We start from the raw sequence: 56597 nt of genomic DNA on the forward strand, positions 1-56597 counted from the left end.
GCATGCCGTCAGCCATGGCGAGCCGCGCAGCTTGTCGAAATGCCATGTCCGATGAATCCACGGAGTGATACGATCCATCCTTCAGCGTCACCGAGATGTCGACCACGGGAAAGCCGAGCGGCCCGCGTTGCATGAAATCCTTCACACCGATTTCGACAGACGGAATGAACTGCTTGGGAACAGCGCCTCCGGTGATCTTTTCGTTGAACGAAAATCCGGTGCCACGCGGTTGTGGACTAATTTCAATCACGACATCACCGAACTGTCCGTGTCCGCCAGATTGCTTTTTGTGTCTTCCCCTGATCTCCGTGGGTTTACGCACCGTTTCCTTGTAAGCAATCTGGCGTTTGATGCGGTCGACGGCCACGGAGAATTTGCGCTCAAGGCGTTCGAGCGCGACCCTCAAGTGCATTTCTCCCTGACCTAACAGAACGATCTGATTTGTATCCCGCGAGTGCTCGACCTGCAGGGAAGGATCTTCCTCCATCAGCTTGCCGAGTGCGGTGGTCAATTTGACCTCATCCTTGCGATCTTTGAGACCCAGCCCCGTGCCATAGACAGGTTGGGGTGGTTCGGGAGCTTCGATCTGGACGACCGGCGTCTTGCTGGTTGTTACCGTTTCTCCCGTCGCCAATCCGTCGACTCGTCCCAGCCCGACAGTATCGCCAGCTGCTGCTGCGTCGCACTTCGTAGTGTCTTCACCCATTAATCTGAACAGGCCGGATATGCGCTCTTCCTGACCTTGCGCCCCTCGTAACACGGCGCCGTCAGTCAAGCTCCCGGTCAGCACCCGAGCAACCGACATCTTGCCACCGTGCGGGGAATGAACCGTCTTGAATATAAAGGCTGCAGAGTCGGTGTCGGCAACGCCAAGCCGTTGGGCGGTCTTCGCTACAGCAGGCACCTCATGGCGGAGAGCTTTGAGCAACCTGTTGATGCCATTGCCGTGCTCGGCACTTCCCAACAACACAGGACAGATAACGCCCTTCCGCAAATCTTCGGAAAGGTCATCAAAAACCCTGTCACGCGAAGGCTCCACATCCGAGAGAAGTTGCTCCAAGAGTTCGTCGTCGTAATCGGCGAGCTGCTCGAGCATCTGGTAGCGTGCTTCGGACTCGCGGTCCTTCAGTCCGGTCGGAAGTTCGATAATCTCAGACGTATCTTGTTCGCGATAAACATACGCACGTTCGGATGCGAGATCGACGAACCCCGTGGCTACGCCATTTTCCCAGATCGGGATCTGACGCAGCACAAGCGGCTTCACGCTTGCAGGTTGCAACATTGGGATGATGTCGCGAACCGGAGTCATGAAGCTGTCGATCTTGTTCAAAAACAGGAAATGGGGAATTCCCCGATCATCCAGTTGCTTGAGGATAAGTTGTAGGGCCGGCAGTCGCTTAGTATCCGGCTCGCACACGACGATCGCGGCATCGCAGATCGTCAGAGCCAATGAAGACTCGTGTTGGAATTCAATTGAGCCGGGGCAATCTATAAACGTGAACTGATCATCAAGGTATGTCGTGTCTGCAATGTTGGCTGACACACTCATGCCGTGCGCCCGTGCCTCCGGGCTAGCGTCACCGATGCTGTTGGGATCTGAAGTTTTGCGTTGACGCGGCACAGCGCCTGTGCGGGCTAAAATTGCTTCTAGCAATGTCGTCTTACCGCAGAGATAAGGTCCGACAATCGCAACACAGCGCGTGCCGTTACCTCGTCTGCCGCCCGTTTCAGAGCCGTTGGATTGGTCCATGTGCTCCTCCCGATCTGGTTGTTGTCCCCTAATCTGAGGACGTGCCCAGGCATGCGAGTGCGCTGCCGCACCCCGCGCCTGGAAGGAGCGCGGCCACGAGCATGTTCGCGCCGTCTCCGCAACGACGCAAGCATCAGTTGTCAGCAATGTACTCGCAGGGAGCAGCTAAGCTGCTGTTTTTCACGTATTATTTATATTTTTCAACCGCATAGACTCATAGCTTAAGGCAGACCATTAGCTCTCTGCCGGCGGCGACTATTGTATTGCAGTGCAAATTACTTTTCTCGCTGCGCCGCAACACTAAAAATAAACCAAAAAGATCTTGACCCTGAGCACCTATGCACATGATATTTTCAACATTGGTTGGTAGGAATCGGTAGACCCGCCGCAACGAACGAAGCGGGTCGCGCGTTGGGTGAGGCAGAACACGGCGAGGAGAGATCGATGGGAATAAAATCCCTTATGTCCGCCGCGCACGCCGCCGGTTTTGCCATGGCGTCGTCCGAGGACCTCCTAAAGTCCAGTTCTAAATCTCTTAGCGAGATCGGGCGGGACGACGAGCCACAACGCCCTGTTTATACTTATGTCCCGGTTTTGGAACGGGAAGTGGCTGCTCTTCCAGCGCCGCGTCCGCGTGCAATTTACCCGATACCCGCTGGACGCGCACTCGTACCGGTTGCTCCGAAAGCAACCGACACGTATGAGCGTTGGCGCCATTATTGGCTCGGCTGGCTCAGTGGTCGTGCCGTAGCCTGAAGCGCGTTACGTCTTCATCGAGATCTGTCGCGAGCCAATCGAATACCTCTCGGTAATTTTCCATAATCCAGAAATGCCCTGCCCCGACGATTTCGGTGAGCTTTGCGTTGGGTATTGCCGACGCTAGGCGGCGGGCGGGACCTAGAGGAATATTGTGGTCTTCAAGACCGAGCCACAAATGTGTTTCGGCCGTCACCCTGGATAAGTCGACATTCCAATTTCGGCCAAACAACATCATATCGATGACAGGCCCTTCAACGCTGCGAAGGAGGCCCGCGCGCATAATTTCGGCGAGGGCTTTCTTATTCTCGCGTTCGCGAAGGATCTGTCTGTCAGCGTAACCTGCTCTTGCAGCCACCGTAGTAATGGCCAAGTCTTGGCTGGCGGACAGGAGCATGCGAAACGTCGCGAACGTAAGCCGCATTCCGCCGGGCATTCTAGGCCACGCAGTAAAAGCGAACCTGTGAAATGGCCCAATGGGCCCATGGAACGGCCGCGGCAGGATTGGTCCGACCGGGCCGATCAGAGCGAGTTTGTCAACGCGCGCACCCAACGCGGCAGCAACCGTAGCTGCGAACGGTCCACCTCCCGAAATGCCGACGATTGAGAAACGCGCGAGACCCAAGCGGTTTGTGACCTCGCAGATGTCATTGGCGAACTCTGCGAGGGAAGGCTGTAGGAGAGGTTTGGCGGTGAGCCCGTACCCCCAACGATCGGGACAGTAGAGCTTTAGACCTAGCTCGTTGGCCGCTTTACTCGCGAGACGGAATTTCAACCGCGACCCGGGCGTGCCGTGCAGGGCAAGCACGGGCTGCCCGTTTGACGCGCCGTACCAACGCAGGCCGAATTGCCTTCCGTCGGAAAGAGGGATTGAAAAGTCCGTATCCTCTTTGACCATGCCCGGATCCATTTGACGCGGACCTTAATATTTGTTGGTGCCTTGGGATTGTCTGATTGACCGTTTAGCCACCGAAATGCAGGTTTAATCGGGTTTTTCGGCCCGCTGGTCCGACGGGGAGTTCCTTATGCTGCGTTTGTCCGTTGCCGTGTTCGCGATCACCGTTGGTGTAGGCGTCGCTGCGGCTCAAAACCACGATATCATCAAGGCACGCCAATCGGCGTTCAAGGCCATGTCCGACGCTGCAAAGCCGACGATCGCGATGATGAAGGGGGAGCGACCCTACGAACAAGCGGCCATCGACAAAGCGCTGGCGACGATGGCTGAAAAAGCAGCCGTTCTCCGCAATATGTTTCCTGAGGACTCCAAGACGGGCGAAAAAACAGAAGCTCTACCGGTTATTTGGGAGAACAAGGAAGACTTCGTCGGTCGCTTTGGCAAGCTGGCCGAGACCGCAAAGGCGGGGCAAGCCAGCATAACCGACGAATTTGTTTTCATGGACGAGTGGCCAAAGGTTATGGGCAATTGCAGCGGTTGCCATAAAAAATACCGCAAGGATGACTGAGACGGTCGTCGCACTATCGGTCACAACACTTCTTTAGGGTGTGCCCGATAGGTCGATACGATCCGGCGCTCGCGGCGGAAAAAATTTGGCGAATGCATAGTTCATCGTAGCAGGGAAGCAATCACCGTGACCCAATCTCAAGGCGTTGCCATTATTAGCGACGATACAGTCCTTAAGGGCCGGATCGCGCACTGCAAGCTGCTTGAAGTTCATGGCTATGTTGAAGGCGAAGTCGCCGCCGAGCGCCTGATCATACATCCTGGCGGTCGAGTTTTCGGAACGATCAGGGTCGATAACGCAGAAATCAACGGTACGCTTCAGGGAAACGTCGCGGTCAAACATCTAATCGGGATCGGGGCTACTGGCTCCGTGAACGGGCAAGTGCAGTACGGCCGCATTTCACTGGCGTCGGGTGCGGAACTCTCAGCTGATCTTCGCAACGTGCCGCCGGAAATTTCCGGCGATCTTGACCTCGTCGTGCGGCGCGGTCGCACCGTGAGGATCACGACCATGGATCTGACTGCGGTCGATCCGGACGACAGTGCGCACAACCTCAGCTTTTTGGTTTCAAATCCGATCAACGGCTTCGTCGCGTTGAACCATGGCCAACGCGTTCCCGTGGAGACATTCACGCAAGCAGATCTCGAGAACGGCCATGTGATGTTCGCGCACGATGGCAACGCCGCGGAAACCGCGAGTTTTGATGTCATCGTTTCGGATAGCGCGGGCGCAACGTCAGGTGCAGCCAAGACGGTAACAGTCGCCGTCATCGCCGCCTGATAATGTTCTCATATCAGGCGTTCTTTTAAAAATGCCGGAGCCCCGACGTGGTGCTCCGGCATTTCTTTTATTCTTACTTCAGGTTCGCGCAGAAGCGTTGAATCCGTTCGCAAGCATCCTGCAGCGCCTCAGTCGACGTGGCGTAAGAGATGCGGAAAGCAGGAGATCCCTCAAACGCCGCACCATGGACGCAGGCGACACCCTCGGCTTCCAACAGAGACGTCACGAAGTCCTCGTCGGTCTCGATCTTCTTGCCGTTGGATGTCGTCTTGCCGATGAGGCCGGCGCAGGACGGATAAACGTAGAATGCCCCCTCCGGCTTGAAGCACGAAATACCGGTTGCCTGATTGAGCATCGATACGACGAGGTCCCGGCGCTCAACAAAGATCTTGTTGTTCTCTGCGATGAAGTCCTGGGGCCCGTTCAACGCTTCGACACCGGCCCATTGCGTGATGGAGCATGGGTTCGACGTCGACTGCGATTGAAGTTTGCGCATGGCGTTGATCAGCGGCTCAGGGCCACCGGCATAGCCCAAACGCCAGCCCGTCATAGCGTAAGCTTTCGAGAGGCCGTTCATCGTCAATGTCCGGTCAAAAAGCCCCGGCTCCACCTCAGCCGGCGTCGCGAACACATTACCGTCATAGATCAAGTGCTCGTACATATCGTCCGTAAGCACCCAAACATGGTCATGCCGCATCAGAACATCGGTGAGCTTCTTGATGTCTGCTGCAGAATACGCCGCGCCAGTCGGATTGGAAGGCGAGTTGAACAAGAACCACTTGGTCTTGGGTGTGATCGCGGCCTCAAGAACCTCTGGCTGCAGCCGGAAACCATGCTCCATCTTGGTTGGTACGAAGACAGGCTTGCCGCCCGCGAGCATGACGATATCCGCGTAAGACACCCAGCATGGCGCTGGAATCACAACTTCGTCACCCGGATTCAACGTCGCTAGAAGGGCGTTATAGAGAACCTGCTTACCGCCCGTCCCCACTGAGATCTGGCTCGGCTTGTAGTCGAGTTTGTTGTCGCGCTTAAATTTCGCGATGATGGCCTGCTTGAGTTCGGGAATGCCATCGACGTCAGTATATTTTGTTTTACCTTCAGCGAGCGCTTTGACAGCGGCTTGCTTGATATTTTCAGGTGTATCGAAGTCCGGTTCGCCTGCCGAAAGCGAGATGATATCCCGTCCCTCGGCCTTGAGCTGACGCGCCTTTGTTGCGACGGCGATCGTGGCGGAGGGCTGGATGCGGTTGAGGCTATCGGCAATGAAGCCCATCAGACTAAGCCTTTCTTTCAAATGTAGGCGTGATTAACTGGCCGGCAGCGGGGATCATCCGCACGCTGCCGCCGAACAGCTGCTCTATGTAGGGCGCTTTCTGGCGGCGCGCAGGCTAATGTCGGTTTGCTTATGGGGCAAGCAAACATCTTGCCCTTCCCATTGGTCTTTTGGACTATTCGCGCGGCTCTTCGCCTCCAACCCCCATCTGATGCGCAGCGACAACATCAGCGAAGAGTCCGTTACTCCTCCACCGCTGTATATGGCTCGGCCACAATCTTGGCTCAGCCTCCGCTCAAATTGCGTTCTCATAACGCTGAACTCGGCTATGCTCGTGCGCAGTGATAGGAGGCGCTTCTGAAGAAATTTGCGGGAATTCCGAAGCACTTTGCCCGGATTGGGGCGGATATTGCCGTCGGTCTCGGGTTGTTTTGCCTTATCGTCAGTCTTGTGGGGGCCGAACCGGGCCCCGCCGTTCCACAATTCAGCGATCTCATCGCAATTAGTGCCAATGCCTCGGAAATCGGGAAGGTTCCCGATCAGGCGCAAGCGGCGGCCAAAGCTGCGGAAGTGGTTAAGGTGGCCTTACCGGTCACGCAGTCAAAGGCTTCCAGCCTGCTTCTGTTTGTCGACCAGCGCACCGCTATGTGGATGCTCGCGGCCATATTTTCCGGCATCTTTGCGTTTAATCTGACGTTTCTGCGATACCTCAGGCGTCAGCACGCACCGGTTCGGATACATCGCCGTCGGCTCAGATAACAGCTTAGCGAATGGCCGGGGCCTTAGACTCCGGCCAAGTTGCCCCTATATTTAGGGCTCAGTGAGCAATAGAAGCAGGAGTAGACGCACATGCGAGATGCGAATGCGCGCTTTACAAGCAGGCCCGTGGCCATTGGCTTGGGGGCGTTTTCGGCTCTACTTGCCACTGGCCTCCTATTTTTCTCGACCAGTGAGACGATGCTGAAAGCGCAGTTCGTAACCGCTTTTGATTCTTATTCAGCACCGACCCCGACCGGAACCTCCAAAACCGGTGGGCCTTCCCTGGCTTCGCTGCCGTTCGCGGCTGGCGAAGATTTCTGGCTTGGCAGTTCGTCTCCTGGCGCAGGTCTTAGCGACCACGTACGCCCGGCTTCCTGGTCCGGGTCCGTTGCGGTCGGGGACGAAATCTCACTCTCCGGCAACAGTGGCCGTCGTGTTTTCGAGATTGTCGCCATCACGGAACTGCCTGTAGAGGGCCTGACGCGTGTCCTCCACGGCGGTTCCAACGATCGAATGATTTTGGTCACTGCTCGTGAAAAAGGCAGCAGCAAAGGTCAGATCATTCGGTTTGTGATTGATCGCGACGATGCCAACGTGTTTGGGGACAAGCTCGCTTCGCCGCATTCCCTTTAAACACTCTGCCTCCTGACAGATCCTGCTTCGCAGACCTCTCCTTGTAGCGTTGCGGGATTGCCATAGCGCTCTCTCTAAGGCTATGGCGAGGTATGCTCGCGCGATGGACGGCGGTGGTCTGCCCGTGCCAATCTCCAGCCGCGCAAATATTTCCATCCAGGCTGGAGTTGTTCATGCGGCTCAATCCCCCAACCGTCGTCATCTTTTTGATTTCGTTCATCCTGGCCGTGCTGGCCCTGATAACGAAGATGGGGTTTGTCGCGGTTCCCCGATACCTACCTCATCAGGAGTACTGGCTGGCGATGACGGCGTATCTCGTGCTGATGGTAGGCAACCTTGTTCGCGGCCTCTAAACGAGGTGCGTCTCAGGTTCTCAAGCCTTCATGTGAAAGATCAAACTTTGTAGCGAAGGCCCGCTTAAGGGCCGCCGCATTGTGATGCCAATTCGACTGTTGGGTCCCTCACCAAGCAATCTGCTTCTTGTCGCGGAAGAACCCACCTGTTGGTCCGCTGTCGTCCAGCGTTGCAAGCCAGACTGCCGTCTCTGCGCCCTCTTCAGGTGATCTCGTCGCTTCTGGGCCGCCCATATCGGTCTTCACCCATCCGGGGCACATCGCATTGACCTTTATGTCGCCATGGCCAAGATCGCTTGCCAATGTCCGGGTCAGCGTGTTCAGGGCGGCCTTCGACATACGGTAAGCAGGATAGCCGCCGCCCATTTCGGAGAGTTGACCAAGCCCTGAGGAAAGGTTGACGATCCGCCCGTACCCAATCTCCTTCATCGTCGGCAGAACTGCCTGGATCATCAGCAACGGTCCAAAGATGTTGGTGGTGAAGGTCTGCTGCACGATCGAGAGCGGAACATTCTCGACAGTGGGAGCCCCTGAACTCGGTCCATCTATCAAGATACCAGCGTTGTTCACCAGAATATCGATCCGGCCAAACAGATCCTTGGCATTCGCCACACCCGTAACGATGCTCTGAGGGTCGTCAACATCGAGTTGAACGACTGCCGGCTCCAGGCCTTCACTCGCGAGCTGCTCAGCGGCCCGCTTGCCCTTGTCGAGTTCACGCGAAGCAATGATCGGCATCACGCCCAATCGTCCCAACTGACGGACGATCTCAAGGCCGATGCCCCGGTTTGCCCCGGTGACAAGCGCGACGCGCGTTTCTGCCATTTCAGGCCTCCTAGCTCGCCTAAAAATTCTTTCAACACGAAGACCTTAGACGGACGGTCCCCTTGCAGGAAGTGTAGGTCGCGAATTTTTTGCACGGGCTTAACAGGTTGCATCTGCTTTTGGCATTATCGCTTGCTCGAACGGGGAGCGTGGCAACTCACTGTCATCTAGGCCCTTTGCTCGCGACACCGGACGCGCCATATTGCGGGCATGTCGCCAACTTCCAAGAATCCCTCATCGGTCAAACCGAAGAAGCCGCGTGCCGCACGTAGCAAATCCGGAAAACCGACACCTCCGCCTTCCGAGACAGCCGCGCGCACGCCTGGGCTCGGCGAAGCTCCGCAGGCTCCATTTGATAGCGGTGTGCTCCCGGCCTTGAGGGCTCAGGCGCTGCAGCCCACGAGCGGAACAGGCAGTTTAACGGCTTATCTAGACGCCTTGCTTGCCAAGCCGCATGAGCGCTCAGCAAGTGCACGGGAACTGCTGAAGCAGCAACCGATGATGGCCGCGCATCCGATCGTCGCAGGATCCGAAATCGACTTCGTGCCGCATCGTCCGCCGCGGCCGGAGAAAAGCGAAGGCGGCATCCGTTTTGAGATCGTCTCGGAATACGAACCGAAAGGCGATCAGCCACAGGCGATCACAGATTTGGTGGCCGGGATAGATGCCCACGAGCGCGACCAGGTTCTGCTGGGCGTTACCGGCTCGGGCAAGACGTTCACGATGGCTCAGGTCATCGCGCGAACGCAACGGCCCGCTTTAATCCTGGCGCCGAACAAAACTCTCGCGGCGCAGCTCTATGGCGAGTTCAAATCGTTCTTCCCAGACAATGCCGTCGAGTACTTCGTCTCGTACTATGACTACTATCAGCCGGAGGCCTACGTCCCCCGCACCGACACGTATATCGAGAAGGAAAGCTCGATCAACGAACAGATCGACCGGATGCGGCACGCCGCAACGCGTGCGCTGCTCGAACGCGATGACGTTATCATCGTTGCATCGGTGTCTTGCATTTACGGTATCGGTTCGGTCGAGACGTATACGGCGATGACCTTTGCCATAAAGGTCGGGGAACAGCTCTCTCGAGATCAGTTGCTCGCAGATTTGGTCGCCTTGCACTACAAGCGCAATGACACTGCCTTTCAGCGCGGCACGTTCCGCGTACGCGGCGACACCATCGAACTCTTTCCGGCTCACTTGGAGGATCGCGCCTGGCGCATCTCTATGTTCGGCGACGAGATTGAGTCTATTACCGAGTTTGATCCTCTTACTGGGACCAAATCCGACGACCTTGAACTCGTGAAGGTCTACGCGAATTCACACTACGTGACTCCCCGCCCGACTCTCCAGCAGGCGATCAAAGCCATTAAGTCCGAATTGAAAGGACGGCTCGACGAGTTGCATGCCGCCGGCAAATATCTCGAAGCCCAGCGCATCGAACAGCGTACGCTGTTCGATATGGAGATGATGGAGGCGACGGGTTCCTGCGCCGGCATTGAGAACTATTCCCGCTATCTGACGGGCCGCCGCCCTGGCGATCCACCACCGACGCTGTTCGAATACCTTCCGGACAATGCCCTTGTCTTCGTTGACGAAAGCCACGTAACGATCCCGCAGATCGGCGGCATGTTCCGCGGCGACTTCCGACGTAAAGCAACGCTGGCCGAGTACGGTTTCCGCTTGCCGTCTTGTATGGATAACCGCCCTCTCCGTTTCGAGGAATGGAATGCCATGCGTCCGCAGACCGTGTCGGTTTCGGCAACTCCCGGCGGTTGGGAATTGGAACAGTCTGGCGGCGTATTTGCGGAACAGGTTATCCGGCCGACAGGGCTGATCGACCCGCCCATCGATGTGCGGCCCGCGAAGTCACAGGTGGACGATCTTCTCGATGAAGTGCGCCAGATTTCCCAGAAAGGCTACCGTGCGTTGGTCACGACGCTGACAAAGCGCATGGCCGAGGACCTCACCGAATACATGCACGAAGCGGGAGTCCGCGTGCGCTACATGCACTCGGACATCGACACTTTGGAGCGGATCGAGATTATTCGCGATTTGCGTCTTGGTGCATTTGACGTGCTGATCGGCATCAACCTGCTGCGCGAGGGCCTCGACATCCCCGAATGCGCGCTCGTTGCTATTCTCGATGCTGACAAGGAAGGTTTCCTACGCTCAGAAACTTCACTCATTCAGACAATCGGCCGTGCGGCGCGTAATGTCGACGGACGCGTGATCCTCTATGCCGATCATGTGACGGGCTCGATGGACCGGGCGATCGCAGAGACGAATCGGCGCCGGGAAAAACAGCTCGCCTACAACGCTGAGCATGGCATCACACCGCAAAGCGTCAGAAAGAACATCGCGGACGTTCTGGCCTCAGTGTACGAACAGGATCACGTCACAGTTGATACCGGGCTGGCCGATGCACCGGTCGCCCACGGACACAATCTTGCGCGCGTTATCGAGGACATGGAAGCGCGTATGCGTACGGCAGCTGCAGATCTGGAATTCGAGGAAGCCGCGCGACTACGTGATGAGATTAAGCGGTTGCGCGATACCGAACTTGCTATTGCCGACGACCCGCTGGCGCGGCAAGCCCAGGTGGAGGACCGGGCCGGACGCTATGAGGGCGACCGCAAATATGGTGCAAAAGCCAATCTTCCTGCCACCGAAAAAAGCCGCATCCGCAAACCCTCCCTTGACGACATGGGTCCGGGTACGGACATGCCCGTACCACGCCGCGATGCCAAAGTTGATCCACGGACAAAAGCTGGTGCGTTCGGAGAGCGCATTTCGGGGGCGCACAAGCCGACTCTCGACGAGATGGGCCCTCACGCCATGCTCTCCGTGCCAACCGGAAAAACGAAACCCGTGAAGCCTGTGAAGACGACGGAATTTGATGATCCGTCTGAAAAGAAACAACGGCGCGGCCGACCGAGGAAGACCGGGCGGCCTGGCGCGTAACGCTTCAGCTGCCTCTCTGTAAACCACACTTTGGAACTTCGCGTGCGGCGGCGCGGTTGGAGATTTAAATTAATTGAATTCAATTTGCGTCCGTGACGGCGGTCGCACATTTCGTACAGTTATTGATTATCCTTGGATCCGCCGGAAGCTGACCTCGCACATTTGTCGTTCAGTCCGAGGGCTCATTCATGCCCGTCGTTGCGTTTCTGATTGTGTTTGCGCTCACATTTTGCGCGGCATTACTCGGCCTGTTTTTGGCGACTGTTCTGCCCAAACATCACATGACTGAAGAGTCTCAGCGGGCCATTCATTCGTTTCTTGAATTGAACGGTCTGCTCGCAGCGGTCGTGCTCGGATTTCTCGTATTCTCGGCAAAAACCTCGTTCGATACGAAGGACACGGAATGGCGACATGCTTCGGCGGAGGTCATTCTCCTCGATCGATTGATGTCTCATTATGGCCCCGAAACCCGTGATTTGCGCGCCCTGTTGCGGAAGGCCGTTGCAAGCAAACTCGCCCAGTTCGAAAAAAGCCGGAAACCCACTGAATTGGTGGTAGGGATCGACCAGGTTCAATTGCAACTCAGCAGCCTTGTGCCGACCACGGATGCACAATCCTGGCTCAAAAGCAGAGCGCTCGACGTAACAAATGAGATCGCGCAGACACGCTGGTTTCTACTCGACGACGTCGACAGCACCATGCCAATCCCCTTCTTGGCGCTTCTCATCTTGTGGCTCGCCATAATATTTTTCGGCAATGCTCTCTTCGCCCCGCGGAATACCACCGTGCTTTCCATCATCGCGCTGTGCGCTGTTGTGTTAGCCGGCTCCGTGTTCCTGATTATGGAAATGGACGAATCTCAGGGCGGCTTGATTTCGATTTCAAGTGCGCCATTGCACGAAGCGCTCACCGAACTGACCCCGGGACAGGCCCACTAAAATCAAACGCTAAAAGTCAACACGAGGGCAGATCTTTCCGTTGTCGTTAGAATCTTGCCTTAGCATAAGTTTTGCGCCGCGCGCCTGCACACAACTCCCAGGGGTTGCACGAGTTCTATCTTTGCTAGCTATAAGGGCGTTAGGCACAATCGAATAGAGCTGAGGTAAGAATCCAATTTGGTGAGATCTTTCAGATCGATAGCCTCAGCTCGCACTCTCCGTAAAATCAGTGTGACCCGCAGGACCTCGTCAATTGGCTCAGAAACCTTATTATTCCGCGCCGAAACCGGGAGCGGAGATCAGAATGAAACTTTCGACGTCTGGACTGATTGGCGGCGTCTTGATGTCGGCGTCAATCGCATTGCTCGGCTTCGCGCAGCAGGCTACGGCTAATCCATTGAACGGATATGTCGGCACTTGGAGCGGCTCGGGTTCGGTCAAACTCGATAGCGGCAAAAGCGAGCGGATCGATTGCCGCGCGTATTACACCTCGCGTCAGGAGGGAACAGACCTCAACGTGGCCATCCGGTGCGCCAATCCTTCGAACAAGATCGAAATGCGTGCCGGCTTGACCTATTCCGGCGGCGCCGTTTCCGGGACCTGGGAAGAGCGGACGTTCAATGCGACTGGCGCTGTGACTGGAACAGCAAACCCTGCATCAATCAAGTTATCAATCAACGGCGCCATTACGGGATCCATGTCGGTCTCCCTCAGCAACAACCAGCAAAACGTCTCGATCTCGACTGCTGGATCCGGCTCGGGGCTTAGCGCCGTCAAGATCAACTTGAAGCGTCAAGGCGGTTAATCCGCCGTAGAACGCCGCTGTGATTGGCAATATCGGTGCCACAGGGCCACATGAACTCTGCCGTCGGGCAGAAGGTCCCCTGGAACCCCTCCCTGTCCGGAATCCGTTATGTTATTTTCATTCTTCGTTGCCATGTTTGGCATGCGGCGTGTTGTGCCCGCGACCCTAGACCCTGGAGAGCTTCCGATGTCATTTGGAAACCGCTTCGCCCTGATGTGCGCGGGCCTATTAGTAAGTGTCGTGTCAGCCCTGCCACAGAGCGCAGAAGCCGGCCGGATCGGGCGCCTTCCCGAGGACCTCAGCAAAGGCTACGTCGTGGCCGAAAGCAACTTCGGCAACGGCACCGTCTCAGGCCCCGTGCGCCTCACGCGGCTCGGCCCGCAAGTGCGGCTCCCCGGAGGCACCTGGGAATACTGCCGCCGCAGTTGCTCCGAGACGCTCCGCGTCGAGACTGTCGACTTCTGGGAAGGCCGAGCCAACGGCGAGCAGGGGCTGTCGCAGGAGTGCGGTTTGCTTTGCCTCCAGTTTAGAGGTCGTTACTGAGCCGTAGGGCACCGGATCTGTGATCCGGTGCTATGCACGCCTTGCACAGGGCCCCGCCACTCCCGGGGCCTATAGTGCTCCCGTTCAGGTCAGGAACGGATTCGCGTTGCGTTCGAGGCCGATTGTACTGCCCGGACCATGACCGCAAATGAACGCGAAGTTGTCTCCGAGCGGCAGCAGCTTCGTTTTAATCGCTGAAATCAGCGCATCGTGGTCGCCATAGGGAAAATCCGTTCGGCCAATTGATCCCCTGAACAGGACATCGCCAAATAGCCCGAACTTATGGGGCTGGTTGATAAACACGACAGAACCTGGCGAATGTCCGGGGCAGTGCATGATATCGAAGTTATGCCCTGCTACGGTGACCTGGTCCCCTTCCGACAGCCATCGATCAGGTGTGACATTACGGGCCGAAAAGCCGTACTCGCGTCCCTGCGATTCCAGCCCCTGAAGCAGGAAGTCATCGGCCCGGTGGGGACCTTCGATCTTCACACCCAGCTTTTCGCGAAGCTCGTCTGCGCCGCCAGCATGGTCAATATGACCGTGGGTCAGCAAAATTTTTTCTGGCTTCATGCCCACTTCTGCGATCGCGTCTTCAATACGGTCGATGTCGCCACCAGGGTCCACGACGGCGCCGACACCGGTTGCCTCATCCCAAATCAGCGAGCAATTCTGCTGAAATGGCGTGACCTGCAGAATTGCGGCTTTAAGCGATGGCTTCGTATCTGTCATCTTGGCTGGGCCTTTCGGGCTGAGTTTCGGCGCGCCCTTCCTAAAGCATTTTGCCGATAAGAACAAAAAAACGGGGCCTTTCGGACCCCGTTTTGAGTAGTCTCAGGTGCTGCGATCAGCGCGATCAGGCTGCGGCATGTTCGTCGTCAGGATCTCTCAGCACGTAACCACGTCCCCAGACGGTTTCGATGTAGTGCTGACCGCCGGTTGCCGTCTGCAGTTTCTTGCGCAGTTTGCAAATGAAGACGTCAATGATCTTCAGTTCGGGCTCGTCCATGCCACCATAAAGGTGGTTGAGGAACATTTCCTTGGTCAGCGTGGTCCCCTTGCGCAAGGAGAGCAGCTCCAGCATCTGATATTCTTTGCCCGTCAAATGCACGCGTTGGCTGTTCACCTCTACAGTCTTCGTGTCGAGGTTAACCTTGAGGCTTCCCGTCTCGATAACGGACTGCGCATGACCCTTCGACCGCCGGACGATGGCGTGGATACGCGCCACGAGCTCATCTTTATGGAAGGGCTTCGTCATGTAGTCGTCAGCGCCAAAGCCGAGGCCCCGAACCTTGTCTTCGATGCCGGCCAGGCCGGACAAGATCAGGATCGGCGTCGAAACCTTGCTTACACGCAGAGCTTTCAAGACTTCGTAACCCGACATGTCTGGAAGATTGATGTCGAGAAGGATGATGTCGTAGTCGTACAACTTGCCGAGGTCTGCTCCCTCCTCGCCAAGATCCGTCGTATAGACGTTGAAACCTTCAGACTGCAGCATCAGCTGAATGCTTTGCGCAGTCGCACTGTCGTCTTCGATCAGAAGCACCCGCATTTTATTTCCTCTCTTCTCCGGCCGCCGCCAGCGCCGCAGTTCAATTAATGCAGAGCACGCAAACTTCGATCTCTAGCTAAATCCTCTTTAGGACGTTAAGCATTAGAAGTTTAACAATTCCTAATTTTGTCTTGAGGCTGCCCGTCGAACTCTCGACAATTTGCTCACAAGACATCAACGAATCTCCAAAACACCTGTGACCTTGCCTTCTTCGCGCAATACTCCAGCGCCCGCTGAATCACCGCTCCGCAGACACGAAGTGAAGACCACCGGTTTCTTGCAGGTACACAGGGAACTCTAATTCGGGCTGGCAGGTCGGGCGGATACACTCCGCCTATGGACGGCTCAAATCCAAGCTTCACACCATTCGGCGCAATGCCGGACCTTTCGATTCGGCCGCTGACTACCCCACAACGCGCACTATCAACAGTTAGCATTATTCGCGACCGGCCCCTAGACCGCAGATTCATATTTCTGAGTCTCGGGACGTTCCCAGTTAATTAGATCCGTCAAGCGTTGTTTTAGCGCAACGTTAAATAGCATGTGCTACACATCATATTGTACGCTAGCGCGCCGATCTCATATTGACGTTTTCCCGCTATAGTAGCAGGTTAACAGATTGTGTGGAGACTTCAGTCGAGCTTTATCTCGACTGGCATGTTTTTTGATTGTCGAAGCTGGCGAATGGTCGAAAGAGTTAGGGGTATCGAACCATGAAGTCACGTGATGCTGCGCTTCGCCTGAAGCGTTTTGAGGCTGATGAAAAGGCCCGTAAGGTTGTCGATCTTCAGCATATGATTGCAGAATTTGAGCGCATGGCGGGCGATCTCGACCGCCAGATCCGCGCCGAAGAAGAACGTACCGGTGTCAAGGACACGGCACATTATGCCTACTCCACGTTTGCGAAGTCGGCTTCTCTTCGTCGTGACAACTTAAATTCATCGGCTAACGAGTTGCGCATCAAGCTTGAATCAGCTCAGCGCGAGCGCGACGAAGCCATGGAACAACTCACGCGCGTTTCATCTGGCGAGAGCCAGGTTGGCCTGCGTGAGCCACAGCGTCCCGAACGCCATTCAGGAATGGCGGCACGCTGATCCCAATCAGCGCGCCTTTCCTACATTTAACATAGTTATGCAGTCAAACGCGTGGGTGCCGGGCCACTTGGCCTTGCGCCCCACGTTTTTTTTATGACATTGAAACAACGTTCTCTCCGGCGGGAGACAGCTCTTAGCTCCTCGTTTTTTAAACGGTCAGGTAACGATCGGCATGACGGGATCTACCCGAGGTTTGTTCGCATGCATAAGCCTTTGCGTTGCGCTCACCGGCTGCGCCGGAAACGGGCCGGTTGACACGTCGGTGTTAACGTCTGGGACCACGGGCGCACTTTCAGCCATTCCCAATGCAGCGAGTGCCCTTGCCAAAGGGATGAAGCAACCAACCGGTTCGCCGACCGAGATTTACACACGCATTGCCCGTGGTGTCCTAACCTGCTGGCTCGGCGGCTACGGCCCGTTACGTACTCAGTACCTGTTCCAAGCCGAGGCACGGCCGGAACACCAGGGCGGGGGAAGTAAGATTTTGATTCACGAGCGCATCAAAGATGCTCCCAATCAGCCCGGGCGGGTTGCCTTTGAGATCCAGATTGAGCCAATCGGTGAGACAGCGACAGTATCCGCCAACAATAAGCAGCTACCAGCAAGTATTGGCGACAACCTCAGTCAGGATGTTTACCGATGGGCCGCTGATGAAGAGGGATGCGTCGAAGGCGGGGTGAAGGCGGGGTGGGGCGCAACAGCTGCAGCCGGGCAGGACAAAGCACCCAAGTCGAAAAATAAACGCAAATAGAGCAGCCCGCCTCAATCGCAGCCAAGAGCGGAGCGCCCTGGGGACGCACCGCTCTGGGGGCTAGGGGAGGGGGGATTACTAGCCCGGGGGATCAGTCGCGGTAGTCTTGCACGCGGGTGGCGCGCAGACCCGGCAAGCCATGCCGGTCAATCGAGCGTTGCCAGGAGAGGAACTCGTCGACCGTCAACTTGTAGCGGTCACACGCCTCTTCAATGCTGAGCAGACCACCACGCACAGCGGCAACAACTTCCGCTTTGCGACGGATGACCCAACGCTTGGTGTCCTTTGGAGGAAGATCGGCAACCGTCAGAGGGCTACCGTCGGGTCCGATTACGTAGCGCACGCGGGCGCGCATCTGTTGTTCTGTCATGGTACTGGTTACTCTGTACTCGTTACACTTTTTATGACGCCTAAAATCCTTATAGCCGATCTCGATTAAGTTCCGACTAAAGCCTTATGTAAAAATAGCATAAACAGCCGTCCCTTTAGTATTCGCCCGACCATTAACCTTGACGTAGAAATCCTAAACAAATGACCCTAAGTAGTTATCGGCGCCGATATCCTTGGACATTTGGCACAATAACTCTTGTTGCGAGCTGCGGCTGCCTGCCTCTTGAATTGCGTGCGCTCGCAAACCTAAATTGCTTCCCAGCCGCGATGCGGGCATAGTGAGCGCCGCGCGCAACTGCGAGTGCGCGGAACTTGTCCGCGATTTTCAACTATGTGTCCGTGACTTGAGTCACTGGATTCAGTCCTCATCTTATCAATGAAGTGTTAATGACCGCAAATTCAACCGTCTCCACTTCTGATCGTCCCAGCTTAAACGTTGGGGAACGTCGCCGCGTGGTGGTTGCCATGTCTGGCGGCGTCGATTCATCGGTTGTTGCGGCGCTGCTTACACAAGCGGGCCATGAGGTTATCGGTATTACACTTCAGCTTTACGATCACGGCGCTGCTGTGGGGCGCAAGGGTGCGTGCTGTGCCGGTCAGGATATTCAGGACGCGCGCAATGTCGCGTCCCGGCTTGGCATTCCGCACTACGTTCTCGATTATGAAGATCGATTTGCCGCCACGGTCATCGCTTCGTTCGCGGACAGCTACGTTGCCGGCGAAACCCCGATCCCCTGTGTCAATTGCAACAGCCAGATCAAGTTCCGCGATCTGCTAGATACGGCACGCGAACTCGGTGCCGACGCCCTTGCCACCGGGCATTATATCCGACGCCGGGAAGGGCCGGCCGGCCCCGAACTCGCCCGTGCGCGCGACGCCGAGCGCGACCAGAGCTATTTTCTGTTTACGACCACCCGGGAGCAACTGGCGCAGCTTTGGTTCCCACTAGGGGACCTGCCAAAATCAGATGTGCGCACTCTGGCCCGTGATCTTGATCTGCCGGTCGCCGACAAGCCTGACAGCCAGGACATCTGCTTCGTCCCAAGCGGCCGGTACTCAGACATCATTGAACGGCTTAAGCCAGAAGCCATGACACCGGGCGATATCGTGCACGTGGACGGCCGCCGGGTGGGGCAGCACCAGGGCATTGTCCACTACACCGTGGGCCAGCGCCGCGGTCTTGGCGTCGCATTCGGGGAGCCACTCTTTGTCATCCGGCTAGATGCTGGGCGAAATGAGGTTATTGTCGGTCCGCGTTCGTACCTTGATACCCGACGCATAGTCCTGCGTAACGTCAACTGGATCGGCGACGGTATTCTGGAAGAGGCTGCTCGCGAGGGCTTGACCATCCATGCGCGGGTGCGTTCAACGCAACAGCCCCAGCCGGCCGTGCTGTCCGCCGATAATAATGGAGAGGTTTCTGTTGTACTGACCGATCCAGCAGGCGGTATCGCAACGGGGCAAGCCTGCGTCTTTTACTCCGATGCCGGTAATGATGCGCGGATTCTGGGCGGCGGCTGGATCTCTGCGACAAAATCCGCCAACGACGACGTGCCGCTGGCACGGCCAGCCTGAGCCTATAGCCGGGGCATTCGGTTCGCGTATTCTGGTAATTTCCAACGCCACAAATTGGATTGCGTGCATTCCGATGCGCACAGCCTCTTGCACGGGATGATCCAATCAGTTACATCCTCTCCGGCATTCTCGAGGTCCGGACAGCCATGCTGGACACTCAAGCGCCAGGGTTCCTGGATTTTCAGTTTGAAACGGGTAGTGGCGCGTTGCGTCACGCAATCCGGCGCTATGCATTGGCCGACAGGCTTTGGCGGAGTAGCTCAGCTGGTTAGAGCAGCGGAATCATAATCCGCGTGTCGGGGGTTCAAGTCCCTCCTCCGCTACCATCCAACACCCCAAATCTGGAAGTCATGGTCAGGCCGCCGCTTGGTGGCACGCGCCCGCATATCGCGGTTTTGCATCCTTTGCGGCCGCAATCGTCATCACATTATATATACGCATGAAGCCTGCCCGATTTCGCTGCCGCCTTTCCGGCAATGAATATCGATGCATTGACGAGCCGAATTCCCCCCGTTTCCTAATATGGAGCGTCTTCACTTTTAGCATCCTGCGCAGCGCGCCAGCAAGGCGGTCCGAGACTGGGAATGGTGTCATCTTCAGAGTTTCCTCCCCCTCGCCGAGAGCAAAGCACCCAAAGGCGTTCTTTCATTTTTTCTCAATCGTTGCAGCGTCAAATTTTTCTCGCCTTGAATAAATTCCGGACCCGAGCCAAAAGCCGGCTTACCTCTTTCGTATTGCATACTTTCTGACAACTCCCGAACTCAGGCTTTAAATGTGTTCGGTGACTGAGGTGCTATTTTTTCTTTGGGTCGCATGCACTTTTCGACAGAGATTCACGTTTCATTCTCATATTAACGGACTAACATCACTAAAACGTTCCCTCCCTATAGCGCGCAAGATTCGCGGAATTATTTTTCATATTCCCCATCGCTCCCAACCAAATGAACAAATCCATTCTGTGCACAGAAGGTAATTGTTCATTTCTTCAAAGTAATTTTTCTTCCGGGAAATGATACCGGCCGTTCCGTGCCGGCTATTTTGGGGTTGGGGGCCAATAATGAGTTCTATTCGAACGCTTACCATAGGTACCGTTCTGAAACTTCTTTTCGGAACGATGGTCATAATTGCAATCGCCACATTGGCAATTCCAATACACAATGACATCAACCAGCTGAGAGAGAGCCAGCGGGTGGTTAGAGTTGCAGAGGCCGGACAAGCCGTCTTCATAGCACTCCAAAACAATCGTATCCAACGCGGCCCGACGCGGGTCCGGCTCCAAGCCGAGGCACCGACTTCGGATAGCTATTTCGCAACGCTGAATGCGGCGCGCGCCAAAGTAAATCCGGCTGTCGCCGATATTCTGCGGCTTTGCGCAGAGATCGACTGCACCAACGGACAAACGGAAATCTTCACCGGCTTTCCAGGTAGCCTTGAAAGATTGGCAACCATGCAGAAGCGCTCGGATGCTGCTCTGAAGGTGGCGCTTTCCGAACGGCCGGCTGGCATTGCTCAGGAATTTAATACGGTCGCCACGGACGTTATCGATCGCCTTGAAAAGATGTCGATCGCACTGGCGACCGAGGTGCGCATGAGTGACGTGCAGATCGCGGAGCTTATGGCGGTGAAGCAGGCCGCCTGGCTCGCCCGCGACGGTGTCGGCCTTGGTCGCACGGCGCTGGCCGAAGCTCGCACCAAGCAGGCGTTGACGCCGGCACTTGACCGTAAAATCGCTGATCTGCGCGGCCGGGCTCTCGTCAATTGGTCTGTTGTTAAAGAGCTTATCTCGCGTCGCGGTGTGCCGGCTGAACTGAAGGCTGCCGTAGAGACGGCCGATACAGAGGTGTTCCAGAACTATTATGAAAGCGTCTGGAAGACTGCTTTCGAGGAGCTCTCCAACGGCGTTCCCACAACGATTTCGAACGACACCATGAATGCAACCAGCATCAAAGCACTTAACACTTTGACCGCTGTTGCTGACACGGCCATGCGGCTGACCCAGGAACACGCTGAACGTAAGTATGGGGAAGCTCAATACACATTGATGGTTCAAAGTGGCGTTCTCGTTTTTGTGCTCCTCCTTGGCGCCGCAGGTTTTGTGATCGTTCAACGCCGCATCACACATCCTTTGGGTCAGATGACAGACGCCATGCGCCGTCTGGCGGAAGGCGATCTGATGATCGAAGTTCCAGGTGCGGATCGCAAAGACGAAATCGGTGCGATGGCAGGTGCTGTCGAAATCTTCAAGGAGAGCGCCATCCAGCGGGCTCGCCTCGAGGAAGAAGGCCAACGCCTGCGGGCGCAGGCGGAAGCAGACAAGCGCAAAGCCATGTCGCAACTTGCCAAGGACTTCGACTCCAAGGTGAGCAGCCTAGTGGAATCCCTCGTCTCAGCTTCCAGCCAGCTGGAAACTACGGCAAACGAGATGTCCAACACGGCGAGATCAACCAGTGATCAGTCAAGCGTTCTCTCCGAATCCGCAAAGGAAACCGGCGCAAACGTTCAGGCTGTTGCGGCTGCGACGGAAGAACTTGCCTCCTCGGCGAGCGAGATCGGCATGCAAATCGGCCAGACGGCCAGGACCGCCCGCAAAGCCGTTGAAGATGTACGCATGACGGATAGCACGGTGCAGACGTTGTCTGCTGCGGTTGAAAAGATCGAGACTGTTGTCGCGCTCATCAATGACATTGCCGCACGGACCAACCTGCTCGCGTTGAACGCCACAATCGAGGCTGCTCGTGCAGGTGAAGCCGGTCGTGGTTTTGCTGTTGTGGCCAGCGAGGTGAAAGACCTTGCGAACCAAACGATCCGCGCGACTGATGAAATCGTCTCGCAGATCAGCGAGCTTCAACAAGCAACGACCGGTGCTGTGAGTGCAATCCGGGCCATCGGGGAGCGCATCGAACAGGTCGACGAGATCGCGAGCTCGATCGCGGCGGCCGCTGAGGAACAGCAGGCGGCGACATCCGAAATCGCGCGAAGCATCTCGCAGGCGGCGCAGGGCGCTGACCTCGTCGGCCGCAGCGTCGATACGGTTCGCGATGCCGCTGAGAGCACCGGCACCTCCTCGAGCGAGGTTCTTTCCTCGGCCAAGGAACTCGCAAAGAGCTCGCATGCACTGCAACGCGATATGCGGGACTTCATCTCCGGCCTGGAAGCTGCTTAAGCCTCTTTTTCGCTCTCTCTCTTACACACCAAACAGCAAAGGCCGCCCTTGGGCGGCCTTTGTGTGTCCAATCAGGGCCTCGTAAGAACCTTAGTCGTCATACCCCACGAGAACCTCTCCCGTGGCGGGATGAACATGAACTTCGATCCGAGTGCCGTTCTTGCTCATCTCGACCTCATAAGCGCCATCGTCGGATTCAATTTCGTGGACCGTGTACCCTTGCGCTGAGAGCTTCTCGATCATTTGCGTAGGGGAAAGCCACTGATCCCTTGGAACATTGAGGCGCTTGCCGTTCCAGTCGGCGGCGGCGGGAAGAGCGCTTGCCAGAGTTGCTGCAAGGGCGGCTGCAACGATGAGATGCTTCATCTATAAGTTCTCCTGTTTTGCTGGGCTCGTTGCCCGTCCCCGCAACATTGCAAAGGCGCACTGACCGCGCCCTGACCGACGCTGTCAGCGTTCTGTCAGCTTCAAGAGTGGAAAATGCTCTGATGCCGCATCCTCTAAAAATCCTGCTCACGCTTCTTGTTTGTGGCCCCGCCCTGCTTACCGGGGTTGGGACCGCTGTTGCCGACGACATCGGACACGAGGAGGCCCGCCGTCTGGTTGAATCCGGGAGGATCCTGCCGCTCGCAGAAATCGTCGATAAGGTGAGTGTGGAGGTTCCCGGAGATATTCTGGAGACAGAACTGGAATACGATGACGGGATAATCGTCTATGATTTTAAAATTCTGAGACCTGATGGACGGGTCCAGGAGGTTGAGGTTCACGCCTCGACAGGTGATATCCTCAAGATCGAAGACGATGACTGATGCGCATACTTGTCGTAGAAGACGAGCCTCGGATCGCAGCAGACATAACGACGGCGCTTGGTTCATCTGGGTTCGTTTGCGACGTATCGACCGACGGCGAGGAAGCCTGGTTCAAGGGCGATACGGAAAACTACAGTCTCGTCGTGCTCGACTTGGGTCTGCCAACAATCGACGGCCTCAGTGTTTTGAAGCGATGGCGCGCTGCCGGCCGCGACATGCCCGTATTAATTCTTACCGCGCGCGGGGCTTGGCCGGAACGCGTGGAAGGCATTGATGCCGGCGCCGATGATTACCTTGTGAAACCATTCCAAATGGAGGAGCTCATCGCGCGGGCGCGGGCACTCATCAGACGCTCCCGTGGCATTAGTAGTCCTGTGATTGAAGCTGGCCGAATCAGAGTCGACACGCGTCAAATGCGGGTCCTCGTGGACGATGCGCATGTTTCTCTTACTCCGCTGGAATATCGGCTGGTCTCGTTCCTGGTGCACAACAAGGGGCGGGTAGTCTCGACGACGGAACTGCTCGAACACCTTTACGGTGATGACGACAGCCGCGAAACAAATGCACTTGAGGCCGCGATCATGCGCGTGCGCAAGAAGCTCGGGACAGGCTCGATCGAAACCCGACGCGGCTACGGCTACATCATCATGGATGAAGCGTCGTGACCGCCCGATCACTCAGGTGGCGATTGCTTATCGCTGCCGCAGCGTACATCTCCACCGCACTTGTTATTTCAGCCTTAGTGCTTTCCCTGCTTTTCGAACGGCACGTAAAGGCGTGGATCGACGGCGAGCTCAACGCGCAGCTTGATCAACTCATTGCCGGCGTCGAGAAAACAACCTCCGGCGAGCTAACACTTTCCCGCACGCCGAAAGATCCGCGGTTTGAGAAGGCGCTTTCAGGGTTGTACTGGCAGGTGGAATTCGGGGCGGAACACCGCGTACTCCGCTCGCGGTCTTTGTGGGATTTCAAGCTGACACTACCGCGGGAACAGCAGATCGACCAGGAATCTCGCCACCATCGGGTGGCTGGCCCCGGCGGCCAAGAACTTTATCTCCTTCAAAAGCGCGTGGAGCTACCGGCACGGCTCGGCCGCGAACAAGCTTACTTCGCCGTGGCAATCAACGAGGCGGAGGTGCAGGCCGCTGTTTGGCGATTTGCGAACGCCTTGATCCCGTTGCTGGTGACATTGGGCATCATGCTTGCCGCCGCGGCGTGGATACAGGTTTCCATTGGGCTTCGTCCTCTCGCGTCAATTCGCGAGAAAATCTCAAGTATCAAGTCCGGTGCCCAGGCTCGGCTCGGTTCAGAGTTTCCTGATGAAGTCCGGCCGTTGGCAAGTGAGATCGATTCACTCCTGGACAAGCGCGACGATGAGATCGAGGTTGCGCGCACACGGGCAGCGGACTTGGCACACGGTTTAAAAACGCCACTTCAAATCATCTTCGGCGGCATCGCACGTCTCAAAGCCAAGGGAGCCGCCGAGTTAGCCGAGGATCTAGAGACCGCCGCGCGCATGATGCAACGGCATGTCGACCGGCAACTGGCACGTGCGCGTTTGCAAGGACGCCGCATGGACGCCGTTGCGGATGTGAAGAGCGTCGCCACTCAGGTTGCCAATGTTCTCAGACGCTCTCCTGACGGGGAGCGCCTGGAGTGGCTCGTTGACGTGCCCTCAGGCACCGTTGCGAAAATTCACACCGATGATCTCGCCGAAGCCTTCGGATGCCTTGTTGAAAATGCAGCACGGTATGCCCGTTCGCAGGTCACCATCACCGCCATGAAAGAAGCGGGCGGCATTACCATTCGCGTCAGCGACGACGGTCCTGGCATTCCTAAAGACAAAATGCCGGACGCACTCAAGCGTGGAGAACGGGTGGATACGTCTGGCCCCGGATCTGGGCTGGGCCTCGCGATCGCTACAGATATCGCAGAAGCTTGGCACGGCACGCTCGGCTTCACGCCTCGCGCAGATGCATTCGCTGTTGAGTTACGCCTCAAGAGTGCGAAAACTTCATAGTCGATCCGGAAGCGGCAACGGCACGTTTTCTTTGACCGTCCGGATCACGACATTGCTGCGAATATCCTTCACCATCGGCAGCTTCAAGAGCGTCCCAAGCAAAAACTTCTCATAACTCTCGAGATCCGGAACTGCGACCTGAAGCAGGAAGTCAGTCTCGCCGGATACGAGGTGGCACTCGATCACTTCCGGCATTGCGCAAAGCGCTTTCTGAATTGCCTGAGCATTGTCATCTCGATGACCGTCAACCTTGATTCCTACGAGTATAGTCAATCCGAGGCCGACGCTCTTTCGATCAAGGATTGCGCGGTAGCTCTTTATAACCCCGCTCCGCTCAAGCGCTTTAACACGCCGCAAGCAGGGGGTTGGCGAAAGGCCGACACGTTCGGCGAGTTCGGAGTTCGGCATCCGCCCTTCTGTCTGCAATATCTTGAGAATTCGACGGTCGAAGTCATCCAAACGCTCTAGCATATTCCACCATTTCATTCGAAATTTTTGGCATATTATGTCTTAATGTCGGCTCTCTTCGCCTCAAATAGCACGTTTCTGCTTTCCTTTTCATGAGACACTGCGGGTCCCGCTCGTAACATGGAATGGAATATCATGGGCTTTCGAGAAGACGTCTCGATTACGGTAGATGCCTTGGATGCGTTTGCCCGCGATGCGCGCAAACGAGAAGGCCCCGTGCTTCGCCAAGAACGCTTAGTCCCACTCCAGAACGCGCTTGACGTCGCGCATCTCATCGAACACGGCGGCCTTGAGGGGCAAACGCTGCAGCGTTTTCTGGACACTTATCTCGCTGCATCAACACGCCTGCATCACCCTGGCTATATGGCGCATCAGGTTGCCGTGCCACTTTCTCAAAGTGCAATCGCGGCTCTGGTTGATGGCTTCACAAACAATGCTATGGCCATCTACGAGATGGGGCCTGCCGCTGCGGCGGTCGAACACGCCGTCATCAATTGGATGCTGGAAAAGATCGGCTGGCGCCCTTGCGTTTCAGAGGCCTCAGACAAAACAGCGGACGGCGGCGGCGTGCTGACGCATGGCGGCTCGCTCGCCAATCTGACGGCGTTGTTGGCCGCTCGTGCGCGGGTCGCGCCAAATGCTTGGCAAGAAGGGAACCCCTCTCACCTTGTCATCGTCGCATCGCCGAACAGCCACTATTCCGTCTCTCGCGCGGCGGGCATCATGGGGCTCGGTCCCGTTCGCTATGCTCCAACCGACTCCGCCGGTCGACTTGACCCAACCAGACTTTCTGGATTTCTCGCCGGATTGCAGCAGGAAGGAACGCTTCCACTTGCCCTCGTCGCTAACGCGTGCGGAACGGCTCTCGGACTTTACGACCCTTTGCGAGAGATCGCGCACATCTGCCGGCAGCATCATATTTGGTTGCACGTCGATGGCGCGCATGGCGCATCCGCTTTGCTCTCCCAACGGCTCCGCCATTTACTGGATGGAATTGAATTGGCCGATTCCGTTGTGTGGGACGCACATAAAATGCTGCGATCATCGACGCTGTGCGCCGCCGTTCTCACACGCGACCCGTTGGCCCTCGATCGGGCTTTTCGGGAAGAGGCGAGCTATCTCTTTCACGAAAAAGATCAGCCCGGCATCGACCTCATTCACCGAACGGTTGAGTGCACGAAGGCAGCTCTTGGGCTGAAGGTGTTCTTTGCGCTTGCCTCTCAGGGGGAGAAGAGCATCGCCGCCACGATTGAACGGCAGACCGCCTTCGCCCAGGAGACCGCTGCATATTTGCGAACCGAGCCTGAGATCGAAGTCGCCGTGGAGCCTCAATCGAATATCGTGTGTTTTCGTTTTGACGGCCCAGACTCCCTTCAACTCAAACTTCGCCGGCGCCTGACTGAATCAGGAAATTTCTACATCTCGACGGCAGAGGCTCTTGGACGACGCTGGCTCCGTATCGTGTTCATGAACCCTTCCACGAATTTGAATGATGTCGTCGCACTCATCAATGAGCTCAGAGAATATCTCAAGAGTGGAGTTTGAAGGAGACAGCTCCGCTTGCAGAATTTTCTTTACCGTTTTGATTATTCTAATCTGTCAAAGATCAAGATCGAGCTTTGGTGAATAGCGTAGTCCGGCAAAATATGGCCATCTACGCTGTGAGGGATTTCCAACAACGCGTACCGCGCCAAGCGCTACCCCTGTCGCGATGAGGCCTGGGCAATAGTGTCAAAATCATTCATCGAGAGCCTGACCGGAGTTCTGCTCTTTGCAACTGCGGTCCTGGTGATGCTCTCGGAATGGCATGCAAACAAGCTGCTCTCCTGGACGGGAGACCTCTTCGCAGTATTGACGTTGTTGCTCCTCGTCGCGCAAGTTCACTGGGGTCGGCAAATCTTTGTCGTTGTCGGTCTAGCCCTCGCAGGTATCGCCTTTGCGACACGGCCCGACTGGTTTCAAATGATAGTTGGAGCCACCGGAAAAGCGGCCTTTATCGCGGCCTTGTTCACGGCGCTTGCCACAATGCGAAATGCAGCGGCGAGTTCACCTTCGATCGCCGAGTGCGGCCATTTTCTAGCTTTGCAGCCCCCGGGGCGCAGGTACATCGCACTTACCGTTGGCGGCCAATTGTTCGGTCTGCTGCTGAACTACGGCGCACTTGTTTTGCTCGGCACCCTCGCTGAGGCGAATGCGCGACAAGAACCTAATGAGGAAATTCGCAACCACCGCATTCGGCGGATGTTGCTCGCGATCCAACGCGGCTTCGTTTCCATGCTAACTTGGTCACCTTTAGCTTTTTCCGTCGCCATCTCAACGTCTCTTATTCCGGGAGCGCGATGGTCGGATGCTCTCCTTCCGTGTCTTGTTAGTTCTGCAATCCTTGCTGGCGTTGGATGGGGGCTCGACACTATATTCAAGCCCCGCCTTTCCGTTCAGCCATCACCACGAACAGCTGAGGGAAGCTGGCTCAGCCTCTGGCCGCTTTTTTTATTGCTCGCGGTACTGGGTGTCCTCGTGGGCGTGCTCCATGCCGCGACCGACATCCGCGTCATTGGAATCGTTATGATGGTGGTTCCCGTCATTTCGATCATCTGGATCAGCATTCAAAACTCGGGGAAGGTGCCGGCGACATGGGCTCGCATTAAGACGTACGTGACGAGAGATCTGCCGTCCTATCGCTCCGAAATAGTCCTGCTCATGATGGCCGGTTGGATTGGCACGCTCGGGGGCGCACTTTTGTCGCCCCTGGCTGCCGCTTCGGGGTTTGATCTTTCAAACGTACCCGCGTGGCTCTTACTCGTTTGCATTGTGTGGTTGATACCGCTGACCGGTCAGCTCGGCATGAACCCGATTATGACCGTCACACTTTTGGCCCCGCTTCTTCCCAGCGCGGCCGCTATCGGGGTCGAGCCATCCGACATCATTGTGGCGATCACAGCAGGCTGGGCGATGAGCGGAGCTAGCTCACCGTACACTGCCACGACCCTGATGATCGGCGCGATGGGCGGCGTGAGCGCACACCACGTCGGCCTGCGATGGAACGGGCCTTACATTCTGGTTTGCGGTGTCGCGCTCTCAATCTGGGTCGTTGTCCTGACGCTCCTTTAAGGTCGGGCGACGCGTAGCGCGACTAGATGCCAGCGTACCATTCGTATCCGCGATCTTCCCAGAAGCCGCCGCGGCCGCGTCCGATAGCCTTCAAGCTATCGACGATTTCAATACGCATGATGTATTTGGCGTGCTTATAGCCAAGTTGGCGCTCGACGCGCAGACGAAGCGGGGCTCCATGTGCCACTGGCAGGTTCTGATCGTTCATGGTGTAGGCCAGGATTGTCTGCGGATGGAACGCATCGACGAGATCGATGCTCTCATAGTACTGGCCATCGGCCGTGTTTTCGTATTTGTCGGCGCAATGGAAGACTGCATAACGCGCGTCCGTATGCAGGCCTGCTGTCTTTAGGACGGTACCCAACTGCACGCCGGTCCATTTGCCGATTGCGCTCCAACCTTCCACGCAGTCGTGCCGTGTGATCTGCGTGCGCGCAGGCAGCTGCTTGAGCTCCGCGAGAGATAGGCTGAGTGGACGGTCGACCTTACCGTCTACTGTCAGACGCCAATCGGCAAAGCCGTTGTCGAGAAGGCTGGCATAGGCATCGCCCTCGGGGTGTTGCGTCCCATTCGCTTTAAATACGGGGGACATATCGGCCTCCGTATATTCGCGCGCCAATGTCGTGTCCGACAGCAAAGCGCGCTGCAAGTCCTTGTTCAGTGCTTCAGCACCCTCTAGGACGCGTGCCACGTGTTGGTTGTCGACCAAAGCATCGCAACCACCGAGTAGGGCTGCGGCCGCCGTAGCAGCAGAGCCGATGAGAAGGCGCCGACGTGTCGGGCTCACAATCATGGATGCTTCTCCACTTCAATCGCATAGCGGCCCGTAACCATCGAGCGCAGGTTATTCCACACGCCCGAAAGCAGGACCATCGCCACGTGCACAAAGACGAAACCGACGATCAGTGTCGCTGAGATGAAATGGATCGTGCGTGCAGACTGGCGGCCGCCGAACACATCAAGCAACCATGGCCACGCTGCATCCATTGCCGGCGACATTGTCAAACCTGTCGCCACCATGAGGGGCAGCAGAATGAAGATTACACTTAGATAGGCCAACTTTTGCAAAGTGTTGTAGTGGCGTGCTTTATCGCCTTTGGGAAAGCGCAGACGCGCGTGATCGGCGATTTCGTGAGCTAAATGCGAGGGGGCCAGCTCATTGGTGTTCGGCACCAACTTGCGCCGAAAATGGCCAGCGGCAATTCCGTAGATCACGTAGGCGAGCCCATTGAGGACGAACACCCACGCGAAGAAGAAATGCCAGCGCCGTCCCGTGGACAGATCCCGGTAACTCGGGATCGTCAGCCACGAGGGGAAAGCGCGCACGCTTAGTGCACCGTTATATTCAGAGGCGCCCAAAAATCCGGTGGTCGGAATTGCCAGAGAACCGATCCGGGTTTCGCCTCGGATGCTGTTACCGTCTCTATATGCGCGAATATCGATGAAGGCTGGATCCGCATCTGCTCCGTACTTCCCCCAATAAAGAGAAGGATGGGCATTAAATATTTGCAGCCCGCTCAGAAGCAGGATGAAGAGGCACAAGACGTTCATCCAGTGGGTCAGACGCACCAGGAGTGGATGACGAAAGACCAGTTTTTTTTGAGTTGCGCCAGCCACGTCGGATGACGATGGCTTCCCTACCGACCGGGATCTGGGATGAAACATGATTTTTGCTCAAGATTGTCACATGAAAATGGGCCCGGCTCCAGCCGGTTGAGCGCAAGAACCGGGCGCCTCAGTGCCTAGTTCTTCTTCATTGCGTCCGACTTCATGGAGTCTTTTTCCATGCCGTCGTGTTTCTCCATCGCATCCGATTTCATTGAATCAGACTTCATGGAATCCGTTTTCATGGCGTCGGATTTCATTGCATCGGACTTCATGGTGTCTGATGCCATTGCATCTGACTTCATAGAGTCCGTTTTCATCGCGTCTTCGGCCTGGGCGACACCCAGAGACGTCAGCGCTACGGTAGCGATCAAGAGTCCGGCACGTGCAAAAGGTTTAATAGGCGTCATAATAATCTTCCTTGAAAGCGTGCGCTACTTTTAAGCGCGTGGGTGAATGCTAGGCCGATAAGCCCAGCGCGATCCCGAACACCGGAGTTTTGCAAATCCGGCACTCTGGATTTCGGACATGGCGCGTCGTTTCCGCAGGTGGTGCGGACACCGTGCCAAAGTTCTTTTGCTCGGAGGCTGGACTAGAACGGCGATGCCCTGGGCATTGCAAATCTCCCGATCAAATCTTCTCTGTCGACGCGTTGCGCCGGTGTTGAAGGTGAATTCGGGAAGGAGAGCAGGTCGGTTACTATCGTCACGTCCTTGTGATCAGTAACCTGCTCGCTAATGGTGTGTGCGTCAGCTTCGCGCTGTAACTCTTGCGCCTATTGAAACGAATAAGGATTAGGTGGACGTGCAGCCGGTAGAAGAACGGCTACGCAGATTGATGATCGAGGCTTTGGCCGGTGACGAGAAGTCGTACCGCCAGTTGCTGAGTGATGTCGGCGACCGGCTACGTGCGTACTACTCGCGCAGGATGGGGCCCGGGCATGCCTCTACGGAGGATCTCGTGCAGGAGACACTGCTCGCGGTTCATACGCGCCGTTTTACCTACGATAGCGACCGCCCGTTTACTGCGTGGCTGCATGCCATTGCACGGTACAAGTTGATCGACCATTTGCGTGCGAGCCGTGCGCATTTATCGGTGCCGATCGATGACATGAACGACCTGATCTCTGCCGATGACTCCGAAGCGACGGGGGCTCGGCACGACGTGGAGAAACTGCTGGGAGACCTGCCGGAACAGACGCGCGGCTTTATTCGCGCCGTCAAAATCGACGGGCGTTCGATTGCTGAAGTCTCTGCGGCCTCCGGAGCTTCAGAATCCGCGGTCAAGGTCGCCATTCACAGAGGATTGAAACTGCTTGCTCGACGCATGAAAGGAAACGACGCGCCTTGACTACTACGCCAGACCTCATCGACTCCCTCGCGACCGGCCTAAAGCCGGCGCCGCGTGGATTTGTGTCGCGACGATTGGGGCTTGGAATCGGCGCGGGCGTCGTCCTCACGATCGCTGCCGCCACGCTTTTTGCTTTGGGCCTGCGCCCTGATTTGCCCACCGCGTTTACGTCTCCGCCCTTTTGGATCAAGTTCGCCTTCACGGGGCTCTTGATGTTAGCCGGCCTCGTGGCCGTTTGGCGCCTGGCGCGTCCTGAGGGAAAAGTGTCCCGCTCGATGTGGGCCGGAATTGTTGGTGTCCTGCTCGCGATGTCTGCGTTGGCCGCCGTGCAACTCGCAAATGCGCCAGTCGCCGACTATCGCGCGCTTATCATGGGCAAGACGGCGGCCATATGCCCCTGGCTGATTATGCTTTTGTCGCTCCCCATACTCGCCGGAGCGCTGTGGGCCATGCGGTCGATGGCGCCGACACACCCTACGCTCGCGGGCGCCTCTGTTGGGTTGGCCGCGGGGGCGTCTGCCGCGTTTATCTATGCGTTTTCCTGCGACGAGAGCGCGATGCCGTTCGTGCTGATCTGGTACGGGCTCGGTATGGCGGTGCCCACGCTCGTCGGCGCGCTGCTCGGCCGCTACTTGCTGCGCTGGTGACAGTTTCCGGACAGCTTCTTCGTCGCACGAAGGGGTAACCTTCGGCCGCCTAGCTTAATCTTTTTGAGCGTCCTATCTTCGGGACAATGTTAGACAACTGGAACGGAGCGCTGCCCTATGCCTCAACGACTTACCGCAGGTCTTTTGGCCGTTCTCTTAGCGGCCGCATTCCCAGCCGTCGCCCCCGCGACAGAGACAAACGATGCAGAGACACTTAACCGTGCACGCGCTGCCGCGAAGGATCTCGGAGAGCGTTTGAAGGGTGAGCTTGTCGCTGCCATTAAATCCGGTGGACCTGTTACCGCGCTCCAAGTCTGCAACACTGTCGCAGGCGACCTCGCAATTCAGACCTCGAAACAGCATGGTCTGACGGTGGGCCGTACAGCGCTCCGGGTGCGCAATCCGAAGAACGCACCTGATGCTTATGAGCGCAAAGTCCTTGAAGAGTTTTTGGAAAAGGCTTCATCCGGAGCTGATCTTGCCAAGCTCGAACACATCGAGGTCGTCTCCGAGAATGGCGAAAAGACCTTTCGCTACATGAAGGCCATACCCATGGCCGCCGAACCCTGTCTCGCGTGTCACGGCACTGAGCTGAAGCCTGAGGTGAAAGCGGAGATTTCCCGGCTTTATCCCGAAGACCAAGCGACCGGATTCAAGCCGGACGAATTAAGGGGTGCGTTCACGATTTCGGGCAAGCTCGACTAGAAATCTGGTGCGTTTCTGCGCTCCCGGATCGGGGAGACATGGTCCCCGACCCAGCGAAGTCAGAAATTCGCGCTAAGCTTCCGCGAACGGATTGGTCAGGTTCTGCTCAACCCATTTGGCGGTTTGCAGAAGATGCTGATCCTCGCCGAAGCCTCCTACCAGTTGAATGGCGAGCGGAAGGCCATTGGCCGAACGCGCGACCGGCATCGAAAGCGCCGGCACTCCGAGCAACGTCCACAACGCACAGAAGTGCGTGTCGCCGGTATACGTTAAGCCCTTCGGGGCTTCTCCGGTTGCCGGAACTGTGAGCGCCGCATCAAAGCCACTCAAGTATTTTGGAAGCTGCTCGCGCAGCTCCGTTTGCATACGAAGTGCCGCGATATATTTGGGAGCAGAGATCGCTGCGCCCTGTGCCACAAGGTCCTTCAATTGCGGGCTTGTTTTGTCAACATAACGTTCAACGTTCTCGGCGTGAATGGCTGCCGCTTCCGCGGCAAGGATCATCTCGCACACCTTCACCCCTTCCCAATAGGACGCAGGAAGATCTATGGGCTCGACGTGTGCGCCTGCTGTGCGCAGTGCCTCTATTGCGTTCTCAAACGCAGCCTTTTGCTCGTCGCTCATATCTCCCGCGAAACTCGGAGTGAGCACGGCGATCTTAGGCCTCACGCCTGTGTCGATACCATTAGCTAAGTCGTCGATTTCCGATGCCTCGACACCCACGTCTGAGAGCAAACCAAATGCATAGGCAGCGTCGTCGATGGAGCGCGTGAAATACCCCACGTGATCCAAGGACTGGGCAAGCGGATGCACCCCCCCCAGAGGAATAGAACCGAACGTGGGTTTGAAACCGACCACACCACAAAAGGCGCCTGGTCGAACGACAGATCCGAGCGTTTGCGTTCCCAGCGCCAAGGGGACAATGCCTGCGGCGACGGAGGCCGCCGACCCGCTCGACGAACCACCGGGCGTATGCTCCGGATTCCAAGGATTGACGGTAGGTCCTGGGCTGCGCCAAGCGAATTCGGTAGTCACCGTCTTGGCGAAAATCGTTCCGCCGAGCTTCTTGATCCGGCTGACAACCTCCGCGTCGGTATCAGGGACGTTGTCGGCATAGATTTTCGAGCCGTTGGTTGTCAGTATTCCCGCGGTCGCAATGATATCTTTTACACCAACGGGAATTCCGGCGAGAGGGCCTTCATCCGCGATGCTGAGTTTCTCGCTTGGCACGCGATACGTGAAGGCCTTCAGCCATAGGTCGACTTCGTCAGCGCGCTTTGTGCAAGCGTCGATATATTCTTTCCGGTCAAGCGTGCCGTTGCTGAAAGCACGGGCCGCTTCAAGCAAACCCATCGGTTTGGACATGATTGAAGAGTTCCTGGAAGATGAGAATGGGAACTGGCCCGGGAGTGTGTTCCGCTCCCGAGCCAGGGGAATGTCATTTCGGCAAGGCCATGGCCTTCTTTACGTAGTCGGGGAATACGAAGGTCGCGTAGTCTGGCGCTTCCTTTAGATTACCCAGCGCGATCTGCGTTTTCATTGCCGTTTCAAAGGCGTCGTTCGTTGTCTCGACGCTTGTTGGATAAACGTTTTCCTTCAGCATGCGTTTGACAGCTGCTTCCACGACCTTCTTGTCGAGCGAAGGAAATTCCTTCTGAGCGATGGCAATGGTCTCGTCCGGGTTTGCGTGCATGAACCGGAACGCCATTTCCATTGCATTGACGACGCTCTGTGCCGTTTCAGGATCGACACCCTTCTTTGCAGTCACGGACGAGAACGCATAGGGGCCGTACTCTTCCGGGAACCCTAGGACGACTTTCATGCCTTGGGCCGCGACCTGATCGAGGCCAGGCTCGTAAAGTACGGCAACCTTGGCCTGACCGCCGAGGAACGGACCGGGTTCAGAACCGATCTGGACCTGGAGAATATCGACGTCGGACTTCGGGTCCATACCGTTGTCTTGTAGGAGCTTCATGAACAGAGACGTGCTCGTTGTCGGCATCAGACCGGCAACAACTTTTTCGCCTTTTACATCCTGGATCTTTTCGTACTTGAAGTCCGGCGTGGTCGCGATCCAGACTGCCGCACCGTTGACGACGTTGCTGATGATGTTGACATCGGCGCCTTTGGAGGCCGCGATCGCTGTCCATTCGGGCCCGTGAATTGAGAACTCCGCGCTGTCGGAAAGCACGGCCGCCAAAGCGGCTGTCGGCGAGCCGGCCGTTTCCTTGCTTACGTCGAGGCCCTGATCTTTGAAGTAGCCCTTATTGATTGCGACGTAGAACGGCAGGTACAGCATGGACTGGAAGGCCTGCGAAATCGTGACCTTCTTATCCTGCGCGACGGACGGCACGGACGATATTACCAGCGATGCGATGATCGCAAATATTCCTGCGGCTTTACAGCTAAGTCGCATATCAACTCTCCTTAGATGACAAGTTGGGTAGTTCGCGAAGTGTCAGACTTGGACGTGCGCGCGTCCGGTATCCTGCTTCCAAGGAAGCAAGTTGCGCTCCAGAGCATCGATCCCGTGGTAGAGGACGTAGCCCATGAACATGAGGACGAAGAGGCCCACCCAAACGGTGTTGAGGTCGTAAAGGCTGGACGCGGTGTAGACGATGTGCCCCAAGCCATGCTTGGACGAGATGAATTCGCCGACCACCGCACCGACGAGGCCAAAGCCGATATTGATGCGGAACGTCGCAATGATCGCTGGCAGCGAAGAAGGGATGATGACCCGATAGAAAACCTGGTGTTTGCTGCCGCCCATGGACAGCATCAGCGCCTGCAGATCCTTGTCGGCATCCTTGGCGGCTTGATAAGCAGCGATCAGCGCCACCAATGCGGTCATCGAAATGACAAGCACCACCTTGGACGTGAGACCGGTCCCGAACCAAAGCAGAATGACAGGAGCGAGAGCGATCTTCGGCACACTGTTGAGCGCCACGATGAATGGCTCAACAAGGCGCGCGACAAAAACCGAGTACCACATGGCGAGACCGAGTATCGATCCCACGACCGTACCGATGACAAAGCCAAGAATAGCTTCAAACAGCGTGTAGCCGCTGTCGATCAGCAATGAGCCGTCCGCCATTCGAGTTGCGAAGTTTTCCCAGATACCGGATGGGCGCCCAAACAAGAATTCCGATATCCATCCCATCCAGCAGCCGAATTCCCACAGCAGGAAGAAGATTGCGACGCTGAGTATCTGCAGGGCCGACCGCCCGAGAACGGTGTCGAAGTAATTGCGCGACTTTTTGGTTTTGGCCTTGGGTTTTGCCTCTTTGACATGGCCCTCGGCCTCAGCAGACGTCGTCGATACCGATACCATCAGTTCGCCCTCTTCTTGCTGGTTTGGATATCGAGTTCCCCGCAAAGCGTGTGGAAGTATTCCGAGAAGCGCCGGTCACTCCGTGCCTCGATAGGGGTGCTGCGTTCGATTTCGATGGTGTGCACGTTCTTCACGTGCGTCGGCCGGCCGCTCAATGCGACGACGCGCCGGGATAAGGCGACGGCCTCATCAATGTCGTGCGTGACGAGGATCACCGTCTTGTTGAAGGTTTCGACGGCCTCCATCAGGACTCCCTCCAGATAGAGACGTGTCTGATAGTCGAGCGCGGAAAAAGGCTCATCGAGCAGAAGGATGTCGGGGTCCATAATGAGCGTGCGGATCAAAGCCACGCGCTGGCGCATGCCTCCCGACAACGTCTTGGGATATGCTTTTTCAAACCCGGAAAGGCCGAACGTGGACAGATACTCACGCGCCGTATCGATTGCCTCATTGTCCGCGACGCCGCGCACTTTTAAGCCAAGCAGCACATTCTCAAGGACAGTCCGCCAAGGAAAGAGCAGATCCTTTTGCATCATGTAACCGATGCGGCCGCGCAGGCTGTCGACCTCATCTCCTCGATAGACGAGCGCTCCACTATCAGCGTCCAACAATCCAGCGATGACGTTGAAGACCGTCGTCTTACCGCACCCACTGGGGCCAATGATGCTGACGAAATCGCGTTCATAGATATCGAAGGTCAGCCCATCGAGAACGGGGATCGCACCTCCTTTGCCGGGGAAGCTTTTCTTGATGTTGCGGATGCTCAGCTGGACTTGTGGTTCTGCCATACCAGTCTCCTTTTGGTACGACACAGCAAGAGACATGCCAGCATTTTCAGATCACTAGCTGCGCGCCAGGCCGGTAGAAATAACGCAGTTATGCCAGACACTTGAGAGTGGCGCATGCAGAATTCCGCTTGCATCCTCCGCAAAATCCTGACATCTTTGCGCTGCACAATACATTGTGCATTGTGCACAAAAGACTGGCATTCATATCGCGCAGCCCGCGACCAATTCAGACCATGAGCATTCCAGACTTCGATATTTTAATTGCACCCAGACGCCGCGGGGTTTCGACTGGGTTTTAAAGAAGGAGGAGCCCGAAATGGTTGAAGGGCGGCCCAGGACTATCCGGCAACACGTGCTGAGCACACTAAGAACGGAAATACTCCAAGGCCGATACCCCATCGGGTCCCGATTGCGCCAAGAAGAAGTTGCCCGACGATTAGGCGTCAGCACGACGCCTGTGCGAGAAGCGTTTCGCGATTTGCTTGCGGAAGGCATGATCTCCCTCGACGCGCATCGCGGCGCCGTGGTTCGCGGCCTCACGCTCAGCGAAGTCCAAGAGATCTACCAGATGCGTATCCGGCTCGAGCCACTCCTCGCCGAACGCACGCTCGATGCAATCTCGGACGAAGACATTGCCCGCGCTGAAGCCTGTCATCGGGAAATGTGCAGAACGGAGAACCCTGAACTGTGGGCGAGCTTGAATCAGGAATTTCACGTCACGTTGACCGGAAATTCAAATGATCGGCGGCTTGGAAATATTGTCTACACTCTCGCCCACGCGGCGTCGCCGTATGTTGTCCTGTCGCTGTTTGCGCGCGCGGAGATCCGGGAGATGAACAACCGCGATCACGCAGAGCTCCTGACGTTCTATCAGGCGCGGGATCGCGCAGGCATTGCGCAAAAAACGGAAGATCACCTCGCGCAGACCCTGCGTGCCATAGAGTTGGAGGTCGAGAGCAAATCGGTGTCCGGCCTTCAGGCTGTATTGCTTTCGAAATAGCCCACTGCGCCTAGGTTTCCTTTGCAGCCGCTACCGTCGCGCGACGATATTCGGAATCACGCTCAGCGTTGATACGATCACGCACCGTTTCCGCTGCACATCCGAATTCCTCAAGCGCACGACCGGCGAGTTGCAGGCCAGCTTCCACGGCATCGGGGATGACGAAGTTCGCCCCCGCCTCAAAAAGTTTTCGGGCGTGTTCGGCATCACGGGCGCGCGCTAGCACCGGCGCGTCGGGCCGGACATTTCTCACTGCGCGCACCATCGCCTCCGCATCGTTCGGATCATCGACCGTTACGACGAACATCGCGGCTCCGCCTGCGCCGGCCTGATGCAATATCTCGGGGCGAGCGGCATCCCCAAGATACACTTTCCAGCCCTTCGTCCGTTCGCGTGACACCAGGCTCGCATTGCGATCAAGCGCAACAATATCCGCTCCCTCGACGTCTATAATTCGCGCGATCGTCCGGCCGACGCGCCCGAAGCCTGCGACGACAACATGCCCCGTGAGACTGGAAAAATCCGCAATCGAAAGCGCTTCCTGTGCCGACAATTCGGCAAGGGCCTCCCCGACCTTGCGGCCAACGCGTCCTGCCAGCGGGGTCACCAGCATCGACAAGCCCGCAATCGCCGCAACTACGGTTGCTGCTTGTGCGTCTAGCACGCCGCCCGTTGCTGCGGCGGCAATCACGACGAATGCGAACTCGCCCGCGGGAGCCAATAGGAAGGCCGTCTCCACTGCCACAGACCGCTCGCCTGAAAAAAGACGACAGGCGAACGCAGCGATAATGACTTTGACAATGAGCATTGCCACCAGCCCGCCCACTACGATCGGCAAGAGGCTCCAGACGCTGGCAAGATCGAGCCCCATTCCGACTGTCGTAAAAAATAAGCCGAGAAGAAGCCCCTTAAAGGGTTCCAAGTCGACCTCGGTCTGGTGCTTAAATTCGGTCTCCCCCAACAACAAACCCGCGAGAAACGCACCGAGCGCCAACGAGAGCCCAGCACCTGCCGTGAGTACCGCCGCCCCGACAACGATCAGGAGCGTCAAAGCCATGAGGAAATCTCGCCCGCCCATCTGCGCTGCCAGTCGGAAGGCGCGTCTCAGCACAATCCGGCCAATAACGAAAATGATGACAATGGCGAGCGCGCCCTGAAGCAAGGCATCGAAAATCAAGGTCGAGAGATTCGCTTCGCCACCGCGCGCAAGAAAGCCCAGCAAAATGAGGATGGGCGCGACCAACATGTCCTGGAACAGCAAGACAGCCAAAGCCGTTTGACCGACCGGCCCGGCGACACGGTGCTCTTCACTGAGCATCTGCATCACGATCGCTGTCGAGGACAACGCGAGAGCCAGTCCCACCGCTACGGCCGCCGGGGCTCCCTGCCCCAGCATGAAGGCGGCCCCACCGATCACGAGAGCACTCAATGCAGCCTGTACGCTACCTGCGCCGAAAACCGCACGCCGCAATGACCACAGCTTTTCAAACGATAGCTCAAGGCCCAGGAGGAACAGCAGGAACAAGATGCCCAGTTCGGCGAAAGGTGCTGCTGCCCGCGGATCGGAAATCGTCAGATACGAGAGTGCGGGCCAATCAGCGACGAAGGCCCCGATCCCGTGCGGTCCCAGCGCGACGCCCGCGAGCAGAAACCCCAAAACAGACGGAACGCGGAAAAGACGTAAAACGGGCACGACTATGCCCGCAGCAAAAAGGAATACCAGCGCATCCTTCAACTGGACTTCCTGGCCCTCATGGCCCATGCGCCCCTCCCGCCTAAGACCCCCGATAAAATCTACAGCATACTATTATGCGCGCATCGTCACGGCTATGGACGCCTCATGCATGTCCAGCCCTACGCTTCACCGCAAATACGGGTGTTTTACCTATGGGGCAATCGCGGAGATTAACCGATGTACCCAGCTTCGATATGCTTCATGACCTCGGGAATCCCGGCTTTGGTCATATCCTTATCGATCTCGGCGATCACTTTCGCGCGCACATGGTTGCTCAGCGACTTGCGCAGATCACCCAGCATTGCAGGTGGAGCAACGACGATGAGCCGATCAAAGCCTCTCGCTTTCAAACTAGCGCTGAGCATATCAGCGATCTCAGTCGCAAATCTGGTGACCATTTTGCGGCTGGCATCCTGTTTCGGCTCCACCGCATGTCGCCCCGGCCCGAAGCGATCATGCACGCGTGTGGGGCGTTCGCGTGTCAATTCTCGACTGGGCGAACGTTCTTCTTCAAAATTATAAGGTTCTGAAATTGTTGTGTCGGCGCATGCCCCAAACCCTTCGACGACACGCGAAATGATGCGCGCTCTAGCGCCGTCAGCAACAAGGATCCACGTCGTACGCCGCATGGGACTGCCTCGCAATTAGGCCGGGACTTGAGCTTAAGGTATCTCTTTGGAAGGCAAGCGTGTTGATTTACCTCAATTAAGGATAATCGCCTCCTGCTTTAACGGCCCCACTTTGAGAAAGGAACTTACCTTTCAGCCCCCTCAAAAATGCTTTTCAGAAATCCCCGAACGCCACCGGGCTGACGCGCTGCCTCCCCAGTGCGGTCGACGCCAATCAAGAGTGAGGCGACGATCACATCAGGCTCTTCCTTGATAGCCAATACCGTACCGCCGCCTTCTCTCTGTCCGCCTTTGAAGATGCCATCTGTGCCGGATCGAAATAGTACGGACCTTCAACCGCTTGGGGTAGCAGCGTGCAGGCTCCGGGCGGTTGCGCGCTAGGGCCTGTGGAACCGGTTGGCCCAGTCGCCTCCTCAGCGGAGGCCGTCACGGCTAGCATCCCCGATGCCTGCTGCCCCAACCGTCAACCCTCCGATAACCTGGCGGCGGAAAGCCGACTATCCATTCCTTACTCTCCTTTTGCGGGTCGCACGCCTTGTTAGGTCGGCTTCGAATAGGCATTTGAGTAAAACGTGGTGACTTTGGATATTTATCGCCAGCGCATGCCTGCACCGGCACGGAGGACAAACCATGCTACGCCCAGCGCTGCTGGTTACCGCTTTCGCACTCGTGATGCTTAACATCTCGCCGCCTATTGCGCGTTCGCAGGATTTCACCGGGCTCGATGTCACCTCGGAATCCTTTACCAAGGCAGACATGTCGCGGGACGACGTCATCCAATCCCTTGCCGAGCTTCCGGCTGGCGCTGAGCTTGATCTCACGGGAAAGAGTTTGAACGGTCTCGACCTGTCGGGGCTCGATCTCAGACGGATCAAACTACAAGCTGCGCGCATCAATAAGACGAACTTCAAAGATTCCAATCTCGACGGCGTCACTCTGGATCAAGCCTGGGCTCTCAAGTCTGACTTCTCGGGTGCGTCATTGAAGGGTGCCAGTCTGTTCGCAACTCAACTCTGGGATGCCCGTCTTGATGGTGCGGACTTGAGCAATGCGCGCGTCGCCGCAGATTTCACAAATGCGAGTTTGAAAGACGCCCAATTTGATGGAGCCAACCTATCGGCAGACGAGACAAACCAATCGATGGGTTTGATGCGGGGCGTCCTTAAAAGCGCGAATCTCGATGGAGCGTCATTTCGGAAAGCCAATTTGGCCCGGGTTATGATGGAATTTGCCTCTTTGCGAGATGCGGATCTTACAGACGCAAACCTGAAAAACAGCGAGCTCGCGGCAGCCGACTTCACTGGCGCCAATGTTGCCGGCGCCAACTTTGAAGGCGCCGACCTCAACTCAGCTCATATCGGCGAAATGAAAAATACGGCCAAAGCCAAGAACCTCGACAAAGCCAAAAATCTCGATAAGGCATTTCGGCACTAGGCGCGCAGTTCCTAGATAGGGCAAAAACTTCAGAACCGTCGGCGGGTCTTCGGCGGGCCCAGGTGTTCAGTGAGATAATCGAGGACAATCTTCTCATCTTCAGGCGGAAGCTTGGGCATCCCCTGCTTTTCGTTCATCCATACGAGCAAATCCTCCCAGCGATGACGGGGAAGCTTCTGCTGCGAAACCAGACCGAGAGAATGGCAAGCCCCGCAATAGGCCGCGACTTCCTCTCGCCCCTCACCTTCCGGCAGGCCCTGGTACTCATCTTCCTCTTGTTGCTGAGCGCCAACGGTGGGCGCTCCCGCAAACACCACACAAATCCCAATAACCAAGGCGGAGAGCCACCTTGGTGCCAAAGCAATGATGCTCATGATGTTTTTCAACCGCATTTTTAATTTGAAATAGTGCGAGGAGCCCTTCGCGCTGGCTCCTCGCCGCCGGAGCGTCAGCTAACGGTAACCGCCACGCGATGCATGGCGTTGTTAAGATAGCCCTTGGGGTTCCAGACGATCATGTGCGGCTGGCTCACGCCCTGGTCGTTCGTCGCGCGGGCCCAGATTTCGTAGTAGCCGGCTTGTGGCAACGTTATCTTTGTCCGCCAGTTCTGCCATGCGAACGGATTGACGGGCTTATCGAGTTCCGCCTTCTGCCATGTCTGACCAAAGTCATAGGAGACCGCAACTTCGACAACCTCGTGTGCGCCGCTCCATGCGTGTCCCCGCACGTCGATCTCTCGACTTGAGGGCGAACTGCGGGTCATCGGCGAGGTGATCAGTGACTTAACGGGCATTTCCCCGATGATCACGTAATCCTTGTCCTCGACCTTTTCACCAGGCTCGACCGGTCGGTTTGGAACGCGGTAGGAGCTACCGGTCATCTTCGCACCGTCGTGGACTTTGTCGCGCACCCAAACGCGCGTCAGCCACTTCTGCGAGCACGATCCCGGATAACCAGAGGCCACCAACCGGACGGGAGCGCCATTATCGATGTGCAATGCCCCGCCATTCTGCTCGAAAGCGATAAGCGTATTTGGGTCCATCGCCTTTTCAATCGGCAGTCCCCGCGACAAGGTTTTCTTTTTCTCGTCGCCCGAAAGATGCGTATCGGCGCCCTCGTGTCCGGTGTAGATCGCGCTCTTTTTAACGCCTGCAGCTTTCAGTACGTCGGCAAGCCTGACGCCTGTCCATTTTGAGCACCCAACCGCGCCATAGGTCCACTGCCCGCCGCTCACGGGAGGATCGAAGAAACTTCGGCCGTTCCCGGCGCATTCGATGACCATGGCCTGTTCGACAACGTCGAAGTCTTTCTTCAGGTCAGCAATGGACAGCTTGAGGGGCTTTTCCACCTCACCGTCGATCGTGATCGTCCAGTTCGCGGGATCGGTGTTTTCCGGCGGGTTGCCATTGTTACGGATGAAGTGCCGTGCCGTTGGCGTGATGGCATCGTCGAGCAGGTGCGGCGGCGTCTCTGCGTTCAAGGGTTTGTCATTGACGAGCTGGAGCCCGTCTTTGCCCTCAACCTTTGCGACATCGGCTAGGGCTACTGGAATGAAGCCGCTCGGCATATTGCGATGGAAGGGAATGGATGCCCCGAGCATGGCTCCCATGGACGCCAACCCCGCCCCCTTCAAAAAGCCGCGACGGTCCGCGCCCGTACGGCGGCCAAACACGAGCTCGTCAGCCATTTCTGCGTCCCGTTCGAATAGCTCGAACAGCCCGCGTTCCACGGTCTTCTTTCCCATACGTTTCCTCCCTATTGTTCTCGTCAGACGACGGCTTATTGAGAGAAGACGTTTCAGGGGTCGCGTTTATTCCATGCGCCTTGGAAAAAATTTATGGTGCGTGGGAGAGGGCCGTTCAAGCTTGGCACGGGCGGCTTGCGGCTCGGGCTTGTGCGAGCCGCTGGCGCGTTTTCGCATCAAAGGGCCGTTGGCTACGGATCGCACTTTCGATGACGGTCGCGAGTTCCCGGAAGCGTCGCGGCGCCATTCCCTGAGCCATAAGAAGGAAGCTGTTGCCGCCACTCGTCCAAACCCGCGCGTGCAGTGGTGGGGCAAATGCGTTGGCCGTAATCTCTACTCCCTGTGGAATCTTGAACAAACTCAGGCGGCAACCGCGCGTACCCTCGTAACCAAGCCGATCAAGTATCCTGCCGTCGTACACAAAGCTCTCACGACCCGCGAATGCGAGTTGAGCAGCCGTCAGGTCCAGCATCTCAGGCTGTGACCCAGCATAATCCACGCGCGCTAGCCCCCCTGCCGGCGCCGAGCGATCGAAGGTCCAGTCACGATGGTGCGTTTCGAACAGGGCTGTCAATGGCGTTCCCGGCTTCGGATCGAAGTGGCCGGATAGTACGACAGCCAAGATCAACACAGCAGCCAAAGACGCTGCCGCAGCCATCGCTGGCAGGGCAAATGGCCAACGTTTCGGCTTTTCCGGCATCCGCAGCGTAACGGTCGGTGCCAAGTCCGCGATCGCGGCTTTCATCTCGCGCAGGGAGGCGATTTGTGCGGCTATAGCCCGATCCCGCGCCGCTGCGCGCGCAACGTCAGCAGCTTCCGCCGGCGTTAGTTCACCGTCGACGTAAGCACTCAGCGTTTCGATACCGATACGCTGGCTTGTCATTAACTGCTGCCCTTTCTGCCTGCCCTTTGCACGGGTAGAAACTCGATCGTCGTTTCCGCTCTGGTTTTCGCCATTGCTTTGTATAGGGCTGCACGCGCTCGGGAAATGCGGCTCATGATCGTACCTACCGGAACCTGAAGTAGATCCGCCGCTTCGGCATAAGTCAGACCTGATATATCGATGGCACCGATAATCTCCCGGTGCGCGACTGGCAATTCGCCAAAGGCCATACGGACCGCCAATACATTGACTTGCTGGGTTTCGGACCCGAAATCCCACATACCGATGTCTTCCTCGCCAAGGTCCGCGGCCCACTCGATATCGCGCTGACGGCGATGCCGGTCGGTAAAGGCGTTGCGGAGAATGCGAAAAAGCCATGCCCTATACGCGGGCTCGTCGCAGGGAACTTCCCTGGCCGCCAGAGCTTTGACTACAGCCTCATGTAAAAGCTCGCGCGCAATGTCAGCGTCGTGCGTGAGGCTGAACGCGTAACCGTATAAGCGACGCAAATAGGGCTCGATCCGCTGCCGCTTGCCTTTCACGACTGCCCTCTGCCCACTGGAATTATCCGTTTCCTACCTCGATGCATCTTAGGCAAAGCAATGGTTTTCTCGCAAGCGGCCCCGACAAAAGGAGGATAATTGCACGGTGCACACTGGCTTGAGCCACCCGCAGCTTGACCCAGATCAACGCGATTTTTCAAACCGCGGAGAGATGATACGATCTCAGTGACCTCGACCTCGGCCGTGGTCGTGCGAAAACGCTAGTTCGGAGTACGCAAAATGAAAGTCAAAGACGTCATGCACTCCGGTGCCCAATGGGTTGGCCCGGATACGCCGTTGTCAGAAATCGCCAAACGCATGAAGGATCTGGACGTTGGGTCCATTCCCGTCGGAGAAAACGATAGACTTATCGGTATGGTAACTGATCGCGATATCGCATGCCGTGCTGTTGCCGATGGCAAGGACTGTTCCCGGCTGACGGCCCGAGACGTGATGAGCGAAGGCATATTTTATTGCCGCGATACGGAAGATCTCGAAGATGCGTTGCGTATCATGGAGCAAAAGCAGGTTCGCCGTTTGCCGGTCATCAACGACGAGAAGCGGATGGTAGGCATCTTGAGCGTGGGAGATATCTCACATGCCGCGTCACATGAGCTGACCGGCGAAGCGATGACCGCCTTATCGGCACATCACGCCTGAACAGACAGAAGAACTAAATTTGGAGACGAGTCGTTCTTGCCGATATGGCGGGAATGAAGGAGGTCGTGAAAATATCGGGGGGCCGAACTCCGCTTACGCTTTCGGAGTATCAGCCATGACGCTACCCGCAACGGTCTCACATACCGTGCAGCAGACCCAAGAGTGGCTTAAAGAGCTGCGCGATAACGCCGACCTTGATGACGAGGCGGCCGCGTTGAGTGTCTTACGTGCGGTCTTGCATCAACTGCGTGACCGTCTGACCCTCGAAGAAGCCATCGAATTTGGCGCGCAATTACCAACACTCCTCCGTGGGATTTATTACGAGGGATGGCGTCCCTCGCGCACGCCGGAACGAATTCGCTCAAAGCAGAAATTTCTCGATGAAGTTTTGATGAAGCTTTTGCCGCGTCCCGTTCCGCCGGAACAAGCGGTCCGTGACGTCTTCGCGCTAATTGCCCATCACTGCGATCCAGGAGAAGTTTCGCAGGTAATTGGCCAACTGCCGGCTGACATAAAGCAACTATGGCCTGAGACAGCGCGTACATATCAGCAACGCATCTAGAACTCCCGCCGCACAGGAGGTGCATATGAGCGATCAACGCCATGCGCCAAGTCAAGATAAGCAGAGTAAGACACTGGATTTCTCGGCCCGCCGGCGAGCGATGGTTCACAATCAGATCGCGGCACGCGGCGTTGAGTCAGAGCACGTGCTCAAAGCGATGGAGCGTGTCCCACGCGAGCAATTCCTCCCTGAGCATATGCAGGAGTTCGCTTATGACGACACGCCGCTTCCCATTGAGGAAGGCCAGACGATTTCGCAGCCCTACATCGTTGCGTTTATGACGGAAGCGTTGAACCTCGAAGGTGGTGAGAAGGTTCTCGAAATCGGGACGGGGTCAGGATATGCCGCCGCTGTACTCTCGGAAATCGCCAGCGATGTCTACACGGTCGAGCGGCTTAGTGAACTCGCGGTGACAGCAGCTGCAAAGCTTTCTGACCTCGGATATCGCAACGTTCACGTACTTCATGCGGACGGGACGCGGGGCTGGCCCGAGCACGCTCCCTACGACGCGATCATCGTTGCAGCTGGCGGCCCGGAGGTCCCAGCTTCCCTGAAGCGCCAACTCAAAATCGGCGGCCGGCTTGTGATCCCCATAGGGACCGATCCCCGCGCTCAGGAACTCGTACGTGTCACCCGCGTGGGTGACGATGCCTTTGAGAGCGAAGACATTGCTGACGTACGGTTTGTTCCGCTCGTGGGGGAAGAAGGCTGGGCTTCGGGGAGGCCGCAATCCTCTCCGCGTCAACGCACTCGTAGATCCGCCGACCCCGACGATTCTGCTATCAGCACCGTACGCGAATTTTCGGAACCGTTTGACAGCATGGAAGATGCTGATCTTGATGCATTGATCGCGCGGATTGGCGATGCTCGCGTTGTGCTTCTCGGTGAAGCGACGCATGGCACGTCCGAATTTTACAGAATGCGAGAGCGTCTCTCTCAGGAACTCATCTTAAAGAAGGGCTTTCGCTTCATCGCGATTGAAGGTGACTGGCCGGATGCTGCGCGAGTGGATCACTATGTCCGTCACTTTGAATATCCGGCTTCGGAATGGACGGCTTTCGCCCGCTTTCCCACGTGGATGTGGCGGAACCGAGAGGTGCAATCGTTCGTCGACTGGCTACGCGATTACAACGAAGCAAAGCAACCAGAGCAACGCGTCGCGTTTCATGGCCTTGATCTTTACAGTCTGTATACGTCAATCCGATCCGTTCTTGCCTATCTCGACGACGTCGACCCTGAAGCGGCGGAGACAGCACGCGAACGCTACGGCTGCTTAACGCCGTGGCAAAGCGATCCCGCCACCTATGGTCGGGCCGCACTCACGGGTCGGTTTCGGAGTTGCGAAGACCCGGTGGCGCGTATGCTTTCGAGCTTGCTGGAACGGCGACACGCCTATGCGTTACGCGATGGAGATCGCTATTTCGATGCGGTGCAGAACGCCAAGCTCGTCGCCAATGCAGAACGCTATTATCGGATCATGTATTACGGCTCGCGCGCGTCATGGAATTTGCGCGATCGCCACATGTTCGAAACGCTGACGTCTCTTCTCGAATTTTATGGCGCGAACTCGAAGACGATCGTCTGGGCTCACAATTCTCACGTCGGAGACGCGCTCGCGACAGAGATGGCGCTGCGCGGCGAACATAACCTTGGACAACTTTGCCGTGCCGAATTCGGACGGGGTGTCTACACCATCGGGTTTGGAACTGACCATGGCCAGGTCGCCGCAGCATCGAACTGGGACGGGCCGATGGAGATCAAGACAGTTCGGCCCGCCGTCAGCAATAGCTATGAGCGACTGTTTCACAAGGCCTCCCAAGCTGGCAACAGCTCACGTTTCCTTTTGAACGTTGCTCAGAACGGAAAATCGGACCTTTACAACGTCCTCGGAACGCCGCGGCTCGAGCGTGCGATCGGCGTCATCTACAGTCCAGAAACGGAACTCGCCAGCCACTATTTTCAAGCCGTTCTGCCAAAGCAGTTCGACGACTACTTCTGGTTTGACGAGACGTCGGCGATCACTCCGTTAGATACGAAAGAACTGGAGGGCCTCCCTGACACTTACCCCTTCGGGGTCTAGTGTCACTCTAGTTGCATATCTCCCTAAAGCTCCGCGAATCACGGTCAAACTCAACTGTGTTGGATTGCCTGCTTTTGTTGCGGTGCCGTCGTGATGTGTTGTGGTCACACCCGCTTCTAAAACATGCATTCCATACATTCCAAATCCGGTTTCCATTATTGACCAATTTGCGTTCAACGGTTTTCAGTATTACCCGTTAAGTCTTGGAAAAATAAGTAAAATCGGGATTATTTCCCACCATTTTTGGGAATTTTTCCCTTTCGGTCGACCCGCATCAGAGTTGCTGACCGTATCTCGATATCCGGTGGCACGTGTGGTGAGAAAGAGCGTCTCGTGCTCCAGTCCTAGGGGGGGCTAATGATTTTTAATATTTTGAGGCATTGCGCATTCAGTACGGGAATAGCTTTGCTGTTGTGGCCAACCTTGGCTCTAGCCCAAGGCACCGAGCAACAGCCAGCGACAACAGATACACCCGCCACCACTCAGAACGGTCAGGCGCCCGTAAGTGGCGAGCCAACCGGTGCTGACTTGCCAGCGGTCGAGGTCATTCAGGATCAACCCAAGGCCAAAGCGGCGAAGGCGGCTCCGAAACAGAAGCAGAAAGCGACACCTGTAGCTCAACCTGTGGTTTCACCCGAGCCGCTTCCGCCAGAGGCCGTTTCGTCTCCTAGCGCACCCGTTTCTACAGCAGCTGGACGCGCCAACGGTGACCTTGTCCCCATGTCCCCGTCGGGAGGAGAGATTCCGGTTGGGAAATACCCGGGTGGCGTCAGCACGGTTTCGTCTACGATGATCTTGGACAACGGCCGTGTTGAGACGCAGGATGCCCTGCAAAAACATGTGCCTGGTGTCATTCTTATGGATGCCGGCGGCTCGACGTTCCGTACCCAGCTCGATTATCGCGGCTTTGGGGCGGGCTCCATCACCGGTTTCCCCCAGGGCGTCGCTGTCTATCAAAATGGTGTGCGCATCAATGAAGTCTTCGGGGATGTCGTCAATTGGGATCTCATTCCGTCAAATGCCATTAGCGATATAACGATCCTCAGCGGCAACCCGGTTTACGGACTCAATGCTATCGGTGGCGGTGCGTCAATTCTTATGAAGGACGGCTTTAGCTTCCAGGGTGTCGAAATCGACGTCATGGGCGGTTCCTTTGGACGCAAGCAAATATCGACTCAGGTCGGTATGCAGAGCGGTCCGGCAGCAATCTACTTTGCTGGCCAGAAAATCATGGATGATGGCTATCGCGATTTTTCCGATGCTGACCTTGAGCGCATGTATACGGATTTGGGTTTCCGCGGCTCTGCCGTTGAGATGCACTTTAATCTCACCTGGGCAGGCAGCTCGGCAGGTGTCGTTGCGGCGTCTCCAGAAGAGCTCCTGAATCTTGGGTGGGAGCGTACCTTCACCTCCCCGCAAACGACTGACCTTGAACTGCTGATGCCGTCGATCAACGCGTCGGTGAAGGCAACGGACACGCTAACCTTCTCCGGTCTCGCCTACTACCGTCGCTACAGGTCCAACCTCATCGACGGCAACGTTCTGGAAGGTGAAGAATGCGGTGAAGTTCTCGCCGAAAACCCGGGCGCGACGACGGAAGCCGACTTCAACGCCGATAACGTTTGTTCGGAGGAACTTGAAAACAACGAAATTCAACAGCTTCGTGACCTCGACGGTAATCCGATAGACGGCGACGCTGCTGGTGGTGAACCCTTCGGCGTTATCGACCGGATCAACCAAAAGGCAGAAAGCTGGGGCGGTTCCGTCCAGGCTGTTGAGAAGTCAGATCTGTTTGGCTTCAAAAATCAGTTTTTGTTCGGTGCGAGTTATGATCGCGGCTCGGTTCGGTACGGCACCTCATCGGAGATCGGTACCATTGGCCCGCGTTTCGTTGTGGACGGGTCAGGTATCATCCTCGGCGGACCTGATGACTTTATCGGTCGCGATGTCGATGTTCAGACTGAATATGTCGGTGTCTACTTTACGAACACGCTCGACCTTACCGACCAGCTGGCTGTGACCGTCGGCGGCCGTTACAATTACGCTGCCATAGACATGGTCGACCTCACCGGTGAGTTCGATGGAATTACGCGAGATCACAGTTTCGAGCGTTTCAACCCAAGCGTCGGCGCGACCTACGAATTCATGCCCGGCATTTCACTCTACGCCGGCTATTCGGAAGCAAACCGTGCGCCCACTCCCGCCGAATTGGCCTGCGCAAACCCGGAAAATCCGTGCCCAATCGAGAGCTTCCTGACGGACGATCCTCCGCTGGAACAAGTGGTCTCGGACACGTGGGAAGCTGGTCTGCGGGGACGGATGAAGTCCTTTGACGGCTCGCAGCGCTTCGACTGGGGTGTTGGATTGTTCCGCACTCAGAACACGGACGACATTCTGTTTGTTTCGGCCGCACAGACGGGTCGCGGCTACTTCTTCAACGCAGGCGACACGCTTCGTCAGGGTGTTGAGGCTGGCATGCGCTATTCCAACAGTGTCTGGTCTCTTTATGCAGGCTACAGCTATGTAAGTGCTACATTTGAGACTGCGAATGAGTTCCAGTCACCCGCGCATCCCTTGGGCACACCATGCGTCGGCGATCCTGATACTTCCTGCATCAATGTCTCTCCCGGTGACAATATTCCGGGGATCCCTGCCCATCGCATCAAGGCGGGCTTCGATTACTGGGTGACGGATCGCTGGAAGGTTGGTGCTGACCTTGTTGCTGCTTCAGGACAGTACCACCTCGGCGACGAGGCTAATCTTCTGCAGCAAGTTGGCGGATACACGCGCGTCGACGTGTCGACGTCATATCAGCTGACTGACAACGTTCAGATTTACGGCTTCGTAAATAACATCTTCGACCAACGGTACGGACTGTTTGGTACGTTGTTTGAGGCAGATGAGGCCCCGACGGATCCCGTGGGCCCCGGCTTTGAGTTCACTAACCCCCGGTCGATCGTACCGGCGCCACCGGTTGCGGCGTATGGCGGTGTGAAGGTCACGTTCTGACAATTTTACAGGGGAGGGAGACAGTGTCTCCCTCTGCCTCATAACCGACGAATATTCGTCGTGCTTCGATCTCCTCGGCATGTCGTTCTGTCTGGCGTGACGACGATTTCGTTCCACTGCTGGACTCGTGTTTGCGAGCAGAAACGGCATTATCTCTTTCTTCGATCCAACGCTTTCGTTGAGCGCTTTTTGCCTCGTCAGCCCGGCGGCTGAACCATCGGCGCATTTCCTTTGACCTGTGCGTTCTGATCGCGACTCGCAACAGTTCCGCAGCGCTGGTGACGAGCTTCTTGAGCGCATTCTTGGTGCCCCCTCTCACCTCCGTCTCCCCCTCCCACACGCAGATCACTGGAGACACCATAACATTAAACTTATTGCCCTTGACTCCAAAAGTTAGCTTAACCTAATTTCCTATTCATCACCTAACTGAATGGGACATTCCGAATGCGCATCAATTTTGTTTGCCTTCTCGTCGGCGCAGGCCTGCTCGTGTTGCCCGTAGGCGGTTCTTTAGAGGCTGTGGCTGGCGACAGCACAAAGCGGCGGTATTCGTTTTTTGCTCCAACACCAGATCACCTGATGCGGGACATGTCGACGGACCGGCCTGATGCAACAGAGAGCCCTTTCACTATCGATGCCGGGCACGCACAGGTTGAGACCAACATCTTTGGGTTTTCGCGATCCACGCGTGACAGTGATGGCTTCAGGACCGACACTTATGAGATCGGCACGACGAACATCCGCATTGGTGTCACGAGTTTTGCCGAGCTGAACCTTGTCTGGCAGCCCTACGGAGTGGTGCAGACGAGCTCACTTCTGTCGGGGCCTGCATCCAGGAGCTCGGGCATCGGCAGCGTCGACATACGCGGCAAGATCAATCTTTGGGGTAATGACTTGTTCGGCGACTTGGGCACGAGCGCGTTTGCTCTACTCCCGTTCGTCACTCTGCCTACAGACCGTAGTAACGATGTCAGTGCGGCAGGGTTTTCGGCAGGTCTTATCGTGCCTTTCGCACTACAGCTGTCGGACAAGATCGGCTTCGGGCTCAACGCCGGATTTGTCTCTACGAAGTCGGAGGAAACATCGAGCTACCGCACTGAATATCTGGTGTCAGCAGCCGTGTCATACGAATGGACTGACCGTTTGGGAAGCTATTATGAAGTGGGCGTGGCATTCGAGACGGATGATCCGCGCAGCGATGCCGTCTTTCTTGGAACGGGGCTCACCTATGCCGTCAACAGCAATACACAACTCGATATTGGCCTCAACGTAGGTGTCTCGCCTGCCGCCGACAGGATCAACCCGTTCATCGGTATCTCCCGCCGTTTCTAAAAAATCGCTTTGCGCGGATTATCGAAGGGCGTCGACGTCCTGAGAGGACCGGCCCGGCGCCGCGGGACGTCCGGATTGCATGCCGGCGGCGCGCAACATGAAAAATTCTGCCATGTTTTCCCAGGTCACGTACCCCAGAAGCCGCTTGTCGGCATCTACTATTCCGACAGCTGGGGCAGCCTTTTCCTGGAGAAGTTTAACGACGGCTTCGAGGGGCGCATTGATGGGCCGCTCAGGAACGTCGCGCTTCATGACGTTGAGAACCGGCGTCTTCCCGCCGCTGGCTGCCAGCGCCTCTATGATTGATTGACGCGTCAACAGTCCCCGCAGTCGCCGTGCGCCATCCACCACCGGAAATTCCTGCTGCGTGGTCTTCAGCAGAAGATCTGCAGCGTGGTCGATGTCCGAGTTTGGCTCTAGGCTCTCGAATTCCGTGATCATGACATCTCCCGCATGGCGTCCACGCACGAAGTCGCGCATGTTGGCGCTATATGCTTCAGCGCCCGCCGCCAGGAAGATGAAGATTGCTATAAGCACCAGAAACGGATTGCCCAACAATCCGAGGAAACCGAATACGATCGCGAGAGCTTGCCCAACCCTGGCCGCCACACGGGTCGCCGCCTGGTAGCTCATGGCGAACCCCAACAAAGCTCGCAGAACGCGCCCGCCGTCCATCGGGAAGGCTGGAATAAGATTGAAGATCGCCAAGGCTAAATTAACCGTGACAAGTCGGCTCGCGAGATCCGCTCCAAATTGCGAGGAAATCTGCGGAACGGTCAGATCCACTTTTGCGCCAAAGAGAAGCATCAGAACGCCGGCTATCGCAACGTTAACGGCCGGTCCTGCGAGTGCGACGACGACTTCCTGACCCGGTTTTTCGGGCATACGGTCAAGCGCGGCGAGACCGCCGATGGGAAGCAGTGTGATATCTCGGGTTTTTATTCCGTAATGGCGCGCGGCTACGACATGGCCAAATTCGTGGAGCACGACGCAGGCAAACAGCAACGTTACGAAGACAATGCCATCCAAAGCGGCGACTGGGCCGGCCTGAAGCCAAAAGACTGTTCCCAACCACACAAGCAGCAAGAGAAACGTAAAATGCACCCGAACGCTTGTGCCGCCCACTTCAAACAGCTTGAATGACCACGCCATGGACTGCCTCATTTTCAACGATGCCGCTACGGTGCACCGGCGGCTGTAGCCACATTTGCCGCCACAATCGACATAGTATTTTTACCGGGTTCTCATTGCATCTTAGCAGACAGCCCCAAATCATTATAAACAAGCCATAGATTTTGTTTCTTTCGGTCGCATAACAACCCTGAAAGGACCCATTAATATAAACAAAATGTATGAATTTTGGGTCGATCATACCGAGTGTGGCGCGTTAAACTGGATTATGCAGAAGGTCCTTAGGATGGCCGCGGAATCCTGCAGGAGGGAGTCCTTAGTTACATGGGATTGGATATGAACAAATCCAAGTTGCTTTTCGTTACCGCCGTGCTGGCGCTGGCGGCGCCCGGGTCAGCTTCAGCAGCATCGCTAGATGGCACATGGAGCGGCGGCGGCTTCGTCAAACCCAGTTCTGGAGATAGCGAGAAGGTTCGCTGTCGCGTTAGCTACGATCGACAGACGGACAAAGTTTTCGGCGTGACGGCGACTTGCGCAACTCCTTCCAACAAGATTCATCAAACCGGCACGGTCTTGAAAGTGTCCGAAGATCGCTATGTCGGCGATTTTTATAATGGTCAGTTCGACATCTCCGGCCGCGTTCGGGTGGTCGTGCATGGATCTCGCCAGACCGTGACCTTTTCATCGCCAAAAGGAACCGGGAAGATGGAGTTGCGGCGCCGTTAGAATGGACAGGCTGAGATGATGTCCCCATCTGCATAAAAACGTTGAATTGCGGTCACTGCTCACCTGCCACGATGGTCTGTGCTTCGCTGACGAGCCTTCGCCGTGGCTGACCGCCCATTTTGACCCAAAGCAGATATCGCGACGAGAGAGCTCTCAAAAACTGGAACCCGTTTGTTACCGAACACAGTTCACGATAGATCTGGAAGAACGGGCTCAGAACATGTATGAAGAAGATTAAATTGCCCTAAGAATAGTCATTAATTTCTTGGATGGTGGGGTTTGTCTTCGGGGGATAACTGCAAGGAGTTTCCCATGACGACGAATTTGGTCTCCACTATCACCCAAGTCCTCAACTCTGATGTCGTGGCGCGCATCGCCTCAAGCCTTGGCTTAGACAAGGCAAAGGTCGGAAGAGCGATCCAGGCAGGTGTCCCTGGTCTGCTGGCTGCGCTCACTTCGCTCGTCTCCAAACCGGCAGGTGCCTCAGCATTGCTCAAGACGGTCTCCCAGCAAGATCCTAGTGTGCTTTCGAGCTTAGCCAGCACGCTCGGTGCCTCCGGGAAATCGGCTTTTATTGATCGCGGTGCGAACACCCTGTCATCGCTTCTTGGTAGTACGACGATGTCGGCGCTTACCAACTCGATCGGCCGATATGCCGGTGTCGGCGCAGAATCTTCAAAGAGTCTTATGGGATTGCTTGGGCCTGTCGTGTTGGGCGTTCTGGGACAACAGCAGCGCACACAAGGGCTAGACGCTGCGGCGCTCGGAGGCCTTCTTGCGTCGCAGAAGGACAATATCTCCCGCGCCCTTCCAGCTGGCTTCGCCGAACACCTCAAGGATACTGGTATTCTCGATGGCATCGGCGGCGTTAAAGCGTCAAGCTTCAAACCCGCCTACGCTAAGCCACAACCAACTTCGTCGAATCTCGGGTGGGTGTTGCCTGCGCTCGGTATTCTAGCCGTGGGCGCCCTTGCTTGGTATCTGCTTCGGAACCCGACCAAAGAAGTCGCAACCCTCCCACCGGCCAAAATAGAGTCCCGGACTACAGCTCCCAATCGCGTAACCTTTACTGTCACAGCAGATGAGGCGAAGAACTGGATTGCGAAACCGGTATACAGCAGCGACAACAGGAAGATCGGGGAGATTGTTGAGATCAATCGTGACCCCAACAACAACGTCACTGAAGTGTTCATGGACACGGGTAGTTTCCTAGGCATTGGCGCCACGCGCTACAGGATCACCTCAGACCAAATTCAAGAGGTCAAGCCCGATGCCCTTATGCTGACGATCAAGGAGTCGGAGGTTACGAAGGAGCTCCAAGGGACCAAGAACCAACCGCAATAGGGTATGGTTCACCCCCTCTGCAGGTGAGCAAAGTGGCCCTAGCCGTCGCAGTTCGCTGCGTTTCAGAATAGCGAAATTCAAGTTACTAAGACGGCTGCTGCCACCGTTGCAGGCACCATAACGGTGCTTGATGTGGGGGAACGATGGGCGGCGCCAGCCCATGATTTTGCAGAGCGGGCGCTCTCCACTCAGCCCGCGCTGCTCCCAGTTCATGGCTGGAGGCGGTCGCGCATCAATTCGTCCAATGGTCAAGCTCTCCGAACAAGCTCAATATGAGCGCGCTTACGAAATTACATGGGGAGCGACCGTGGGCCCTCACTGGACCCCCGGCCGGGTGCTGATTTGCAGAAATCTGTGCGTCCGCCGGAGCCGACGTTTGCCGAGCTCTTTACGCCGAAACTGATCACGGTGCTTCGCGAGGGCTATCACCTCGCGGATTTGCGCAATGATGCTATAGCTGGATTGACCGTCGCCATCGTCGCATTGCCGCTGTCGATGGCAATTGCGATTGCCTGCGGGCTAGATCCGGCTAAGGGGCTGTATACCGCTATCATCGGCGGTTTCATCATATCTGTCTTCGGTGGA

General features: G+C 56.6%; 55 protein-coding genes and 1 tRNA gene (2 of these 56 running past the window's edge). 33 read left to right on the forward strand and 23 right to left on the reverse strand.

The features are described from left to right. Positions 1-1750, reverse strand: the 5' portion of a protein-coding gene (locus K5845_RS10060) for an elongation factor G (protein WP_287958917.1). 317 nt of this gene lie to the left of the window's left edge; 1750 of the gene's 2067 nt are visible here — the first part of the coding sequence; the start codon lies at positions 1748-1750; its stop codon lies beyond the left edge, outside the window. 444 nt (positions 1751-2194) lie between these two features. Here K5845_RS10060 and K5845_RS10065 point away from each other — a divergent pair, with 444 nt between their 5' ends. Then, entirely contained in the window at positions 2195-2506 is a 312-nt protein-coding gene (locus K5845_RS10065; RefSeq protein ID WP_152025019.1) for a hypothetical protein, read from the forward strand. On the opposite strand, the gene K5845_RS10070 is transcribed toward K5845_RS10065, so the two are convergent. Beyond that, positions 2484-3404 (reverse strand): alpha/beta fold hydrolase, encoded by a 921-nt coding sequence (locus K5845_RS10070; protein WP_287958918.1) that lies wholly within the window; start codon positions 3402-3404, stop codon positions 2484-2486. The genes K5845_RS10065 and K5845_RS10070 overlap by 23 nt on opposite strands. 127 nt (positions 3405-3531) lie before the next feature. On the opposite strand from K5845_RS10070, the gene K5845_RS10075 reads away from it, so the two are divergent. Both K5845_RS10075 and K5845_RS10080 read left to right on the forward strand, forming a co-directional pair. Then, positions 3532-3969, forward strand: coding sequence for a c-type cytochrome (locus K5845_RS10075; RefSeq protein WP_046479154.1), 438 nt, complete (start codon positions 3532-3534; stop codon positions 3967-3969). Between the two features lie 126 nt (positions 3970-4095). Then, positions 4096-4749: a polymer-forming cytoskeletal protein gene (locus K5845_RS10080; protein WP_046479155.1), complete on the forward strand. Its 654-nt coding sequence runs from the start codon at positions 4096-4098 to the stop codon at positions 4747-4749. Between the two features lie 73 nt (positions 4750-4822). On the opposite strand, the gene K5845_RS10085 is transcribed toward K5845_RS10080, so the two are convergent. After that, positions 4823-6025 carry a pyridoxal phosphate-dependent aminotransferase gene (locus K5845_RS10085; RefSeq protein ID WP_046479156.1) on the reverse strand — a complete coding sequence of 401 codons (1203 nt, stop codon included), beginning with the start codon at positions 6023-6025 and terminating at the stop codon, positions 4823-4825. 426 nt (positions 6026-6451) lie between these two features. On the opposite strand from K5845_RS10085, the gene K5845_RS10090 reads away from it, so the two are divergent. The 3 genes from K5845_RS10090 to K5845_RS10100 all read left to right on the forward strand — a co-directional run bounded on the left by K5845_RS10090 (position 6452) and on the right by K5845_RS10100 (position 7770). After that, entirely contained in the window at positions 6452-6784 is a 333-nt protein-coding gene (locus K5845_RS10090; RefSeq protein WP_046479157.1) for a hypothetical protein, read from the forward strand. Between the two features lie 90 nt (positions 6785-6874). Then, positions 6875-7417 (forward strand): hypothetical protein, encoded by a 543-nt coding sequence (locus K5845_RS10095; RefSeq protein WP_287958919.1) that lies wholly within the window; start codon positions 6875-6877, stop codon positions 7415-7417. Positions 7418-7590: 173 nt separating this feature from the next. After that, entirely contained in the window at positions 7591-7770 is a 180-nt protein-coding gene (locus K5845_RS10100) for a hypothetical protein (RefSeq protein WP_076605417.1), read from the forward strand. Between the two features lie 108 nt (positions 7771-7878). On the opposite strand, the gene K5845_RS10105 is transcribed toward K5845_RS10100, so the two are convergent. After that, on the reverse strand, positions 7879-8595 hold the full coding sequence (locus K5845_RS10105) for an SDR family oxidoreductase (RefSeq protein ID WP_287958920.1): 717 nt from the start codon (positions 8593-8595) through the stop codon (positions 7879-7881). Between the two features lie 210 nt (positions 8596-8805). On the opposite strand from K5845_RS10105, the gene uvrB reads away from it, so the two are divergent. From uvrB to K5845_RS10125, 4 genes are all read left to right on the forward strand, one after another. Beyond that, positions 8806-11556 (forward strand): excinuclease ABC subunit UvrB, encoded by a 2751-nt coding sequence (uvrB, locus tag K5845_RS10110; protein WP_287958921.1) that lies wholly within the window; start codon positions 8806-8808, stop codon positions 11554-11556. Between the two features lie 188 nt (positions 11557-11744). Then, positions 11745-12494: a bestrophin-like domain gene (locus tag K5845_RS10115; RefSeq protein ID WP_046479162.1), complete on the forward strand. Its 750-nt coding sequence runs from the start codon at positions 11745-11747 to the stop codon at positions 12492-12494. Between the two features lie 304 nt (positions 12495-12798). Further along, complete coding sequence (locus tag K5845_RS10120; RefSeq protein WP_046479163.1) at positions 12799-13299, forward strand: hypothetical protein; 501 nt, start codon at positions 12799-12801, stop codon at positions 13297-13299. Between the two features lie 108 nt (positions 13300-13407). Beyond that, the gene (locus K5845_RS10125) at positions 13408-13842 is read left to right on the forward strand and encodes a hypothetical protein (RefSeq protein ID WP_052743890.1); all 435 of its coding nucleotides are present in this window, start codon (positions 13408-13410) and stop codon (positions 13840-13842) included. A gap of 84 nt (positions 13843-13926) precedes the next feature. Here K5845_RS10125 and K5845_RS10130 read toward each other — a convergent pair whose 3' ends face one another. Together K5845_RS10130 and ctrA are read right to left on the reverse strand one after the other, a co-directional pair. After that, positions 13927-14574 (reverse strand): MBL fold metallo-hydrolase, encoded by a 648-nt coding sequence (locus tag K5845_RS10130; RefSeq protein ID WP_287958922.1) that lies wholly within the window; start codon positions 14572-14574, stop codon positions 13927-13929. 124 nt (positions 14575-14698) lie between these two features. Then, a complete protein-coding gene (gene ctrA / locus K5845_RS10135; protein WP_046479165.1) occupies positions 14699-15394 on the reverse strand; it encodes a response regulator transcription factor CtrA in 696 nt (231 codons plus the stop codon). A gap of 713 nt (positions 15395-16107) precedes the next feature. Here ctrA and K5845_RS10140 point away from each other — a divergent pair. Together K5845_RS10140 and K5845_RS10145 are read left to right on the forward strand one after the other, a co-directional pair. Further along, complete coding sequence (locus tag K5845_RS10140) at positions 16108-16488, forward strand: hypothetical protein (RefSeq protein ID WP_046479166.1); 381 nt, start codon at positions 16108-16110, stop codon at positions 16486-16488. A 172-nt stretch (positions 16489-16660) separates the two neighbouring features. Continuing rightward, positions 16661-17239, forward strand: coding sequence for a hypothetical protein (locus K5845_RS10145; protein WP_152025020.1), 579 nt, complete (start codon positions 16661-16663; stop codon positions 17237-17239). Positions 17240-17330: 91 nt separating this feature from the next. On the opposite strand, the gene sciP is transcribed toward K5845_RS10145, so the two are convergent. Then, a complete protein-coding gene (gene sciP, locus K5845_RS10150) occupies positions 17331-17609 on the reverse strand; it encodes a CtrA inhibitor SciP (RefSeq protein WP_046479168.1) in 279 nt (92 codons plus the stop codon). Positions 17610-18016: 407 nt separating this feature from the next. On the opposite strand from sciP, the gene mnmA reads away from it, so the two are divergent. From mnmA to K5845_RS10165, 3 genes are all read left to right on the forward strand, one after another. Continuing rightward, positions 18017-19204 carry a tRNA 2-thiouridine(34) synthase MnmA gene (gene mnmA / locus K5845_RS10155; RefSeq protein WP_046479169.1) on the forward strand — a complete coding sequence of 396 codons (1188 nt, stop codon included), beginning with the start codon at positions 18017-18019 and terminating at the stop codon, positions 19202-19204. A gap of 249 nt (positions 19205-19453) precedes the next feature. Further along, a tRNA-Met gene (locus K5845_RS10160) sits at positions 19454-19530 on the forward strand. A 731-nt stretch (positions 19531-20261) separates the two neighbouring features. After that, positions 20262-22367, forward strand: coding sequence for a methyl-accepting chemotaxis protein (locus K5845_RS10165; RefSeq protein ID WP_082101113.1), 2106 nt, complete (start codon positions 20262-20264; stop codon positions 22365-22367). 90 nt (positions 22368-22457) lie between these two features. Here K5845_RS10165 and K5845_RS10170 read toward each other — a convergent pair whose 3' ends face one another. Beyond that, positions 22458-22733 carry a PepSY domain-containing protein gene (locus K5845_RS10170; protein WP_046479170.1) on the reverse strand — a complete coding sequence of 92 codons (276 nt, stop codon included), beginning with the start codon at positions 22731-22733 and terminating at the stop codon, positions 22458-22460. Between the two features lie 122 nt (positions 22734-22855). Between K5845_RS10170 and K5845_RS10175 the strand changes: the two genes are divergently transcribed. The 3 genes from K5845_RS10175 to K5845_RS10185 are packed head-to-tail and all read left to right on the forward strand — an operon-like array spanning position 22856 to position 25196. Continuing rightward, the gene (locus tag K5845_RS10175) at positions 22856-23176 is read left to right on the forward strand and encodes a PepSY domain-containing protein (protein WP_287958923.1); all 321 of its coding nucleotides are present in this window, start codon (positions 22856-22858) and stop codon (positions 23174-23176) included. After that, a complete protein-coding gene (locus K5845_RS10180; RefSeq protein WP_046479171.1) occupies positions 23176-23841 on the forward strand; it encodes a response regulator transcription factor in 666 nt (221 codons plus the stop codon). Before K5845_RS10175 ends, K5845_RS10180 begins: the two co-directional genes overlap by 1 nt. Continuing rightward, positions 23838-25196, forward strand: coding sequence for a sensor histidine kinase (locus K5845_RS10185; protein WP_287958924.1), 1359 nt, complete (start codon positions 23838-23840; stop codon positions 25194-25196). Before K5845_RS10180 ends, K5845_RS10185 begins: the two co-directional genes overlap by 4 nt. Here K5845_RS10185 and K5845_RS10190 read toward each other — a convergent pair. Continuing rightward, the gene (locus K5845_RS10190) at positions 25191-25682 is read right to left on the reverse strand and encodes an Lrp/AsnC family transcriptional regulator (RefSeq protein WP_287958925.1); all 492 of its coding nucleotides are present in this window, start codon (positions 25680-25682) and stop codon (positions 25191-25193) included. The genes K5845_RS10185 and K5845_RS10190 overlap by 6 nt on opposite strands. Positions 25683-25799: 117 nt before the next feature. On the opposite strand from K5845_RS10190, the gene K5845_RS10195 reads away from it, so the two are divergent. Next, positions 25800-27209, forward strand: coding sequence for a pyridoxal phosphate-dependent decarboxylase family protein (locus tag K5845_RS10195; protein ID WP_287958926.1), 1410 nt, complete (start codon positions 25800-25802; stop codon positions 27207-27209). Positions 27210-27392: 183 nt separating this feature from the next. Then, positions 27393-28775, forward strand: a complete 1383-nt coding sequence (locus K5845_RS10200; RefSeq protein WP_046479174.1) for a hypothetical protein — start codon at positions 27393-27395, stop codon at positions 28773-28775. Positions 28776-28797: 22 nt separating this feature from the next. On the opposite strand, the gene K5845_RS10205 is transcribed toward K5845_RS10200, so the two are convergent. The 3 genes from K5845_RS10205 to K5845_RS10215 all read right to left on the reverse strand — a co-directional run bounded on the left by K5845_RS10205 (position 28798) and on the right by K5845_RS10215 (position 30790). After that, positions 28798-29568, reverse strand: a complete 771-nt coding sequence (locus K5845_RS10205; protein WP_046479175.1) for a molybdopterin-binding protein — start codon at positions 29566-29568, stop codon at positions 28798-28800. Continuing rightward, a complete protein-coding gene (locus tag K5845_RS10210) occupies positions 29565-30440 on the reverse strand; it encodes a cytochrome b/b6 domain-containing protein (RefSeq protein ID WP_046479176.1) in 876 nt (291 codons plus the stop codon). Before K5845_RS10210 ends, K5845_RS10205 begins: the two co-directional genes overlap by 4 nt. A 77-nt stretch (positions 30441-30517) precedes the next feature. Then, on the reverse strand, positions 30518-30790 hold the full coding sequence (locus K5845_RS10215; protein ID WP_046479177.1) for a pentapeptide MXKDX repeat protein: 273 nt from the start codon (positions 30788-30790) through the stop codon (positions 30518-30520). 394 nt (positions 30791-31184) lie between these two features. Here K5845_RS10215 and K5845_RS10220 point away from each other — a divergent pair, with 394 nt between their 5' ends. The 3 genes from K5845_RS10220 to K5845_RS10230 all read left to right on the forward strand — a co-directional run bounded on the left by K5845_RS10220 (position 31185) and on the right by K5845_RS10230 (position 33082). Next, the gene (locus K5845_RS10220; protein ID WP_152025022.1) at positions 31185-31730 is read left to right on the forward strand and encodes a sigma-70 family RNA polymerase sigma factor; all 546 of its coding nucleotides are present in this window, start codon (positions 31185-31187) and stop codon (positions 31728-31730) included. Then, positions 31727-32377, forward strand: a complete 651-nt coding sequence (locus tag K5845_RS10225; RefSeq protein WP_046479178.1) for an NrsF family protein — start codon at positions 31727-31729, stop codon at positions 32375-32377. Before K5845_RS10220 ends, K5845_RS10225 begins: the two co-directional genes overlap by 4 nt. Before the next feature lie 117 nt (positions 32378-32494). Further along, a complete protein-coding gene (locus tag K5845_RS10230; RefSeq protein ID WP_287958928.1) occupies positions 32495-33082 on the forward strand; it encodes a Tll0287-like domain-containing protein in 588 nt (195 codons plus the stop codon). A 72-nt stretch (positions 33083-33154) separates the two neighbouring features. Here the strand turns inward: K5845_RS10230 and K5845_RS10235 are convergent, their stop codons facing one another. The 4 genes from K5845_RS10235 to K5845_RS10250 form a co-directional block, all read right to left on the reverse strand. Beyond that, entirely contained in the window at positions 33155-34447 is a 1293-nt protein-coding gene (locus K5845_RS10235) for an amidase (protein WP_287958929.1), read from the reverse strand. A 73-nt stretch (positions 34448-34520) separates the two neighbouring features. Further along, the gene (locus K5845_RS10240) at positions 34521-35498 is read right to left on the reverse strand and encodes an ABC transporter substrate-binding protein (RefSeq protein ID WP_287958930.1); all 978 of its coding nucleotides are present in this window, start codon (positions 35496-35498) and stop codon (positions 34521-34523) included. A 42-nt stretch (positions 35499-35540) separates the two neighbouring features. Then, entirely contained in the window at positions 35541-36413 is an 873-nt protein-coding gene (locus K5845_RS10245; RefSeq protein ID WP_046479182.1) for an ABC transporter permease, read from the reverse strand. Then, positions 36413-37201, reverse strand: a complete 789-nt coding sequence (locus K5845_RS10250; RefSeq protein ID WP_046479183.1) for an ABC transporter ATP-binding protein — start codon at positions 37199-37201, stop codon at positions 36413-36415. The genes K5845_RS10245 and K5845_RS10250 overlap by 1 nt, the downstream gene beginning before the upstream one ends. A gap of 316 nt (positions 37202-37517) precedes the next feature. Here K5845_RS10250 and K5845_RS10255 point away from each other — a divergent pair, with 316 nt between their 5' ends. Further along, positions 37518-38201 carry a GntR family transcriptional regulator gene (locus tag K5845_RS10255; protein ID WP_046479184.1) on the forward strand — a complete coding sequence of 228 codons (684 nt, stop codon included), beginning with the start codon at positions 37518-37520 and terminating at the stop codon, positions 38199-38201. Between the two features lie 10 nt (positions 38202-38211). On the opposite strand, the gene K5845_RS10260 is transcribed toward K5845_RS10255, so the two are convergent. Continuing rightward, complete coding sequence (locus K5845_RS10260) at positions 38212-39963, reverse strand: cation:proton antiporter domain-containing protein (protein WP_287958931.1); 1752 nt, start codon at positions 39961-39963, stop codon at positions 38212-38214. A 143-nt stretch (positions 39964-40106) separates the two neighbouring features. Further along, positions 40107-40565, reverse strand: a complete 459-nt coding sequence (locus tag K5845_RS10265) for a host attachment protein (RefSeq protein WP_287958932.1) — start codon at positions 40563-40565, stop codon at positions 40107-40109. A 630-nt stretch (positions 40566-41195) separates the two neighbouring features. On the opposite strand from K5845_RS10265, the gene K5845_RS10270 reads away from it, so the two are divergent. Further along, a complete protein-coding gene (locus K5845_RS10270) occupies positions 41196-41999 on the forward strand; it encodes a pentapeptide repeat-containing protein (RefSeq protein WP_287958933.1) in 804 nt (267 codons plus the stop codon). Between the two features lie 29 nt (positions 42000-42028). Here K5845_RS10270 and K5845_RS10275 read toward each other — a convergent pair whose 3' ends face one another. The 4 genes from K5845_RS10275 to K5845_RS10290 form a co-directional block, all read right to left on the reverse strand. Beyond that, positions 42029-42373 carry a c-type cytochrome gene (locus K5845_RS10275; protein ID WP_287958934.1) on the reverse strand — a complete coding sequence of 115 codons (345 nt, stop codon included), beginning with the start codon at positions 42371-42373 and terminating at the stop codon, positions 42029-42031. A gap of 74 nt (positions 42374-42447) precedes the next feature. After that, complete coding sequence (locus tag K5845_RS10280) at positions 42448-43743, reverse strand: sulfite oxidase (RefSeq protein WP_046479187.1); 1296 nt, start codon at positions 43741-43743, stop codon at positions 42448-42450. Positions 43744-43858: 115 nt separating this feature from the next. Then, positions 43859-44626, reverse strand: coding sequence for a hypothetical protein (locus K5845_RS10285; RefSeq protein WP_090228771.1), 768 nt, complete (start codon positions 44624-44626; stop codon positions 43859-43861). Beyond that, positions 44626-45168, reverse strand: a complete 543-nt coding sequence (locus tag K5845_RS10290) for an RNA polymerase sigma factor (protein ID WP_046479189.1) — start codon at positions 45166-45168, stop codon at positions 44626-44628. Before K5845_RS10290 ends, K5845_RS10285 begins: the two co-directional genes overlap by 1 nt. Positions 45169-45408: 240 nt before the next feature. On the opposite strand from K5845_RS10290, the gene K5845_RS10295 reads away from it, so the two are divergent. The 5 genes from K5845_RS10295 to K5845_RS10315 all read left to right on the forward strand — a co-directional run bounded on the left by K5845_RS10295 (position 45409) and on the right by K5845_RS10315 (position 52811). After that, the gene (locus tag K5845_RS10295) at positions 45409-45828 is read left to right on the forward strand and encodes a CBS domain-containing protein (protein ID WP_046479190.1); all 420 of its coding nucleotides are present in this window, start codon (positions 45409-45411) and stop codon (positions 45826-45828) included. A 115-nt stretch (positions 45829-45943) separates the two neighbouring features. Beyond that, complete coding sequence (locus K5845_RS10300; protein ID WP_046479191.1) at positions 45944-46390, forward strand: DUF2267 domain-containing protein; 447 nt, start codon at positions 45944-45946, stop codon at positions 46388-46390. Between the two features lie 25 nt (positions 46391-46415). After that, complete coding sequence (locus K5845_RS10305; protein ID WP_287958935.1) at positions 46416-48470, forward strand: protein-L-isoaspartate(D-aspartate) O-methyltransferase; 2055 nt, start codon at positions 46416-46418, stop codon at positions 48468-48470. A 357-nt stretch (positions 48471-48827) separates the two neighbouring features. Next, positions 48828-51479: a TonB-dependent receptor gene (locus K5845_RS10310; protein ID WP_287958936.1), complete on the forward strand. Its 2652-nt coding sequence runs from the start codon at positions 48828-48830 to the stop codon at positions 51477-51479. A gap of 444 nt (positions 51480-51923) precedes the next feature. Beyond that, positions 51924-52811 carry a transporter gene (locus tag K5845_RS10315; RefSeq protein ID WP_287958937.1) on the forward strand — a complete coding sequence of 296 codons (888 nt, stop codon included), beginning with the start codon at positions 51924-51926 and terminating at the stop codon, positions 52809-52811. An 18-nt stretch (positions 52812-52829) separates the two neighbouring features. On the opposite strand, the gene K5845_RS10320 is transcribed toward K5845_RS10315, so the two are convergent. After that, the gene (locus K5845_RS10320; protein ID WP_046479195.1) at positions 52830-53963 is read right to left on the reverse strand and encodes a site-2 protease family protein; all 1134 of its coding nucleotides are present in this window, start codon (positions 53961-53963) and stop codon (positions 52830-52832) included. Positions 53964-54278: 315 nt separating this feature from the next. Here K5845_RS10320 and K5845_RS10325 point away from each other — a divergent pair, with 315 nt between their 5' ends. The 3 genes from K5845_RS10325 to K5845_RS10335 form a co-directional block, all read left to right on the forward strand. Beyond that, positions 54279-54668, forward strand: a complete 390-nt coding sequence (locus tag K5845_RS10325; protein ID WP_139165331.1) for a hypothetical protein — start codon at positions 54279-54281, stop codon at positions 54666-54668. 312 nt (positions 54669-54980) lie between these two features. Further along, the gene (locus K5845_RS10330) at positions 54981-56012 is read left to right on the forward strand and encodes a DUF937 domain-containing protein (protein ID WP_287958938.1); all 1032 of its coding nucleotides are present in this window, start codon (positions 54981-54983) and stop codon (positions 56010-56012) included. 294 nt (positions 56013-56306) lie between these two features. Beyond that, positions 56307-56597, forward strand: the start of a protein-coding gene (locus K5845_RS10335; protein ID WP_287958939.1) for a SulP family inorganic anion transporter. The gene runs 1464 nt beyond the window's last position; the window shows 291 of its 1755 coding nt (coding positions 1-291); its start codon is at positions 56307-56309; its stop codon lies off the right edge, out of view.

This window comes from Filomicrobium sp., assembly GCF_025698805.1.
GTDB lineage: Bacteria > Pseudomonadota > Alphaproteobacteria > Rhizobiales > Hyphomicrobiaceae > Filomicrobium > Filomicrobium insigne.

What these genes read in the sequence shown, in the direction of transcription:
- K5845_RS10065 (WP_152025019.1), top strand. Translation starts at nt 2,195, where the DNA reads ATGGGAATAAAATCCCTTATGTCCGCCGCGCACGCCGCCGGTTTTGCC.
- K5845_RS10070 (WP_287958918.1), bottom strand. Translation starts at nt 3,404, where the DNA reads ATGGTCAAAGAGGATACGGACTTTTCAATCCCTCTTTCCGACGGAAGG.
- K5845_RS10075 (WP_046479154.1), top strand. Translation starts at nt 3,532, where the DNA reads ATGCTGCGTTTGTCCGTTGCCGTGTTCGCGATCACCGTTGGTGTAGGC.
- K5845_RS10085 (WP_046479156.1), bottom strand. Translation starts at nt 6,025, where the DNA reads ATGGGCTTCATTGCCGATAGCCTCAACCGCATCCAGCCCTCCGCCACG.
- K5845_RS10095 (WP_287958919.1), top strand. Translation starts at nt 6,875, where the DNA reads ATGCGAGATGCGAATGCGCGCTTTACAAGCAGGCCCGTGGCCATTGGC.
- K5845_RS10100 (WP_076605417.1), top strand. Translation starts at nt 7,591, where the DNA reads ATGCGGCTCAATCCCCCAACCGTCGTCATCTTTTTGATTTCGTTCATC.
- K5845_RS10105 (WP_287958920.1), bottom strand. Translation starts at nt 8,595, where the DNA reads ATGGCAGAAACGCGCGTCGCGCTTGTCACCGGGGCAAACCGGGGCATC.
- uvrB (WP_287958921.1), top strand. Translation starts at nt 8,806, where the DNA reads ATGTCGCCAACTTCCAAGAATCCCTCATCGGTCAAACCGAAGAAGCCG.
- K5845_RS10115 (WP_046479162.1), top strand. Translation starts at nt 11,745, where the DNA reads ATGCCCGTCGTTGCGTTTCTGATTGTGTTTGCGCTCACATTTTGCGCG.
- K5845_RS10120 (WP_046479163.1), top strand. Translation starts at nt 12,799, where the DNA reads ATGAAACTTTCGACGTCTGGACTGATTGGCGGCGTCTTGATGTCGGCG.
- K5845_RS10125 (WP_052743890.1), top strand. Translation starts at nt 13,408, where the DNA reads ATGTTATTTTCATTCTTCGTTGCCATGTTTGGCATGCGGCGTGTTGTG.
- K5845_RS10130 (WP_287958922.1), bottom strand. Translation starts at nt 14,574, where the DNA reads ATGACAGATACGAAGCCATCGCTTAAAGCCGCAATTCTGCAGGTCACG.
- ctrA (WP_046479165.1), bottom strand. Translation starts at nt 15,394, where the DNA reads ATGCGGGTGCTTCTGATCGAAGACGACAGTGCGACTGCGCAAAGCATT.
- K5845_RS10140 (WP_046479166.1), top strand. Translation starts at nt 16,108, where the DNA reads ATGAAGTCACGTGATGCTGCGCTTCGCCTGAAGCGTTTTGAGGCTGAT.
- K5845_RS10145 (WP_152025020.1), top strand. Translation starts at nt 16,661, where the DNA reads ATGACGGGATCTACCCGAGGTTTGTTCGCATGCATAAGCCTTTGCGTT.
- sciP (WP_046479168.1), bottom strand. Translation starts at nt 17,609, where the DNA reads ATGACAGAACAACAGATGCGCGCCCGCGTGCGCTACGTAATCGGACCC.
- mnmA (WP_046479169.1), top strand. Translation starts at nt 18,017, where the DNA reads ATGACCGCAAATTCAACCGTCTCCACTTCTGATCGTCCCAGCTTAAAC.
- K5845_RS10165 (WP_082101113.1), top strand. Translation starts at nt 20,262, where the DNA reads ATGAGTTCTATTCGAACGCTTACCATAGGTACCGTTCTGAAACTTCTT.
- K5845_RS10170 (WP_046479170.1), bottom strand. Translation starts at nt 22,733, where the DNA reads ATGAAGCATCTCATCGTTGCAGCCGCCCTTGCAGCAACTCTGGCAAGC.
- K5845_RS10175 (WP_287958923.1), top strand. Translation starts at nt 22,856, where the DNA reads ATGCCGCATCCTCTAAAAATCCTGCTCACGCTTCTTGTTTGTGGCCCC.
- K5845_RS10180 (WP_046479171.1), top strand. Translation starts at nt 23,176, where the DNA reads ATGCGCATACTTGTCGTAGAAGACGAGCCTCGGATCGCAGCAGACATA.
- K5845_RS10190 (WP_287958925.1), bottom strand. Translation starts at nt 25,682, where the DNA reads ATGAAATGGTGGAATATGCTAGAGCGTTTGGATGACTTCGACCGTCGA.
- K5845_RS10195 (WP_287958926.1), top strand. Translation starts at nt 25,800, where the DNA reads ATGGGCTTTCGAGAAGACGTCTCGATTACGGTAGATGCCTTGGATGCG.
- K5845_RS10205 (WP_046479175.1), bottom strand. Translation starts at nt 29,568, where the DNA reads ATGATTGTGAGCCCGACACGTCGGCGCCTTCTCATCGGCTCTGCTGCT.
- K5845_RS10210 (WP_046479176.1), bottom strand. Translation starts at nt 30,440, where the DNA reads ATGTTTCATCCCAGATCCCGGTCGGTAGGGAAGCCATCGTCATCCGAC.
- K5845_RS10215 (WP_046479177.1), bottom strand. Translation starts at nt 30,790, where the DNA reads ATGACGCCTATTAAACCTTTTGCACGTGCCGGACTCTTGATCGCTACC.
- K5845_RS10230 (WP_287958928.1), top strand. Translation starts at nt 32,495, where the DNA reads ATGCCTCAACGACTTACCGCAGGTCTTTTGGCCGTTCTCTTAGCGGCC.
- K5845_RS10235 (WP_287958929.1), bottom strand. Translation starts at nt 34,447, where the DNA reads ATGTCCAAACCGATGGGTTTGCTTGAAGCGGCCCGTGCTTTCAGCAAC.
- K5845_RS10240 (WP_287958930.1), bottom strand. Translation starts at nt 35,498, where the DNA reads ATGCGACTTAGCTGTAAAGCCGCAGGAATATTTGCGATCATCGCATCG.
- K5845_RS10245 (WP_046479182.1), bottom strand. Translation starts at nt 36,413, where the DNA reads ATGGTATCGGTATCGACGACGTCTGCTGAGGCCGAGGGCCATGTCAAA.
- K5845_RS10250 (WP_046479183.1), bottom strand. Translation starts at nt 37,201, where the DNA reads ATGGCAGAACCACAAGTCCAGCTGAGCATCCGCAACATCAAGAAAAGC.
- K5845_RS10255 (WP_046479184.1), top strand. Translation starts at nt 37,518, where the DNA reads ATGGTTGAAGGGCGGCCCAGGACTATCCGGCAACACGTGCTGAGCACA.
- K5845_RS10260 (WP_287958931.1), bottom strand. Translation starts at nt 39,963, where the DNA reads ATGGGCCATGAGGGCCAGGAAGTCCAGTTGAAGGATGCGCTGGTATTC.
- K5845_RS10265 (WP_287958932.1), bottom strand. Translation starts at nt 40,565, where the DNA reads ATGCGGCGTACGACGTGGATCCTTGTTGCTGACGGCGCTAGAGCGCGC.
- K5845_RS10270 (WP_287958933.1), top strand. Translation starts at nt 41,196, where the DNA reads ATGCTACGCCCAGCGCTGCTGGTTACCGCTTTCGCACTCGTGATGCTT.
- K5845_RS10275 (WP_287958934.1), bottom strand. Translation starts at nt 42,373, where the DNA reads ATGAGCATCATTGCTTTGGCACCAAGGTGGCTCTCCGCCTTGGTTATT.
- K5845_RS10280 (WP_046479187.1), bottom strand. Translation starts at nt 43,743, where the DNA reads ATGGGAAAGAAGACCGTGGAACGCGGGCTGTTCGAGCTATTCGAACGG.
- K5845_RS10285 (WP_090228771.1), bottom strand. Translation starts at nt 44,626, where the DNA reads ATGACAAGCCAGCGTATCGGTATCGAAACGCTGAGTGCTTACGTCGAC.
- K5845_RS10295 (WP_046479190.1), top strand. Translation starts at nt 45,409, where the DNA reads ATGAAAGTCAAAGACGTCATGCACTCCGGTGCCCAATGGGTTGGCCCG.
- K5845_RS10300 (WP_046479191.1), top strand. Translation starts at nt 45,944, where the DNA reads ATGACGCTACCCGCAACGGTCTCACATACCGTGCAGCAGACCCAAGAG.
- K5845_RS10305 (WP_287958935.1), top strand. Translation starts at nt 46,416, where the DNA reads ATGAGCGATCAACGCCATGCGCCAAGTCAAGATAAGCAGAGTAAGACA.
- K5845_RS10310 (WP_287958936.1), top strand. Translation starts at nt 48,828, where the DNA reads ATGATTTTTAATATTTTGAGGCATTGCGCATTCAGTACGGGAATAGCT.
- K5845_RS10315 (WP_287958937.1), top strand. Translation starts at nt 51,924, where the DNA reads ATGCGCATCAATTTTGTTTGCCTTCTCGTCGGCGCAGGCCTGCTCGTG.
- K5845_RS10320 (WP_046479195.1), bottom strand. Translation starts at nt 53,963, where the DNA reads ATGGCGTGGTCATTCAAGCTGTTTGAAGTGGGCGGCACAAGCGTTCGG.
- K5845_RS10325 (WP_139165331.1), top strand. Translation starts at nt 54,279, where the DNA reads ATGAACAAATCCAAGTTGCTTTTCGTTACCGCCGTGCTGGCGCTGGCG.
- K5845_RS10330 (WP_287958938.1), top strand. Translation starts at nt 54,981, where the DNA reads ATGACGACGAATTTGGTCTCCACTATCACCCAAGTCCTCAACTCTGAT.